The sequence below is a fragment of the Microcystis sp. 0824 genome (assembly GCF_003112475.1).
GTDB classification, from domain to species: Bacteria; Cyanobacteriota; Cyanobacteriia; order Cyanobacteriales; family Microcystaceae; genus Microcystis; species Microcystis aeruginosa_C.
The window spans coordinates 1-56,734 of the sequence record NZ_BDSM01000075.1 but is presented as its reverse complement, the minus strand read 5'-3'; the positions used below and the strand labels follow the sequence as shown (position 1 = coordinate 56,734).

The following is a 56,734-nucleotide window of genomic DNA, read 5'->3' as shown; positions in this document are numbered from 1 at the left end:
GCCATTCCCGACACCCCTAACATCCACCAAGGCAAATTGCGATTACCTAAAAAGTAGGATTCTAGACCTTGAGAAGCTTTTTTCTCGGCTATAATCCCGATTATTAGGGTTGCTGCCAGATACAGCAGCACAATTACATAATCAATTAACTGCATAGTTTCAAATCAATTTAACTTTCGATCGTTATAGCATCAATTGACTACGATTTCTGGCTAACGGTTTCTTTTTCTAAGATTTGCACCCGTTGCTCTAGCTTTTTTAAATCTTCCTTTATTTCAATTACTAAAGTGGCTAAACGCTGGAACAGTGGGTCACTTTCCCCGACTACTTCCCCATTTACTATACCTGTTCCCGATCGCCGTTGGGGAATGGGAGCGGCATTTTCCCCGCGGATGGTTATTCCTCGGACCTGACTTTCAAGGCGCTCGACTCGATTGCGGAGACTAATTAACTCCGATCTTACCGCCGTATCCGATTGTGCTTTGCTGGCATTAACAAAACTCAGTATTAGCAAAAGGGAGATAATCAGAGTTAAAAAGCCATAAAAAGAGATTTTAGCTAATTTCATCGATTTTACCTCCTATCTATCTTACCCAACTTAATAGACCTCCTGCAAAAGTAAGTTATCGAGCCGCCATCGGGTCAAAATACCCCAAAAAATAGATAAATTTGACATAATCTTAGGTTTTATGAATGGCATAGTTGTCTATTGTCTTTTTTCTCCTCCTGGCGACCGTCTCCTATCTCAGAGTCTCCTCACCTAACGGAAGATTTTTGATTTTTGCAGGAGATCTAATGTTAAGAAACGTGGCTAAATCTAAAGCTTGATTGCAATTCCGCCTCCTGGTGATTAGTTGCTCAAAAGAGGATGATAAGGTAAAAAACACGATTTTGTCGAAATTTGGCCTTATCTCTATGTATAAAAACTCAGATAAAGATTTTCTCGGAGCGGCAATCACAGCCGGTTTAGGTGCGGGAATCGTCACTTCCTTTGCTGTCAATCAAGGACAAGACATCGGTACAGCTTTAGGAATTACCGCTTTAGCGGCTGTTTGCGGTGTTATCTGCCGTCATTTTGACCTAATGTGATGCAATCTTCCTCACACCTCCAATTCTGCCGAAAAATCCTGTTTTTTCTCGTATTGATAGGGACCGAGCAGAGCACCCCAAATTCCCTTACCAGTGCCGGGATCTAGGCCTTTATCGTAGGTTTTTAGGCTATGACTCGTCACCTCGAAACCTAAAGCCACCTGATAGGTTGTACCCTCATAGGTAAATTGACAGCGCTGTTCTGGTTGCGGTTGGGCGATAAACTGGTATTGATGATCAGCGAGGGTATGGACTTTGACCGCTAAAGTGCAAGTAGGCAGGAAAGTTAGGTCTTCTAAGCTAATTTTTCGCAAAATATCGGGATTTTTGCCCGCACCTTGCACGGATTTCAGGTCATTAAACATATAGTGCCTCACCTCTAACCCTCCCGATTCCGAGCGCGTTAATCGCCACAGTCGCGGTCGGTAGGGTTGGTCTAAATTGATGATACTGGCCTGTTCGGCAAAAAGCGCGATGCTGTCTTCCCGAAATAAAGGCAACGGACGCAACCATAAACGCAGGTGAACGTACCACACCGGTTCTGCTTGCGCTTGCCGTTGATTTTCAAATTCACCTGCGAGATACCGACCAAAAGTGATTAATTCAGGGGTCATAGCTCAAAAAACTCTCCGTATTGCCTCAAAATTAATCCTAACACCCATAGAACTCACTTTTTTGACAAAAATGACCTCCAGTCCACCGGAACCCGCTTAAACTGGGTTATTGCCCCTTGATTGTACCAATATTCCCAGCCAGCGCTTGAGGTCAAATTTACCGTTAAAAATCACTTTACTAAATTGCGCGTTAAAAGTTGATAGAGTAGCCTGGTTTCGTAAAATAGCAAGCGACACAGGCCATCCTTACCCAGTGCCTTAAAACTTGGTATCTCTTGGGTGACTTCAATTTTTTGCCCGGTTTTTTCGTTGCGAGTAAAATAGGTGTGATTTCTGGAATTTAACCAAGAGTTCTTAAGTTTAGCGATAATCTCGGTTTTAGCGGGTTTATTTGGGCAAATAGTCACCATTGCATGAGCATATAGGTGAGATCGTACTAAGTCGGAACCCTTCCAAGACTTCTTAACCTTGTCTTGCTTTGCTGAGGTATCCCCTGAAACTTGATAAGAGTACCCTAGCCCTAGATAAGCCTGAAACTTTCTAAGGCTAATATCGTGATCACCTCTAAAGTAGGGCTTGCCGTTGACTAAAAATCTTTCGATAGGGTAACAGTGCAAAAGCAACAAGCTCTTAGTCACCGTCCCAAAAAGAAATTTATCAAATACTTGGCAATAACCCTTAAACTGCTCTAATTCCAAAATTTCTCGGAGGTTTTTTTCTTTAACCGCAATTCTATCCTGATAAATGACAATATCCTTAGCTAATAACTGGCTATATTCACTAATTCCAGTCCCGGCCGTGGTTTTGATGCGGGAATTATTTTTGGTTCTTCCGAACTTACACTGTAGAAAAGTCCCCAAGCTCCCTCTCTGTCCAGCAATGTTCTAAAGTTGATAAATATCAATCTAACAAAAACTCAAAGCCTTATTGTACAAGCTTTACAAGCATAAGTTGTTGATAGTTTTGCATGACAGGTTCGGTAGAGCCTTATTTTTTAGTCCGGCGATATGTCCTAATGTAGGATTACAGCCCTTAACCCCGATATATTCAAAGTCTCTTTGTGCAATCTCCGGAAATTCACAGCATAACCGCTGTCTAAGTTGGTTAATCAAAGAATTTTTGTTTTTATCAAGCTGTTCTCGCTCGTGAAAAGTCAAGCGAAGCAGATCGATCGAGTCATAGTCATCGAAAATTTGGGTCTGAAACCCCGCCGTTTTAGGTTGGCTTTGCTGTTAAATATGAGCATCGTTTACGAAATATATGCTAAAATGTGAGGTATGGAAAAAGCCTATTCGTTTCGATTTTACCCCACACCAAAACAAGAGTCGCTATTGCGGCGCACTTTGGGCTGTGTAAGATTAGTTTACAACAAAGCTCTCCACGAACGAACACAAGCATGGTACGAAAAGCAAGAAAGAGTAGGCTACGCTCAAACTTCTTCAATGTTGACCGATTGGAAAAAACAAGAAGAATTAGACTTTTTAAACGAAGTTAGCTGTGTACCTTTACAACAAGGGTTAAGACATTTACAAACAGCTTTTACTAATTTCTTTGCTGGTCGTACTAAGTATCCTAACTTTAAGAAAAAACATCAGGGAGGAAGTGCCGAATTTACCAAATCTGCTTTTAAATTTAAAGACAGACAAATCTATTTAGCTAAATGCACAGAACCTTTACCTATTCGATGGTCAAGACAAATCCCAGAAAGCTGTGAACCAAGCACAGTAACAGTCAGATTACATCCCTCTGGACGCTGGCATATTTCAATTAGATTTGATGACCCAACGATTAAGCCATTACCAGTAACAGATAAAGCCATTGGAATTGACTTAGGAATTAGTAGCCTAGTAATTACCAGCAATGGCGATAAAGTGTCTAATCCCAAGCATTTTAAAAAGCATTATCGGAGACTGCGAAAGGCCCAAAAAAGCCTTCCTAGAAAACAGAAAGGGTCAAAAAATCGGGAAAAAGCAAGAATCAAAGTAGCCAAGATTCACGCTCAAATCACCGATAGTAGAAAAGACCATTTACATAAGCTAACCACTCAATTAGTTCGTGAAAATCAAACGATTGTGGTTGAGAACTTAGCCGTCAAGAATATGGTCAAAAACCCCAAGTTATCTCAGGCAATATCTGATGTAAGCTGGGGAGAAATCACTCGACAATTAGCCTATAAATGCCGTAATTAGCCTATAAATGCCGTTGGTACGGCAGAAATTACATCGAAATAGATAGATGGTTTCCTAGCTCTAAAAGGTGTAGTAATTGCGGGCATATTGTCGAAAAGATGCCGTTAAATGTTCGAGAATGGGATTGTCCAGACTGTGGGACACACCATGACCGAGATATTAACGCTAGTAAAAATATTTTGGCCGCAGGGCTTGCGGTGTCAGTCTGTAGAGCGACCATAAGACCAGAACAGAGTAAATCTGTTAAGGCAGGTGCGAAAAATCCTTCGGGAAAGAAGCAGAAACCTAAATCGTGAGGTTTGGGAATCACCGTCCGTTTACGGCGGTGAGGATGTCAATACCCGTTGAATTGTCCCGCCTCTAAAAGATCCGCTAGGCGCGAAAGCGGCAGCCTTATTTTTTGCGATAATAATCCTTGCATATTTTCGCTTTAACGATGTCCCGGAACCAGTGGTATAGGCGACTACCTTGCGCTGTGCATACCCAGATTTAAGCAAAGCTTCCACTGTGCAAAGCGGGGCGGTTTCGTCGGTCGTATCTGCAGACCCCGTAGTAGCAACCTTCTCCACTCCTGTCTCAGCTTCCGTTAAGCCCTGATAGGTATCTTTAGGAGCCGTGAACCAAAAACTTAAACTTGTAGGGGTTCCCGATAGTCCCCCGACCGTGAGCTTATATCGTTCAAATCCTGCCATTTTTTTTCTCCTATCTAAATTTTAAATTAAGTTAAGCGTCGACGGCGAGGAACACCGGCACCAGTGACGTTTTTTCCCTTGTAATTTTTGGTTTTTAGCGCGGCTATTGCTGTATTAACCTTGGAAGCGGGGCAAATAATGCGAGAGCTTTTCGTTACAGTTCTCCCGCCTACAGTGTCCCGGTAGGAGATGCGAAGTCTAATTAGTTTGGCCGTCCGCAACCCTTCCGATACGGATAATCCTACGTCTTCCTCGTCTGGCTCAAAATTGTCGGGTGCTTTAGTAATTCCTAGCGCGGAGGCAATTGTGCTTCCGTCTGATTCGTAAACGTCGGGTAAGGAAAGAATGTATCTCGTTGATCCTTCGTTGTAGTAATGCGGAACTAAAGGCGGCTTTGCAACCATGAAATTACCTGTAATCTTTATCTAGTCGCATTTTGTGGTATTTTCCGATGTCCGACAAGTGTCGTCAATACATATATGTGTTGATTTTCGGAGGACGTTCGCAGGTTGATTTTTGGAGGACGTTCGCAGGTTGATTTTCGGAGGACGTCAGAAGTGTCTAGTTTAAGGGTCTGCCAGTACATCTAAATAACGCCCTGTGCGATCGACCAACACCACCGACTTGGAAAGTCCGTGGATAAGGGCTACGGCGTAAGTGAAGCGGACGTTACCGGTAGGTCGCCATCGCTTTTCTTTAACGGTTGTGCCTAGAATCGTTCGATTGCCTGGCACGTTAACACTATTCCGCTCTGGTGTAACTGTACTGCATTTATTCTCGTCGTATGGCTTGCCAAGAATGTCATAAATTTTTTGAATTATCCCAGTTCCTTCTGTTTCGTTAATGCAAAGAATAGTTAAATTTAGCCCGTTTTCCGAGTCTTTGCAAACTCGTTTTATTTTGCCTTTAGACCAAATAAAGCCGGAACCTGTAGCAAATTCCGTCTTGATTTTATTGGCAATCGCGGTTAAATTTGTTTTAGTAATACTTTGACTGGTTTCGTTCATTAGTCTGAAGCCAATTTGAGCGCGAAGCGGTTGATAACCGTCCGGCACGGCTTCGTCGTCTTGCCTAAAAAACAGTTGAATGATTGGACGGAAAGTAACTTCTTCTTGGAAAGAATCGGCGGGATTTCCGTATATTTCAGGTTTTAAGTGCGCTTTGTGAAAAGTAAAATAAAAGTTTATTTGCTTCATTAGTGACAGATTTTGAGAGTCAGCAGGCATAATTAAGCAAGACCGTTTAGCCGATTGCCGACCATTAACGTTTTCCGGTATGAGATCAGGATCAATATCGCGGAAATACTCGTTTACCTCTCGATTGTAAGTTTTTCTTAGAAAACTTTTTAAAAATTGCCACTCGGCACTAACTGGCATCGTCGGGTGCTCCTTCTTTTAAATCTGATTTATCAATATCGCTTGATTGTGACTCTTCTGTTTTCCCGTTTTCTGTCGTTTTTTTCTCGTCACTTTTAACGGTTATTTCGTTCTTAAAGGCCTCATAATTAGCATTTATTTGAGTGCTTAACTCCTGAGCTTCAATAACGGCAGAAGCTAACTGGTTGACGCTTTCGGTTGCTTCGGTTAGATTTTCTATCGTTTGCTGAGCGCGAAAAAATGGATTTTTGAAGTCTGGTTGTTCTGGCATCCAGTCGATAATATTATCGCTGACGACCCCATCGCTGCTTAGTCCGTTACCGATTTTGGCTACCCATCCCCCGACTATTTCTTGAGCTTCGATAATAGTATTTTGCATGGAACGAACCGAGTCGATCAAGTTTGCTCCGGCGGTTAGAATTCTATTGGCTTTTATCCAAGTTTGCTTAAGGTTTGTATAGTTTTCGGCTCCTACTACTGACTTGACAAAATTTTCCACGGTTTGCCCAATTATAGTATTAAAATCAAAAGCCTGTCCATCGGCATCTTTAATGCCAACGGCAGCCAAAACATTGCCTGTGGTTTCTATCAAAGTCGTGCCTAAGTCTCTCGATAACATCAGCGCATTATGAAGCGAAGCACCCACGGACATCAAGTTAAGGGTGCGATCAATTAATCTAGAATTCCATAATTTAGTAAATCTGTCTTGAAGATAGCCTGCCAGGCCTCCATTAACTTGAGGACCGAGCTTGTTGTCAATTGTATACAGTATGGATAAATCGACAAGTTGTAAACCTGGAGTAATAAGGTCAAGTTTGCTGTTTATGTCGTTTAATTTATTGTCAATTGGTGTAGGAACGCAACAATTATTCGATGGTGGTGTCTGGTTAATCGGGGCCGGAGGTTGATTAGATGGTGGTATCTGTGGGTTTTGAGGATTAAGAATTGGAAACGGCGGGAAAAGAGGGAGCGGGTTCGGATCGTCGTCAGAAGGAGTCCCTGGGGTAGTCCCTGGATTAGTCCCTGGGGTAGTCCCTGGGGTAGTCCCCGGGGTAGTCCCTGGGGTAGTCCCTGGATTAGTCCCTGGGGTAGTCCCTGGATTAGTCCCTGGATTAGTCCCTGGATTTGTCCCTGGACTGATCACGGGGGTAGTGCTATAAGACGGAGAAGAAAAAGGACTTCTTAACGACATATTAGCTGCTTGTTCTCTTGCTCTTTGGTGAGCAGTAAGAACCGGATCGCTGGTTACATATGGGCGGACAATCGGCTTAAACAAGTCAGAAAAATCCGGCGGCGAATAGTTAGGATTCGGGACAAACCAAAACGGTATATCGTCGTCTGTTTCGTCAGGATTTGTGATTGGAAGATTAGGCGAAGTGGCCGGAGGAGGCAAAGTTCCCGGAGGAGAGTCAGGCTGTGTTATCCCCGGATTTCCTAACGGCGCAGGATTGCCAGGAGTTGCGGGTCTAGGAGGAGGAGGAGCAACGGGTGCGACACTGTCACTAGAAGGTCCACGAGAATAAGGAGGGGTCGGGTATGGAGTCGGGGCGGGAATTGGATCGACCGGCTGATTACTTCCCGATTCTTTAATCACCATTGAAGTGCCTAGCGGGTAATATGTGTCTCCGAATGATGATCGATCGCCTAAGTTTTGTCCCGCGTTAAACCTTACTTTTTGGCCACCAACGTAAGTGACATAAAAAACGTGTCCCCACCAAAAATCGCCATAGGGGCTAGCCGCTTTTTCAAAAGTAGGAAAAGAAATTGAAACAACGCCAGACATTGTGTACTCTCCCGTAACAGCTGGTATAACCTCATATACCCCGCCATAGCCTTCTCCCTTGAAATATGTAGCCCCTGCAATAAAGTCGGTCGTTCTCTTTCCCCAGCTGATTTGTACCTCGCGAATATCTCCAGTTGTGTTGACTGAATAAGTTTTTGAAGGGTCAAGGGCATAATCGCCAGGAGTTGTCCCCGGCGGAAGCGGTTGTAAGTTAGGCGATGGTGGGGCTGTCTGATCAAGCCACCATTCCAGGAGCGCTAAACCAGCCACTAAAGCTATCCCGATCAGTCCCCCGCGAAGCCCGCCGGCCAATTTTCCCAGTCCCAGGCCGCCTTTAGGAACCGGGGGAAGCTTAGGAGGCATTCTAGAGACCGGACTGCTTTTAGGAGGAACAAATTGAGGACTAAGAGGATTTTGCTTAGGATTAACCCAGGTGTACCCGCTATGAGCATTTAGACTCATATCTATCGGAGGCTTGCTACCAAAAAAAGTAGAATTAGGCGTAGAAATATTCTTCGCCGGCGCCCTATTGCCTCTTGGGGGAAGTCGATTACTCATTAAGTTAGTCGATAGCCCGCCGGGTAAGCATTGTTACTTATTTCGTTGGCGTACATCCAGGGCCTCTGGTTTAAGCCGTCGTTCTCGATCTGAGGGTTTAAGGGAATGTAAACAAAAGCCTGAAAATACATTACTCCATCTCCGGTTGCAGTCCCTTTGTTGATCGTGATATAGGGAGTGCGTCCCCCTTCGTTGGTTCCATCAAGGTTAAAAGTGGTACTGCCGATTGTGGCTTTTAGTGCGCTGAGAGTGTGAACGATTAAGCGTTCAAGTGTATTAATATTTTGTGGGATATCGTCGTTGCGAACTATTGTAGTCATTTTGATTTCTAGCTTCTTTTCTCTAAAGTAATACAAGAAAAAAACTCAAACAAGTCCATAAAATGAATATTTTCTTTATCTTTTGATATGTCCAAAACTCAAGCCTAGACTCTATTCTAGGCAGTAGGGATTAAGTGTTAAAAATTAACATACAGAATAACACTTGCTTTTAATTAAATTCTGTATCTATTAATTAGGAGGTGTATCATGCGAACGATCGGACAGGCCTCGATATTGTCAGAAGCTGACTGGAAAAAATTAGAGTCCGTCGCTAACCAAAAACACCGGATGCTGTGGGCGATACTCAGATTCACCGCAGCGCGAATTAATGAAGCGTTAGAACTGAGGATTAAGGATGTTTATAAGGATGCAGTCAGAAAAATACCTTTAGATGAGGTAGTTTTTAGACAAGAGAACAGAAAAGGCAAGGATAAACATCACACTGTTCCCATTTGCTCAGAGTTACGAGTAAGGCTTAAAGATTACACCCCATCCACTAACCCAGAAGATTACCTTTTTCCTGGCATCGATGGGCGGTTAAGTTATGAAGGCGCTCTCGTTTACCTAAAAAAATCCGCGCGCAAAGTCGGACTAGATGACAAAAAAATTGTCACTCACTGCGGCCGCCGCTCTTGTATTACTGAATTGTCCCGTCGGGGAACCGACCTTAGAACAATTCAGGCAGTCAGTGGACACGCTTCGATCGCGAACTTGCAGCGCTATATCGAGTTAGATCCCGATCGCACAAAAAACGCGCTCGAAAAGATTTTTAATTAGTTTGGGGTATCGTCCTATAATAATTCAAGGCTAGAAACTGACAATTATTAATGTTGAAGTTGAGAATCGGCGGGCGATATGTTAAACAGACGTTCTTTTTTGCAAGGATTAGGTACAATCGCCTTAGCGGGGGGTTTAAATGGCTGCGCTTCCGGAAGCGGCGAGCCGAGCATTGTTCTCCTGTCCGGTTCGATTCCGCCGCGATTACTAACAGATTTTCGGAAAACTATTGCCGAAAAAAAAGTCAATTTTCAGTCGGAAAGGCAGCTGAAAGAGCTATTAAAATTGTTGGAAAAATGGTTAAAAAATCAGGGGCAACCGGCCTCACAATTTCCGATTCCTATCCCTTTTAGGGAACAGAACCCAGCTATCGGTAATTTAGTCACCCTAGGGGATGCTTGGCTAGGAAAAGCGATTACTAACGGTTTAATTCAACCTCTAGATACTTCTCAACTCTCTAATTGGTCAAAACTGCCCCCCCGTTGGCAAGAAAACATGACTCGCAATGGCCAAGGACAACTGCAAACAGAGGGAAAAGTCTGGGGTGCGCCCTACCGTTGGGGAATGACAGTAATTGCCTATAATGAGGAAAAATTCGCTCAATTTGACTGGCGACCACAGGATTGGTCTGATCTATGGCGACCGGAATTAACCGGTAAAATTGCCCTAATTGATAATCGTCGCGAAGTCATCGGTTTAACCCTAAAAAAATTGGGTTATTCTTATAATACTAGTGATTTAAAACAAGTAATGGGACTAAAAGACCAGCTATTCGCTTTACAAAAACAGGTAAGATTTTATAGTTCTCAATATTATTTACAACCCCTAATACTCGGTGATGTCTGGCTGTCTGTGGGTTGGTCTAATGATATTTTACCAGTGAGCGATCGCTACAAGAAAATTAAAGTTGTTGTCCCCAAATCTGGTACTTCTCTCTGGTCAGATGTCTGGGTAAAACCATTTTTAACTACTCCTAATTCTCTTGTGCAGCAATGGATTGATTTTTGTTGGCAACCAGAATCCGCCACTAAAATTTCTTTATTTACCTCCGGATTATCACCCCTAATTCTCACTGAAAATCCCGACCAAATTACCCCAGATATTAGAAATAATCCTTTACTTTTTAATCCAGAAGCGATCAAAAAAAGCGATTTTCTAAACCCTTTATCGTCAGCAACCGAGCAAGAATACGAACGATTGTGGCAAGCAATGCGACAGTTAGTATAGTCAGGAGATACTAGACAAAATTCTGCGAGAATATTGAGGTGAAAATTACATTTACCTAACTGATAACTGCTCACTGATAACTGATAACTGATAACTGATTAAGCGGCTTGACTTTGGGTTTCTTGGGCGAGAAAAGTAAGGATAGAAGCTTTCTCAATTAATCCCAAAACCGTGCCGTTTTCTTCTACCACTGTCACTTGAGATAAATTTTCTCCTTCCAAAATTTTCACCACATCTAGGAGGGAAGTATTAGACAAAACCAGTTTGAGACTTTCGCTAGTTTGTAATAACCGGCCGATATTTACCTCGGTCCATTGGGAAGTGGGAATCGTTTTCAGATCCTCTACATTAATCACTCCTAATAGTTTACCTTCGCTATCGGTAACTAGGAATTTAGACCATTGTTGTTTACCGATAACATAATTATTAGCAAACTCGCGCAGGGTTAAATTAATCGGCACTACGGGACTATTAGGAGAAATAACATCTTTAGCACTGTAGCGACTTAGGAAATCTTGAACCTTAGCTGATTGAGCGGAAAAGCCGGCATTTTGTAGGAGGAAAATGCCAATTAATAGCGTCCAAAAACTGCCAAATTGAGTGATTCCGAGAATTGATAGCGCACCGATGACAATCGCTAACCAACCAAAAAATTGACCGAAACGACTAGCGAATAAAACCCCTTTATTGGGATTGCCCGTTACTTGCCAAACGACGGCTTTAAGGATATTACCACCATCTAGAGGCAAACCGGGGATCAGGTTAAATAACCCTAGGGCGAGGTTGATATAGGCCAGGAGAGAAAGAATCGCCGCCAGGGGCGCGCTTAAACTAATATTAAGACCAATAATTAGGAAGATACCGAAGAGCAGTAAACTAACTAAAGGGCCGGCAATTGCTACTAGAAAAGCTTCTAGAGGAGTCTTCGATTCTCTGCCGAGAGTTGCCAAACCACCGAATAAAAAGAGGGTAATTGATTTGACTTCAATACCTTGGGCGATGGCAACAAAACTATGACCTAATTCGTGGGCAACCACGGAGGCAAATAGGAGAATAGCGGCAAAAAATCCTAAGAGCCAGGGCATGATTCCCGTTAACTGGGGAAACTGACTTAATTCTCCCCCATAGGTTAAGGTAATTAACCCCAGAACAAAGAACCAAGAAGGATTAATATAAAAGGGAATTCCCAAGAGATTCCCGACTCTAATGTTGCCATTCATTTTGTATCTTCTCCAATTATTGGGGACTAACGCCAAGAAGATTAGGTTATCAATTACGCCATTCACTTCTGTTAACAATTGTAACAAAAATGAAAATCTCCCCGGCATTCCTTCAGGGAGTAAAAACCGTCATCCCTGTGGTTCGGTTATTTTCGTAGGAGAATTAAATCAATGATTAATTATTTACGGGGACAAGCGATCGAGGTGCTCAAAACCCCTAATAACCGACTGATCTTGATTTTAGACGTAAACCAGATCGGTTACGAAATCCAAATTCCCTCGCGATTAGCCCTAGACATCGGCAACGATAACAATGATAGTTGTCAGATTTTTACTCACCTACTCCTTCGCGAGGAGCAGCCTTTATTGTACGGTTTCGGCGCCGCCCCAGAGCGAGATCTGTTTCGTCAACTGCTTTCCGTCAATGGAGTTGGGGCGCAATTAGCCCTAGCTTTAATCGATACCCTGGGGATTGAGGAACTCATGGTGGCGATAGTGACAGGAAACACCAAAATTTTGAGCAAAACCCCCGGAGTAGGCTTAAAAACAGCAGAAAGAATCGCTTTAGAGTTAAAAACTAAATTGGCAGCATGGCGACAGCTAAAAGAAGCGACGACGACAACCACGACAATACTACCGGCAGCGGAAATCCTCGAAGATGTGCAGATGACCCTTTTAGCTTTAGGATACAGCCAAGAGGAGATCGATCGAGCCATAGCAGTCCTTAGTCAAGATACTTTATTTAGTAAAAATACTCAGCCAGAAGACTGGATTAAAGGGGCAATTAATTGGCTAGGGTAAATCAGGAGAGAGGAGTCAGGAGATAAGTAGTCGTGCAAAATAAATTTCCTAGTGAAGAAAGGCAAAAGGCAGGAGGCAAGAGGCAAGGGGGGGGTAGATATGTGTAATTAATTTTGCTTAGGTACTTAGGAGAGAGGAGACAGGAGACTGTTTTATTTATTCTCCCTGCTCCCCGATCCCTTCTCCCCAATTCATAATTCATAATTCATAATTCATAATTCATAATTCCCACCCCCCCCCGCAACGCGCACGAAGTGGTCTCCCCACTTCCCCACTCTGGTGCTCCTTTCTTAGGGCAAATGTTAAAAAGTATTAAGAAAATAGTGAGAAGGTGAACCAGATGCCGCAAAATAATTGCGTTAGGTCGCTAGGCTAGGGGAGTCTTGAGACGCTGAGGCGGAAACGAGATAACTTGAGCGTAGTGACCACAACTGCTATAAAATGTCAGATTAAGTTTATTAATCTCACTTAGTTGGGAGGAATCCATCAATGAGTATCGTCACGAAATCGATCGTGAATGCTGATGCTGAAGCTCGTTACCTCAGCCCCGGCGAACTAGACAGAATTAAAGCCTTCGTTGGCAGTGGTGCCGCTCGTTTACGCATCGCTGAAACCCTGACCGGCGCTCGCGAAACCATCGTCAAACAAGCTGGCGATCGCTTATTCCAAAAACGTCCTGACATCGTTTCCCCCGGTGGCAACGCTTACGGCGAAGAAATGACCGCTACCTGTCTGCGTGACATGGACTACTACCTACGTTTAATCACCTACGGAGTAGTTGCTGGTGATGTCACCCCGATTGAAGAAATCGGTTTAGTCGGTGTGCGTGAAATGTACAAATCTTTAGGAACCGACATCGGTGCCGTAGCTCAAAGCGTTCGCGAAATGAAAGAAGTTGCTACTGGTCTTATGTCTTCTGACGATGCTTCTGAAGCTTCTTCCTACTTCGATTACGTGATCGGCTCTATGTCGTAGAATAATTCCTTTGTGAATTGTTCTAGACACACCCCCCGTAAACCTCTTAAGATTAAGCAAAACCCAAGGAAGAACCACCATGCAAGACGCAATTACTTCTGTTATCAACTCTGCTGACGTTCAAGGCAAATACCTTGACGCTTCTGCTCTCGGCAAACTGAAAGGCTACTTCGCCACCGGTGAACTGCGCGTGCGCGCCGCTAGTGTCATTAGCGCCAACGCTGCCGGTATCGTTAAAGAGGCTGTAGCTAAGTCCCTGTTATACTCTGACGTAACCCGTCCCGGTGGTAATATGTACACCACCCGTCGTTACGCCGCTTGTATCCGTGACCTCGACTACTATCTCCGTTATGCTACCTACGCCATGTTAGCTGGAGATCCTTCTATTCTCGACGAGCGCGTTCTCAACGGCCTGAAAGAAACCTACAACTCTTTAGGTGTACCCATCTCCTCCACCGTTCAAGCTATCCAAGCGATGAAAGAAGTCACCGCTAGTTTAGTTGGTGCTGATGCGGGTAAAGAAATGGGGATTTACTTCGACTACATTAGCTCTGGCTTAAGCTAGAAGTAACGAACTCGGACAAAATAGGGTTCGGGAAGCCGAGGATGAGTGCTAGGTCTTTAAAGGCTGAATCTGTCCAAGATAGGTTTTGACGAGCTAGTATTGATCCTTGACTCCCGACCTTTGTTATCGAAAATTTGGGTTGAAAACCCCGCCCCTTTTAGGGCGCCTTTGTGTTAAAATCTTACTGGTCTAAAAAACCCGCCCTATCATAGATACGACCGAATAAATATACTAGGTTGAAATTCCTGCAACGGGTCAACCCTTAGGCTTCGCTCAGGGTCAACGATGAGTAAGGGGAAGCTGACGGCCGCTGGGAACTCCATGCTAGAGGCAAAACATACCCTGTGTCGGTATGTATAAACCAAAATTAAATCAGTCGCCGAAGGGCATTCGGAGACTTTAAATGGACGTGGAGAAAGTGTCAGACTTAAGCAATTAAGCGTTTTTCGGTGAAGCGTCAACCCCATTCAGCGACCACCCTAAAAAGGTGGCGTGGTGAGGAATCACCGTCCGTTTACGGCGGTGCGGTGAGGATGTCAATTTAGGAAAAAGCCTTCGTTAGTTTGAGCGACAAGTTTTTCAGCGATTAGGAGAAGTCAATCCATGCGGATGTTCAAAATCACCGCTTGTGTTCCTAGCCAAAGCCGCATTCGGACACAACGGGAATTACAAAATACCTATTTTACCAAACTCGTTCCCTACGATAATTGGTTTCGTGAGCAACAACGCATCATGAAAATGGGCGGCAAAATTGTCAAAGTGCAGTTAGCTACTGGCAAACCAGGAACTAATACAGGTTTACTGTAATTGGTCGCCACTAGAACTTAAAGAAAAGAGGTCTTTCCAGACCTCTTTTTGCTTTAGGGATTTTTTTCAAACTGCAAAGCGGCAGAGTTGAGACAATAGCGTTTTCCCGTCGGGGGTGGACCATCATTAAAAACGTGACCGAGATGAGCATCACAGGTGGCACAAAGAATCTCTGTCCGCACCATGAAAAAACTAACATCTCGTTCGTACTTAATATTAGTCTCGTTAGCAGCAGTCCAGAAACTCGGCCAACCAGTACCCGAATCATACTTGCTGTCAGAAGTAAATAACTCCGTACCACAGCAGACACATTTGTAAATACCTTTTTCTTTATTATCGTGATATTTACCCGTAAAAGCCCGCTCTGTTCCCTTTTTGCGGGTAACTTGGAACTGTTCGGGAGTTAGCTGGGCCCGCCATTCCGCCTCGGTTTTACGAACTTTTTCTACCATAGTCATGACAACCGCCATTATGATTAAATTTCTCTTTTTAGTCTAACCTGAGTTCGAGATCTAGGTTTTTTCATAAACATGAAGTATGACCTGATTTGGCATCGGCTTCTGTTGACGGACTCCCAAAAAGGAAAACTTGGTCAGGAAACCCTATAAACTTAGCATAAGCTGAACTTATATTTTCAACAAGAAATACTTTTGTCAAACCCCTTTACAAACCGATACAAACTCTCTAAGATAGAGACATCATCAATCAATCGTACCTCGATAACTTAATAGGAATCATAAACCAATGACCACCACTCTACAACAGCGCGAAAGCGCTTCCCTGTGGGAGCAGTTCTGCCAGTGGATCACCAGCACCAACAACCGTCTTTATGTCGGCTGGTTCGGTGTGATCATGATCCCCACCCTGCTCACCGCCACCACCTGCTTCATCATCGCCTTTATCGCCGCTCCTCCTGTAGATATCGACGGTATCCGCGAGCCTGTAGCTGGTTCTCTACTCTACGGAAACAACATCATCTCCGGTGCAGTTGTTCCTTCTTCCAACGCGATTGGACTCCACTTTTACCCCATCTGGGAAGCAGCTTCCTTAGATGAGTGGTTATACAACGGTGGTCCCTACCAGTTAGTCATTTTCCACTTCTTACTAGGTGTCTTCTGCTACCTCGGTCGTCAGTGGGAACTGTCTTTCCGTTTAGGAATGCGTCCTTGGATCTGTGTGGCTTACTCGGCACCTGTATCCGCCGCTACTGCTGTATTCTTAATCTATCCCATCGGACAAGGTTCTTTCTCTGATGGTATGCCTTTAGGAATCTCTGGAACCTTCAACTTTATGTTCGTGTTCCAAGCAGAACATAACATCCTGATGCACCCCTTCCATATGTTAGGTGTTGCCGGTGTGTTCGGCGGTTCCTTGTTCTCCGCGATGCACGGTTCTCTAGTAACTTCTTCCTTAGTGCGTGAAACCACTGAAATCGAATCTCAGAACTACGGTTACAAATTCGGTCAAGAGGAAGAAACCTACAATATCGTTGCCGCTCACGGTTACTTCGGACGTTTAATCTTCCAATACGCTTCTTTCAACAATAGCCGCTCTCTGCACTTCTTCTTAGGTGCTTGGCCGGTAATCGGTATCTGGTTTACGGCAATGGGTGTTAGCACCATGGCGTTTAACCTCAACGGTTTCAACTTCAACCAGTCGATTCTCGATTCTCAAGGTCGTGTAATCGGTACTTGGGCCGATGTGTTAAACCGCGCTGGTATCGGTATGGAAGTAATGCACGAGCGCAACGCTCACAACTTCCCCTTAGACTTAGCTAGTGGTGAACAGGCTCCTGTAGCTCTGACCGCTCCTGCTATCAATGGTTAATTCCTAGTCTGAACGAAAAGGCACTCCCGCGAGGGGGTGCTTTTTTGTTGTTTGACTATACTTATATTTTCCTTTTTTAACGAAAATATGGGTTTATTTGACTCGATAAAATTGCTGTGTAGTTCAGATGAATCTTTAACCCAAAGGACAAGAGCGACTACAGAAGGTTAATAGATGAAGTTTTTGTTATGATTAAAACCGACAGATTTTCATTAAGAGTTATAGTAAATCCCGTTATAATAGGGTGAGTAAAGACGAGGAAATAAAATGCCCAAAAAAGCGTACTTAGCTAAACATCTAAGTTCAGAGGAACTGAAAGATAGATACAGAGCAAGTCAAGATTCGGTGGAAACAAGAAGATGGCACTTGTTGTGGAAAATATCTTTAGGATGGACAATAAAAAATGCGGCAGTAGCCGTCGGATTAGATTATCAATATAGTTTTAAAATTCTCAAAAGATATAATGAGTTAGGAGAAGAAGGAGTTAAAAATCTCAAGAAAAAGAGTCACGAACATCGGAGAGGAAAAGAACCGCTATTGAAGGAAGAACAATGGCAAAAATTAAAAGAAGAACTGAAAAAACTTCCTGCCGATGGTGGGATATGGACTGGTCCTAAAGTGGCTAGATGGATAGAAAAGGAAACTGGACGAGAAAAAGTTTGGAATCAAAGGGGATGGGATTACTTAAAAAAGTTCAGATATTCTTGTCAAGAACCCTGGGTAAAACATAAAAATAATAACTAATTGAATTAAAAAAATTAAGCAGAATTTACCAGTAAAAGCCTAATAATTAAGAGATAAATTTCCTAATTATCAGGTATAGTTCTGATTATTTGCAGAACATCGAATCGGCTTAAAACCGATTATTATAAAAGTCTGGGTGCTTATATCCGACATTCCGCACATCTTCATATACTTTTATAAATTTTTACATTCCCCAAGATGTTTTGACGAAAAACCTTCATTGTAGAAACTACTATTGAGAACATTTTCAATATAGCGGTTTTCACAGAAGTTAGTCCCGATTGAAACGCTGAAACGCCTATCTATCTCATTGTTCCCTCACCCTTTATCCTGTATGCTTTTTAGCGAATAAGGTAAGCAGAAAAGTGCCGAGAATGCGATCGCCAATTGACTCGCTCAAACCCTGATCAATTCGTTAACTTCCAAATGGTCTTTTTGTACTAATAAGTATTCGAGTAGAACGCTCAATGCGTTTGCTAGACTGCATTTGAGACAATTTATCAAATTTTCAGTTCGAGAAATGAGCGAACGGTGAGATCTATCACAGGGTGAGAGCATCTCAAACGCTATTGACAATTGGCCAATTGTGTGATCCGCATGGGCATTTCAGGTGATACCAGTCAATCAGAATAGTTGTGAAATCTTAACATTTAGTCGATTTTTGCTTAACAATTGAGATGGCAAATTCCACTCAAATATTCTTGAATCGTGGGTAAGCAACTCACATAAAGTTCATTTTGTCAAGGATTGTTAAGATGCGCTTACCCTGCCATCTATCAAGGTATTTACTACACCTTATTAGACTGAAAACCGCTATAATTGATTTTTTCTGAGAAAAAATTTTACAATTCTTCACCTTGATAAAAATCCATCATTGTAGCTATAATCCTTACTGGTAAAGGGTTGTCAGCAATATATTACTAAAAATTATCAAGTGAATGTTAAGAAGTGCGGAAAGTGGGTTATATGATAAAAGCCTTAAGTAGTCGTGCAAAATTAATTTCCTAGTCGAGACTCCGAGACTCCGAGACTCCGAGACAGCTATCAGGGATCGGATTTGAGTTTTTAGTTCTCTGTTTGCTCACATCAAACAGCTGACGGCTGACTGCTTAGATGTGTAATTAATTTTGCTTAGGTACTGATTTTGTATCAGTGCGTATAAATTTTGCCGATTTACCTTCCCGGAAGCTAGAAATCTGTGCTAAGTTATTGCGAGGATTATCTTCTGAGGCAGCCCTCAAAAGATAGGCCATCAATCGAGTCAACTTTATCCTTTTTAACCTTAGAGTTTGAAAAATGACCAAAAACCAGCAAATTTTGGCGAAAATGGGCGGGGGTAGCCTTGCTATCCTTCTTTCCTTGGGCTTAGGACAACAAGCTTCTGCCACCACCCTCGTTAGCAACCTACCTAACACAACTACAACAAATAGCGGATACCGCGTAAAAAATGATAACTGGCTTGGTTCTAGTTTTAAAACTGGCAATGGCAGTTATGGTTATACTCTTAACTCGGTCACTCTTTGGTTCGCACTAGAGCCAGGTACTTCGGTTGATCCCGGTTTGTTGTCGCTTAAACTTTATGACAACGCAAGTGGACAACCAGGCACTGAGATATCTGGTGTCAGTTTTAATGTTCCTACTATTAATCCAGGTTCTTCTGCTCAGTACACTTTTACGCTTACTAATTCGCAACAATTAGCCTCTAATACTAATTACTGGTTAGTTGCTCGATCAAGCGTTACTACTGACACATATCTTTGGGGTAATACTAACTCTCCTGCAGAAACAGGGGCGGCTGGTTGGTCAATTGGCGATACGTCTATGTTTAGTGCCAATCAAGGGACTAGTTGGAATTCTTCTTGGATAAATCCTACTGGGCCTTTTCAATTCAGTGTTAACGGGACAGAAAACACTCCTCCTACTCCCCCCACTAATATTCCTGAACCGGGTTCCGCTGTTGCCTTGTTAGGATTAGGAGGATTGGGGTTAGCCTCTAGGATGAAAAAACTCTCTAATCGTGCTTAGAAATTAGCTGAATGGAAACATCTTTCCGTCATCGGTCTTCGATGTCTCAGCAAACGAGGGTATATCCTAACGATTCCCTGATTTTCATTGATGAATTTTCTTGACATTATCGTGATATGGAGATTTATCAATAATCGCGATTAACTTCTGTAAATGAAAACAAAGTACCGCTAATTTTTCGATTAAGAAAAAGTCTTTCTCAAGCAAGTTTTCCCGTCTCGAAGTGTTAGCGGTGTGTTTTTTCTTATTGAACCAACGAGAAAATTTTGGCTCTTCTCGACTTTCTGTGACAAGTGTGCCATAAGCTTCGGGAAATCCAGCCGCCGCGAGTGCCACCTAATCTCCTTATCGGTAGAATTCTGGGAAAAGAACGGTGGGGGGAATTACGGTTAAAAACTTTTTCTATATACATGATACTAAATCTGGTTATTAAATACTGATTATTTATTCCCCTTTTTGCATGAGTGCATGAGTAGAAAACGGGTTTCTCCAAGAAACCCGTTTTCTGTGCGTTACTCAACGGATTTAGTATGACTACCATTTTAGCAAATAGGCTTCATCCCTTTCTATTGAGAAATATTACAATAAACATGAGTACATTAAGAGAAGTTAATGGGTCTATACATTGACGGATAAGGGTTTTTAGCTATTGCAGCAGATATGTATGTATGTGATAAGTTCAGGAATAAAAAAACTTGAGGAAATTTTTCTTCTGGCTGGATGTTACCAGACTAACCGCTCAAGGGAAAAATAGGAATTCTTTTCGGACATTTTTGGCTTTTACAGTAAACTCAGAGGGGGAATATATCCCCTGTCTGGTTTTAATCCGAACTGAGGTTAACCACAGCTAATTCTAATGTTTGCCCTTCCTTTTCTAGCTCCTTTTTGCTAAAACTCAACACCTCATCCAGACAATCAATTACCACCGTATCCCCTTCCATAAAAGCTTGTTCGAGAATTTTTGTGGCTAAAGGATTCTCTAACTCCCGTTGGATAGCGCGTTTTAAAGGTCGCGCCCCGTAGGTGGGATCGTAACCAACAGTAACGATATGGTCTTCTGCTGCCGCAGTTAATTCTAGATTGATTTTTTGTTCTGCTAATAATCTTTCCAGACGCTGTAATTGCAGACGAACAATATAACGCAATTCTTCTTTTTTCAGGGTATGGAAAATAATTAAATCGTCGATACGATTCAAAAATTCGGGACGAAAATGACTCCGCAAAGCTGTTAAAACCCGTTTCCGCATCTCCTCATAATCGGCATCTTCGGAAACATTTAAAATATGGTCACTGCCAATATTACTGGTCATGACGATAATCGTATTCCGAAAATCCACCACCCGCCCCTGAGAGTCGGTAATGCGCCCATCGTCAAGCACTTGTAATAAAATGTTAAAAACATCCCGATGGGCCTTTTCCACTTCATCCAATAAAACCACAGAATAGGGACGACGACGCACCGCTTCCGATAGTTGTCCCCCTTCCTCGTAACCCACATAACCCGGAGGAGCGCCGATTAACCGCGAAACCGCGTGTTTTTCCATGTATTCCGACATATCGATGCGAACCATGGCTTCCTCGGAGTCGAACAGTAACCCCGCCAAGGCCCGCGCTAACTCGGTTTTACCCACTCCTGTGGGTCCCATAAATAGAAATGAACCAATCGGACGGGAGGGATCTTTCATTCCTGCGCGTGCGCGTCGAATCGCCGCTGCTACTGCCGTGACCGCTTCATTTTGTCCGACAACTTTTTTCTGTAAATGAGACTCTAATTCTAATAATTTTTGTCGTTCCGATTCCATTAAACGATTGACGGGAATTCCCGTCCAACGGGCGACTATTTCGGCGATATCGGCATCAGTTACCTGTTGTCTTAACAGGGTAGAACCTGCCGCTTGAATAGTTTCTAGTTCTTTTTCTTTTACTTCTAATTCCCCTTGTAAAATTTCTAGTTTGCCATACTTTAATTGGGCCGCTTTATTGAGATCATAAGCCCGTTCCGCCTGTTCCACCTGTAGGCGCAATTGTTCTTCTTCCTCTCGCAATAATTTAATTTCCTCGGCGATATGTTTTTCCGTTTGCCATTGGTCAGCGAGGGGCTTTTGTTTACTTTCTAATTCCTCAATTTCTTCGACAATTTTTTCTAAACGATCTTGAAAAGCTCGATCTTTTTTCTCCTCTTTTTCTAAGGAGAATTTTTCCATCTGTAACTGCATTAAGCGACGATCTATCATTTCCAAATCGGCGGGTTTAGTGGTACTTTCTACCTCTAATTTTGCCGCCGCTTCATCGACTAAATCGATCGCTTTATCCGGTAAAAAGCGATCGCTAATATAACGATGGGATAAGGTAGCTGCTGCCACTAGGGCCGAATCAGTAATTGTCACCCCATGATGCACCTCATAACGTTCTTTTAAACCCCGGAGAATCGAGATAGTATCCTCCACGGAAGGTTCCTTAATATAAACCTGTTGAAAACGTCTTTCTAAAGCGGGGTCTTTTTCAATATGATTGCGATATTCATCTAAAGTTGTCGCCCCAATACAGCGCAATTCTCCCCGAGCTAACATAGGTTTTAATAGGTTGCCCGCATCCATCGAGCCCCCTTCCCTAGAACCCGCACCGACAACGGTATGTAGTTCATCGATAAAGAGAATAATTCGCCCTTCTGATTGGGTAACTTCTTTCATGACTGACCGCAATCTTTCCTCAAATTCGCCTCGATATTTTGCCCCGGCGATTAAACTTCCCATATCGAGGGAAATTAACTGACGATTTTTCAAAGATTCGGGAACATCTCCGTTAACAATCCTTTGGGCCAATCCTTCCGCAATAGCGGTTTTTCCTACCCCCGGTTCACCGATTAAAACCGGGTTATTTTTTGACCGTCGCGAGAGGACTTGTACCACCCGTCGAATTTCTTCATCACGACCGATAACCGGGTCTAATTTACCTTCTTTGGCCGCTGCTGTTAAATCCCGGCCATATTTATCTAAAGCTTCGTATTTTTCCTCTTGATTGGGTTCAGTAACCTTTTGAGTACCGCGAATCGCTTTGATGGCTAATTCTAAATCTTGGGGGTCAAGATTGAAAGTGCGTAAACATTTCCGGCCAACCCTTTCATCTTCGGCAAAACCGACGAGAAGATGTTCAACGGAGATAAATTTATCTTGCCAACTTTCCCGGGATGCTTCCGCTCGATCGAGCAGCAGATCAAGACCACGACCTAAGTATAATTGATCGACGATGGCCACTTTCGGCTGTCGGTTGGTGAAGACTTCTAGCTGTTGTTGCAGTCGGGGAATTTCTATATTAGCTTTTTGTAAAATCCGGGTGGCTAGACCGTTATTCTGCTCTAGGAGGGCAATAATAACGTGTTCCACCTCTAAGGTCTGATTTTTAAAGCGTCGCGCAATTTCTTGCGATTTAACAATCGAATCCCAAGCTTGTTCGGTAAATTTATTCGAGTCTGTGGGTTGCATTCTGCACCAATGAGGAAAGCCAGTGTCAGAGGTATAGTATAGCAAGGAGTCTCGATCGATCACAAAGTTCTAGGATCGAGAAAGAGGCTGAATTATTGATCGATATTACCCAATTGGGTTAAAGCGGTCCCGGTGAGGCGACAAATTTGCCACTCGTTTAAGACCCTAGCTCCCATTTTTTCATAAAAATCGATCGCCGGTTGATTCCAATCTAAGACACTCCATTCTAAACGTCCTGCATCCCTAGCGACGGCAATTTTAGCCACAGCCATTAGTAAAGCTTTTCCGATACCTTGACTGCGATAATCGGGTAAAACGAAGATATCTTCCAGATAAATCCCCGGTTTAGTGAGAAAGGTGGAATAGTTAGCAAAAAATAGAGCAAAACCGACTATTCTACCCCCTACTTCCGCCACCAATGCTTCGATGTAGGGTTTTTCTCCGAATAAATGCTCCCCTAAAGCTTGGCTATTTCCCGTTACTAAATGGCTAAGTTTTTCATAGGCTGCTAAGGCAGCAATTAGGTCAAAAATAGCCTTGACATCGGTAGCAACGGCAGCACGGATGGAATAATTCATGATTGCTAGTCAAATCTTGATTTTAATGCTGATGATGTTTATGGGGAGATTCAGCCGGGGGAGAATTAAGATTGGAAAAATGGCCGTTATTTAATCCCATCCCAACGCTACCAATACTGAAAAGTCCCATGGACACAAAACCGGCCGCAATTGTCCCCATGGCCACGGTTCCAATGGAAACTATTCCCATAGGAACAATACCGATGGAAATAACGCCCATGGGAACAATGCCAATAGAAATTATACCAGTGGGAGCAATACCGATCGACAACCATTTTCGCCCGGAATTACCACAACTATTCTCTTTTTCTTGACCTAGATTGGAATCCATGCTTTTAATCCCGAAGATGCTTTGAGCCTTCCCATCCTAGGTTAGGGGTAGAATTGTTGTCAAAAGACCGCTAGTCAAAATGAAAGTTAATTTTTTATAAAAACTATTGACTTTTCATCTTAGTTATGTATTGGCGGGATGCCAGCCATATCGAGAATTTTCGGGACTAAATCCTCTCGTTTAATCGCCATGATGTGGACACCTTGACATAACTGCTGGGCTAATTTTATTTGTTCGGCGGCGATTTTGATGCCTTCTTCGAGGGGATGGGGTGCGTCGGCGAGTCTTTGAATGATCTGGTCGGGAATTTGTACCCCTGGCACATTTTTATTTAAAAACACGGCATTTTTAGCTGATTTTAACAGAAAAATTCCAGCTAGAATCGGTTTATCGGCCAGCGAGGCCACCTCTTGCATAAACTTATCAAGGCACTCGAAATCAGTAACCAATTGACTTTGAAAAAACTGCGCTCCCGCTTCGATTTTACGCTCAAAACGGCTTTGAAGACCGGACCTACTTTTTGACTGCACATCGACGGCAGCCCCAGCAAAAAGTTCTAGGGGTCCATCCGGTAAAGATTTATCGTTAAAGTCAAAACCTTTATTTAATTTATCGATTAATTTTAACAAACGTACCGATTCTAGGTCAAAAACTGCCCTAGCTTGGGGATGATCTCCTGCTTTGACGGGATCTCCAGTTAAAGCTAGTATATTTCTCAATCCCAAAGCATGAGCGCCCATGAGATCTGCTTGTAATCCGATCACATTGCGATCGCGACAGGCCATTTGACAGATGGGTTCGATGTCGTGTTGATAGAGAATAGCGGAGGCAGCCAGAGAGGACATTCGCACTACGGCGCGACTGCCATCGGTGATATTAGCCGCATGAACACGATTTTTTAGCCAGAGGGCCATTTCTAGCATATGACTGGCATTACCACCTTTCGGGGGAGTAATCTCGGCTGTAATCAAAAATTCTCGGTCTTGAACCGCGCGTTGTAAACGAGTAGTCATCGAGTTATCTAGGTTTTAACCATAAATTCTATAGTAGATTTAGCCCGGAAATGACTCGGAGGCAAGGAATGATCATCGGGCTGCTTTATACTGGTCAGTGCCAGCACCTGGCTGATATCAGATAAGTTAACTGGCAGGAAAAAATTTCTAATGTAGTATAATACACGGACAGTTTAACCAAATTCGTTTACAAGTGTAAAGGATAACCGATTCGATCGAGCGATCATGCAAACTCTTCCTCCTCCTACTAAAGACAAAGACGCAATCATGACCCATCCCCTCAAAATCGTCGCTTTAGGAGATAGCCTTGTTTACGGCTATGGCGACCCCGTGGGTGGCGGTTGGGCCGAGCGCCTACGTCGTTTGTGGATGGAAAGTGCCGGTCATGCCCTGTATAATTTGGGGATTCGCGGCGATCGAGTAGTACAAGTGTCCGAACGTTTAGAACAAGAATTTCGTCTCAGGGGGGAAATTCGCAATCGTCTTCCTGACCTGATTCTTCTCTCCGTCGGTGTTAATGATACAGCCCGTTTAGGCCGGCCCGATGGTCGTACTTATACCGATCACGATCTTTTTCAAACTCAAATCGAACATTTACTCGGCCGGGCCCGTTCTCTTTGCCCGGTTTTGTTTATAGGTATGATTCCCGTGGATGAGCGGAAAATGCCCTTTTTAGATTGTTTTTACTTCAACCATCGCGATCAGTATAGTTTTAAGGAAACCACTAAACAAGCTTGTCTAGAGCAAAATATTCCCTATCTCGATTTATTTGATCTCTGGATGGACCGGGGTGATCTGTGGTGTCAAGAAAGATTAATGGAAGATGGACTTCATCCCAATGTCCAGGGCTATCAATCAATTTTAGAGGATATTTTAAACTGGTCGCCCCTCACCTCCTTTGTCGGTGTGGATGGTTTTATTCAACCGTTTACAGGAATTGCAGAAAAGTGATGTCCTCTGTTCTCAGTGGTTCTAGCGGCGCTACAGAAACGAGAAGATCCGGTAATATAAGCGAACTTACCCCCTACATATCTACTACAATGCTGAACAGGCAATTGCGCTACTCGTTCAAAATGTAGTAAATTAAGGGGCAAAATTTGCCAATCATTGCTCTGAATTTGTGACTCAATCAATTCTCGAAAAGCTGAATCAAAAGTTAATTTTCCCAGACTATATTTGATCGTCATTTCCCAAAAACTACCTTAACTAAGATAAACTAGATTTTCTCTTTCATTAATCATAATTTTATGATTGTATCTCAATTGTTTATTATAGCGGTTCTCGCATCTGTGTGGCACACTTAAACCTTTGCTGATTAAGCTGTTCAGGATCGGGAATGTACCTCTTGTGAATCAGAAACGCTATATTAGTTACATACTAAAGAAATAGATGAGTATCTATTGAGGATTTATTTGCTAATCGACAGCGAGATGATTTGGTGCTTTTATATTTTTCTGGGCATGGACTTAAAGCTCAAAATGCTAGATTTTTTCTAAGTACAAGAGAAACTGGGCGTGATCAGAATGGAAATTTTTCTCTTGCAAAAGCTTTCGCGGCAACTAAACTTCAAGAGTACATCACAGATAGTCATTCCAAAAGGCAGATAATTATTCTCGACTGCTGTTTTAGCGGAGCATTGGTTCAGGGAATGCCAATCAAAGGGGAACTTAACATTCAAGAGGAATTAGGAGGTAAAGGAAGGGCGATTTTAACCTCTTCTAGTCCGATTGAATATTCTTTTGAGTCGGAAGATAACGGTTTGTCCATCTATACAAAATATCTAGTTGAAGGAATTGAAACTGGTGCAGCAGATCAGGATGGTGATCAATTAATTTCTGTTAATGAATTGCATGAGTATGCCAGCGAACGAGTAAAGGAAGCTGCCCCTGCCCCAGCAATGACTCCCAAATTTTATCTTTCTCTTGAAGGAGATGATACTATTTATTTGGCCAGATATCCTCTTGCTGCTAATGATCCTAAATTTAAGTATCGTAAAATAGTTGAGGATATTATTAAAAAGTGGAATGATGAGGATATTAAAGATTATTGTTTTAAGGAGGAAGACTTTTCTGCTGCAGATAGGGCAGTTTTGGATGCAACAATAGATCAATTAAATCTCTCACCAGATGAAGCCAGAACGATTGAAACAGAAGTTCTTAACCCACTGCTACGGCGACGAGACAATATTAAGAAATATAGGAATGCGTTTCGGAAAATAATAGCTGCTGCTAATCATACTCCATTGAGCAGCAGAGATAGAGAGAGTTTAAAGAAACTGCAAATTATCTATGGACTCAGGGATGAGGATATTCAGTTCATTGAGAAAAAAGTGAAAGCTTCTTTAATGGAAAAAATTTTGCATTTTATAAAAACTTTAAAGCCCCAAAATTTCAAATTAAATCTGCCAGTTAGCATAGGAATAGCATCAATAGCAGTTGTAAGTTTATTTGCCATTTATCGCCCTGATAATTGTCCAAAACAAACGGGAGACTTTATTAGTGAAGGAGAAGAAGTTCTTAATTACTCTCAATCGTTTAACAAGAAGAAAGGTACAGAATATTTTGCACAGTGTGATTATCAAAAAGCCCTGTTAAGATTTAAGGACGCATGGCGAGAGGATAGGCTAGATGCAGAAACATTAATTTACTTAAACAATGCTTTACTAGAAGCCAATAAAATGCCATATTACACGATTGCTGTTGCTGTTAGTATTCCCAAAAATCAAAGTGACTTTAATGATGATGATGGTGATAGTCGAGCAAAAGAAATGTTACGAGGAGTAGCACAATTACAAACAAAAATTAATCTAGGAATTTTAAATGACAATGATCCATTCCTCAAGTATTTTCCAGATCAAGATTTTATCAACAAAAAAGCGATTAATGGTAAGGGATTAAAAGTTGTCATTACTAATGATGAAAATGACGAATTAATAGCCCAAAAGACAGCATCATCTCTTTCCCAGCGTCCTGAAATTTTAGGGGTTGTTGGTCACTATCCCAGTGAAATGACTGTGGCAACGGTGGATATTTATAAGGACAATGATTTAGTTTTGATTTCTCCCGGATCAACGACTAGCGAGCTTACTAAATACCCCAGAAAAAATTTCCTGCGAACTGTTTTTTCCAGCGATCAACAATCTCCTGCCATTGCAAAATTTTTGCAAGAAAAGTCTATTAAAAAAGTGGTGGGCTTTTATAGTGAAGGAAGTCCATTTAGTGAATCTTTTTTTAATAGTTTTAAAACTATTTTTACACGCCCTCCATTCTCTGGAACTGTAGTAAAATTAGATGAATTTGATCTCGGAAATAATTTTAAGGCAGAAGAAGCCATCCAAGAGTTACGACGACAGAAAGAAGAAAAAATAACAGAAACAATAGGGCTTGTACTATTCCCAAAAGCAATTGGCGATGCTCAAGGCGATGCAATTAGACTTATAAAACTTAATAATAGTCAAAATTGGGTTATCGGATCATGGGGACTTCGTAGTTCTCGTACCTTAGAACAAATTAACAACCTACAACCTTTTCAAAAGTTTGTTATTGCGGTTCCTTGGGATTCTTTAACCAGTCCTAACAAGAATTTTCTTAAGGATGCCAAAATTTTATGGACTACAACTTCTGTTAATGCAATAACGGCCCTATCCTATGATGCAACTCTTGCTCTAACAAAAGCTCTAGAAAAGGCAAATACTCCCACACGAATTAATATCCGTGAACATTTAAAGTCTCCTGATTTTCTTGTCACTAAAGGTGCAACTGGGACAATTCAATTCGATCAAAATGGCGATCGCAAGAAGTTGGATGAAAATGGCGATCCCCAAGATCCCTCCGTAGAATTTGTTCACATTGTGGAGTGTCGGACACTAAGTTCAGATTTTGCTTTTGTCCCAATCAAGTATCCTACTGCTAAAGATGCCGGTTTATCCTGTTTAAACTCACCCAAAAAACCTAGTCCCTAGCTAATCAGGGTTGGCTGAAAAAGTCTGAAATGCCGCTAGGAAAAAGGTTTCGACTCAATAAAGCGATCGCCGACATCGTACCTACGTTCATCTTATATTTAATTCCACCCACCCACTTACAATAATCTATACTAAGCCAATAAAGCCCGTTTTATTGGTTTTCTTGCCTCCTATTAACAGTAGGCTAAAACTAATAATTAATATCATCGTCGCAATTACTCGTGGACTGGAGACAACAACTGATTATTTTTACCCGTTATCCGGAATTGGGGAAAGTAAAAACCCGTATGATTCCAGCTTTGGCAGCCGAGGGAGCCGAAGAATTGCACCGCAAACTGGCCGAATATACTCTCAGTAAATTAGCGGGTTTGAGGAGTTTTCTCTCCCTGATCATTTACTATCATGGCGGCAGCGAGGAAAAAATGCGTACTTGGTTAGGTGTGCATTATTCCTATCATTCTCAACGGGGAAAAGACTTAGGAGAAAAGATGCAAAATGCCTTTGCCGATGGTTTTGCTCAAGGGATGACAGCGATCGCTATTATTGGCACAGATTGCCCAGAAATCGGGGAAAAAGAGATTTTAGCAGCCTTTGAAGCCCTAAAAACCCACGATATGGTTTTAGGGCCAGCGTTAGATGGGGGATACTACCTAATTGCTTTAAAACAGGTCTTTCCAGAGCTTTTTGACGGTATTCCCTGGGGGACGGGGGAAGTCTTGGCAAAAACTCAGACAATCGCCGCTAAACTGGCTTTAAAAACCGCTTATCTGCCTAAATTAGCCGATATTGATCGCCCGGAAGACCTGCCCATCTTAAAAAAATACCTGCCGGAATTAAGGTTGAACGATGACAGGGGTTCCCATGCGGACTAAATCAAACAACACTTTTACATCCCGATTCCGCATCCGCACACAACCATGGGAAGCGGCGCTACCGAGGGAATTTTCTGCGGGGGTGCCATGAAAACCGATGGAATTTTTGCCGTCACTCCAAAAACCGATCCATCTTTCCCCTAGGGGACTATTGGGACCGGGAGCGCTGACTTTGCCTGTCCAGGGACTTTTCCAGACGGGATTGCGAACTAATTCCCGCACCTCAAATTTACCGGTGGGGGTTTCCCAGCCTTTTTTGCCGACGGCGACGGTAAATTGGGCTAAAACTTTACTATCTTGATAAACGTAAACTTTTCTCTCTTTCAGTTTTAAGACCAGATGGGTAGCGAGAGTTTGATTGGCTGCCGTATTCGGGGTGACGGTGCTGATTTGGTTAGCTTGGGCCGGATATACGGGTAAACAAGTTAATCCTAATCCGATGATTAAGAGGGTCAAATTTCGTTTGAACGCCATTATTCCCACACTCCTCAATTGCGATAGCGATAATTTTTAAGGATAGCAAATAGGGAACTGTTTGGAAGCTCAAGCCGCTTACACTGTGCCAGTTTTAGCTTCGTACTGCCGACAACCTTCACAGGGACCTGTGGGATTAACCGCACAACGCAAATGGGGGGAATAGGCATTAAAACGACAACTAAGATCACCGATCAAGGCCGGTTTATTTTCTGTCTCTAGAGGGATTGACAAAAAATCACTGGCCATCACCGGGCTGTATTCGTGACGATAGCGAATACCTCTCAAACGGTTGCTTAATCTCTGTTGGGATCGGTTAATCAACCAGAGACTAACGAGAGAGGGAAAGAGGGCGAGGATAAAAACTAAGGTTATCCTGATCACGATTTCAGTTTAGGCGATTGCCAGTGCTGCTAACTTATTATTGAGGCCGGCGCTAGAAATTAGGCCATAACCAGGGAAGACTTAAGGGGTTCTTCCTTTTTGCTTTCATAAACTGCCGCAGGACCGGGGAATCCTCTGGTTAGTTCCCGCACTTTAATCTCACCTGCTTGCAGGGATTTGGTCAAAATTTCCATGGCAACCACGGGTTTACCGGCACCACAGAAGAATAAATCGGCGGCGAAATAGCCGTGTTCAGGCCAGGTGTGGATCGCGATATGAGATTCAGCTAAAGTCGCCGTCGCGGTAACTCCGTGGGGACTGAACTGGTGGACACACAAATCGATCAGCGTTGCTTCTCCTGCCGTAATTCCATCGAGGATAGCGCGACGAATGCGCTCGGGATCGTTGAGGAGGTCAGCAGGTACTTGCCAAGCATCGACAATCAAATGGGTTCCCAGTTTGGTCATTTTTTTTTCAATACTCCCTATCGAAAAACCTTCACAGAATTACCAGCATAACACAATTTTTCTAACTTGTGCAAAAAAGATCTGGTTTTTCTCGGTTACTTTTTCTAAAAAACTGAGACAGTGTGGGGTGTGGGGTGTGGGCTGTGGGGTGTGGTGCTTACTTCTGCTTGACAATAGTATCGTTAGGCGTTAGGATTTGATCATCAGTTAATCAGTGATCAGTTATGATCGTCAAATTCAAGTCCGAAGAGACTAAGCTCATTTTCGAGGGGTTTCAGTCTCGTCACTATCCCCCTGATATTCAATCGGTCGCTCTACGAAAACTGCTAATCCTTGCAGCGGCGTTATCGATCAATGATCTGCGTGTCCCACCGGGTAATCGGTTGGAGAAGTTGCAGGGCGATCGTCAGGGCCAGTACAGCATCCGTATTAATGACCAATGGAGAATTTGCTTCATTTGGACTGATGAAGGCAATGCTGATCAGGTAGAGATAGTGGACTACCACTAAAATTAGCTAAATGCAATGAACAGCAACACTTCGACACATTTCGACAGGCTCAATGTAAAAGCTCAGTTCCACCGTTTGCCAAATATCCATCCTGGTGAAATCCTCAAGTTAGATTTTCTGGAACCGCTCAATATTACCCCCTACAGACTGAGCAAAGATTTAAGCGTAGCTCAAACTCGTATCGGTGAGATTTTAGCGGGTAAGCGTAGTATCACTGCGGATACAGCTTTGCGTCTGTCACGATATTTCGGTAACAGTCCTCAGTTTTGGCTGAATCTTCAAACAGACTACGATCTCCGTCAAGCTCAGGCAAAGAATGCCGAAGTTTATAAGCACATTCCCATCACTCCATTTATAGATGTAGCTTAGGGGACTAATTTTATCTAGGAGGGGGGACGGGATTAGTGGGGACGGTAGGACTGGGAGAAGCGGCGGGAATGGGGGGATTTTCGGGTTTACGGACTTGGGGGACGGGTAACAGATAGAAAAGTAGGGCGCAAGCGACAAGACTGCCTAATCCCGCCAAAAAAGGTACTGTCCGACTGGCCGCCGATTCATTCACCTTATGGTAGCGACGGGAAACTGGCTGTAATTTCAGGGTTAGGTCAGGTAAAGTGCGAGTATCGGCAAAAAATTGGTCAATCGCTTCTATTAAATCGAATAACTGCACGGTACTGATTTCTATCTTGACCGGACTTTCTGGGATATTCAAGTCCGTTGATGGATACCAGACCAGACGATGGAGATTCTGTCCAATCTTTTCTAGGTACACATGATCTGGTTCCTGGACGGGGTCTTGGGGATGACGAACACCACTCAAAAATTCTTGGGCATACTGACTGACCGCTTGGACCAAATTTTCCAAGAAAACCCGACCACCTTGCAGGACTTTATTGGCCCCGACTAACCGACATTCCACGTTAGTCAAAATTGAGAGTAAAGGTCGGCTATCCCCGGGGTTAGCCGGGGCGAAATCATCGCCGAAACCATCGAGAATCAGGGTACAATTGGGCAAGCTATACTGTCTTCTCATTTTTACACGATCTCCCCATCAAATAAACTAATCCAAAACCGCTGCATTCCCGTGGTACCAGTACAAAATAATAACCGATCGAGGAGGGATAAAGCCAGTTCATTTAAAGCATTTTCATCGGCAAGATAAACCGATACTTTGGCCCGCCGGGGGTTCATGCGACTGCGAAAATTGGAGCGAAATCTTTCTAGGTATTCTGATAAAAGAAAATTATTATCCACGGGTAAACCCTTTGATTCCATCTGTTGCCGCGCTAACAGTAATTGTCGGATGGATATAGCTAGAGGTTTGGCCCGATAACTAGCAATGATAACTAAAGCTTTGGCTTGGTCAAGGGTGAGACGGTCGAGGGTGTAGGAAATTCGCCAGGGATTAGTACAGCGTAAGCGCCAGAAAATAATCCGGTTTTTGACAATTTTATCGAGTCCTAGTTCTTTAGAGAGGGCTAACAGGGCTTCCCCGGCACCGACTTCTAAGGATTCCAACGCTAACAGCATTAAATCGATATGCTGTTGGAGATGTAGGGCGCATTGCTGACTGGCAATCGGAAAATCGGGTAAAACGCTTAAAATAAACGGTTTTTCTGGGGCTGATGTTGTAGATTCGGGCGTTAGGCTAGTAGGGGTCATGATATAGGAGAACTAAAACACAAGGGCGATCGAGTCAGGGTATTGTAAATTGTATTGTATAGATAGCTGTCCCCCATTTTACGAGACACGGAAACCGAATGGATCTGAAATCATTGATTCGCGATATTCCCGACTTTCCCAAACCGGGTATTGTCTTCCGCGATATTACTACCCTACTCAATCATCCCCAAGGATTACGTTACACGATCGATACCCTAACGGCAAAGTGTCGCGATTACGGTTTATCCCCCGATTACATTGTCGGTATGGAATCCAGGGGTTTTCTCTTTGGTGTTCCTTTAGCATACCAATTAGAAGCGGGATTTATTCCTGTCCGGAAACCGGGCAAATTACCCGCCGCCGTCCATAGTATCGAGTATGATTTGGAATACGGAAGCGATAGCCTGGAAATTCACCAAGATGCGGTGGCTGCCCATCACAAAGTCTTAATTGTCGATGATTTAATCGCGACGGGAGGGACGGCGAAAGCGACGGCCGATTTATTAGAAAAAATTGGTTGTGAGGTGTTAGGATTTGCTTTTATCATCGAGTTAATCGACCTCGGTGGTCGGGAAAAATTACCCGATTTACCGATTATTACCCTCATCGATTATTAGGTTTTTTTCTATGACGGCGACTGATGATAATTATAAGGCTGCGACCGCTCGATCGAGTGCTAATGGGTTACAATCTCTCCTAACTAGCGAAACTTTTTTATATATTGTCAAGCGTGTTCTCCAGGGTTTATTAACTCTGTTGTTGGCCTCGGCTTTGAGTTTCGCTATTATCCAATTAACCCCAGGCGGTTTTCTGGCTTTGCTTGACCTTAATCCCAAGATTAGTCAGGAAACTAAAGAACAATATATTGCCCTTTTTGGTTTAAAAGACGCGGCGATTGTCCAGTATTTTAAATGGTTGTGGCAAGTGGTAACTCAGTTTAATTTTGGTCTGAGTTTTACCTATTTTCGTCCCGTGTCTTCCCTATTATTAGAGAGAATTCCAGCGACGTTATTAATGTCTTTGACTTCCATCATTTTAACCTGGGCGATTGCGATTCCCTTGGGCATTCTCAGCGCCGTCAAACAAAACCAATTTATCGATAAATTTTTTCGAGTTATCAGTTATCTTGGTCAAGGTTTCCCCAGTTTTATCACTGCCCTTTTACTGCTAATTCTCGCCCAAAATGTCTCGCCGCTTTTACCGGTGGGTGATATGACCAGTATTAACTATTCGGAATATTCCCCTATCGGTAAAGTTTTAGATATCGCTTGGCACATGATTTTACCAACTATTGCCCTGACAGTTACCAGTTTTGCTGGATTACAAAGATTGATGCGGGGACAATTATTAGATGTTCTGCGACAGGATTATATTCAAACCGCCAGGGCGAAAGGTTTACCGGAAAATAAAGTTATCTATGTCCACGCTTTACGCAATGCTATTAATCCCCTGATAACTCTTTTGGGCTTTGAATTTTCTAGTTTGCTAAGTGGGGCATTTATCGCCGAATTTTTCTTTAACTGGCCCGGATTAGGTCGTTTAATTCTGCAAGCTGTGACGGCTAAAGATTTATATTTAGTTATGGGCAGTTTAATGATGGGGGCTACTATGTTGATTATCGGTAATCTTCTGGCTGATTTACTTCTCAAAGCTGTAGATCCTAGGATTAAATTGGAGGATTTAAAGTAGGGTGATAGGGAAATTTCAGCTAAATTTCCCACTACCCAACCCCTCTTTTCCTTTTCACTTTTCACTTAATAAACTATGTTAGCAACTACACATTATTTACTCAGGTCAAAACAAGACGGACAATACCTAGTGGCGCGTCTGAGAAAAGGTGAAAGCGAAACTCCGGCCAGTTATCTGCTTCTGTTTAAAGAATCCTACGATGCTTTAAGTTATATCAATACCCATGCTCAGGATTTAGCCAATAATTTTTCTGTGGAAACTCTCTCAGGAACACAATTAAAGGGACTGATGCAGCGATGGGGATTTGCAGGAATTGGTTTAGTTAATGAACCCTTGGAACCACAAGTGCAGTTTTTAGCCTACGAAAAAGGATTTAATCTCTAAACTATGAAAACGCTGTTAATCACTGGAGTTAGTGGTTTTTTAGGTTGGCATATTTACCAAAAAACTCGCTCATCTTGGGCAAGTTTCGGTACATACCTTAATCACAATGTCAATAGTAATGACCCAAATTTAATTAAAATTAATTTAACAGACTTAGCCGCAGTTAAAGAACTTTTTCAACAGATTAAACCGGACGCGGTAATTCATGGGGCTGCCCAATCAAAACCGAATCTCTGTCAAGAATTTCCCCAAGCATCCGAGGCAATTAATCTGACAGCTTCTCTAGAAATTGCCCGTTTGTGTAGTCAATATCAAATACCGCTAGTTTTTACCTCTACCGATTTAGTTTTTGATGGTAAAAATGCCCCCTATTCCGAAAATGATCCTGTTTCTCCCGTGAGTGTCTATGGTGAGCAAAAAGTAGCGGCAGAAAAGGGCATTTTAGCAATATATCCTCGGGCAGCTATTTGTCGAATGCCTTTGATGTTTGGTTCCCCTTCTCCCAGCGCTAATAGTTTTCTGCAACCCTTTTTAAAAACCCTCCAAGAGGGAAAAGAATTATCTCTATTTACTGATGAATATCGGACGGCTGTTGGGGTTAATAGTGCGGTGAATGGTTTACTTTTGGCATTAGAAAAAGTACAAGGGATTATTCATCTGGGGGGTAAAGAAAGAGTTTCTCGTTATCAATTTGGGTTACTAATGGCGGCAGTTTTTAACATTCCCAGAGAACAAATAAAACCCTGTTTACAGTCAGATGTTCCCATGAGTGCGCCCCGTCCCCAGGATGTTTCTCTTGATAGTTCTCTTGCTTTTTCTTTAGGTTATCAACCATTAAGTATTAAAAGCGAATTAGAGGCAATTAGAGATGAAATTATCTGAACAAAAGCGGACTATATTAATTATCTTGCTCCTTTTTTTTACCGCTATTCTCATGGCCAATTATTTTGAGGTAGGGATGACAGGAGTGTTAGCTTTTTTCGTTGCCTATCTTTCTAAAGGATTACGAAAAGTTAAGTAGGGTATGCTGAAAAAGCCTGAAATGCCGATAGGAAAAAGGTAAAATATCCTAAAAGTCCTGCACTTTTTTTATTCAGTACAGATGTATAGAATCTCGGCTGCAACTCCATCAGAACCAGAATCATTTGAATTACCCTTTGCAATTTAATTGGCGTATTTACCTGCTTATTTTCGCAAATTCTCTCCTATTTTAGTCTTTTATTAAGTCATTTTTTAAGCATTTGGTTATAAACTTGTCGTGAAATAATTGGGAAAAACTCTTTATCTTGATAAAATTTTTTTTCATCTCCAAAGACAACTAAAATATAATGAGCTTTGTTATCAGGACTGACGATAATAGCCGCATCATTTCGATTATTAAATGTCCAGCCCATCTTAGCATAAAATTGAGTTTTAACGGGGAGAGATTGACCTAAAAAGTCTTGGATAGGATTAAAAGGTTTTTCTTTCCACGCTTGAGGATGTAAATCTCGTTTAATTAATTGTGTAATCGCTTGGCTATAAGCTGGCGAAATGGCTTGTTTTTGCTCAATTTCGATTGGAAATTTTCCAATTTCCACTCTCTTTTTTAAACCAATAGGTAACATTTTTTTGATAAGTCTGGGTTGGGGTTCCACATCCGGCACTTCTGGGACCATGGAGTGTAAGTTGTTCCGTTACATTGACTGTTATTGAAGGTGAAGAACCTGAAGGATCAAAAGAGACTATCTGATTAATATTGGAAAAATCATAAGTATAATAACAGCCTTTAGAGCGCAGCCAACCCACTGTCCCCCCACAAATTCCATCATTACATTTTTCTAAGGCATTAGAATAAAGTTCTCCGGTGGCGTATTGCTTGACTAAGCTGTCGTCAAAAGAAGAACCGAAAGCCTGTCTTTTAACTTCATACCAACGTTTAACCAGAAATGTTGAATCTCGTAACAAAACTTTACATTTAAGAACATGACAACCCCAGAACGCCATTTTTCAGATTGAATAGACAATTTTCCTAAACCAGTGTACATAGCTGATATGTTGACACATAAAACTCTGTAAATAGCGCAATTTATCTAATAAGCTTTTGCCAAATACTTCTTCAATATCTATTAGCTGCAAAATTAAATAAGCGATGATACAGCTATAAATTTGTATCCGAATTCCTCTCTCGTTTTTTGTGATTAAACGGTCAAGCTTGAGGTGCATTTTTAAGAACTTCCAAAGAAGTTCTATTTGCCATCTTTGTCGATACATTTCGGCAATTTCCTCATTACTTACCCCCCCCTTCTCCTTCTCAGGGTAAGTCCGTCGCTATCCGAAATTCACTTTGACTTTCTAGATCACAAAACTCAACGATTCTTACCTCTACTTCTCTTTTTTCTGCTCCTAGCTTGCTCTGACCATTTTCCAGCATTTCTAGCTTCATATCATTTTTTACCCTTAAAACAAAGTGCTTGTCTTTTTTCTCTAATAATTTTCTGATTCTTTCATTAGAAGAAAAGCCTCTGTCCATTACCCCAACTCCATTTACAGGAATTTCTTCTATAGTTTTTTTCCCTTCTTTAGAGTCATGTCCTTGACCAAAATTGATCACAATCCCCCCCACTTCTGTGGTGATACTATTTATTCCACAAAATAATTTTACTTGATGCCATCCTTTTGTCCACAACAGTTTACTTGTCAGTGAGATTATTGTCGAGTCAATTGGAAATAAAGCTTGAGCTGCTTCTTTTCCTTTTTTGTTTACTAAACTTTTATTTAATTTATTGATGATTTTCTCAAATGGTTCTGTCTCTCGGATTTTACTCGCCTTAGAAAACGTTGACGTATTGACATTAATTCCTTGCATTTTCAGGCGTGCGCTTAAGTCTCTCATGCTGACGATACTTTTATCTAGCACAAAACCTATCCAACAGGACACAAAAGTAAATGTACTTAATGCGGGATAGTCATTTTTGGGGAGTGGCTTGAGAAGCTATTTCATTAGTTTTGGGAAAATTGTTAGCATGGCTTATTCACATTTATTGGTGTCTATTTACTTTGTTTTCTTGTCTATAATATCAAATTTTGTACGACTTTTTTCCACGTTCAACACTTCTGGGGTTTAATATCTCGATGCGGCCAATTCTGTTGATGAATTTTATAGAGAATTAAAGTAATTTCTCTCAGCCATTTTAAGGCTCGTTTTTGATTTAATTTATCATACTGGTTTAGCCACTGTTCTAAATTAATCCCCTCCACTTTTTCCATAACTAAACATTGTAATATTTTCCCTTCCCTTGTGGAATATTGAAAATAGGCATCTGTTCGAGGAACACCAGTAACATTTTGACGACTTAACTCTAATAAAACGTCATATTCCCGTTTAAATAATTCCACTGCCTTCGGGTCATTATTCCATTTTTCTTGTAAGACCTTGAGTATTTTGGCTGTAAAACCTTCAAAAGCCTCATAAACAATGCCAAAACCGGTCGTATCACTCAATAACCGACTTACCCTATATTGACCATTTAACAACAATTGAGAGCCGCAACTTTGACAGTAACGAGTATTCGAGTTATTATTGCTCGGATGGTCTGGTTGAGAACAATCGGGATTAATGCAGTAACAGGGTTTCATCTCGGCTATCAGTTATTTTATCGGGTGAATAATTGCAAGTTTTCCCTCCCTGACCTTGACAGCATTTTATCATAAGTAGCTGGTTATAATTAAATTAAAAATGGATTTTAGGTTCGATCCCCCCTTAATAAGGGGGGCATCTGATAATTTTTAACGCCTACCTACTTAAGTAAGCTAAAACGGATTTTAACCGCCTATCTTTAGATTAGCTGTCTCGGAGTCTCGACTAGAAAATTAATTTTGCACGACTACTTAACTAACACTCCATTCAGAAAAATTTCGGCAATACCTTCGGCCATTTCTTGTAAAGCTAAGGGGGAAGCATTGCTATCTAAAATAGTTTCACTGGAAAAACCGGCAATTGCGAACATTCCTAGAAAAACTTGGGCCACAATTTTCGGATTCATGGGACGATAGATACCACGATCGATCGCTGTTTGAAAAAAAGCCTCGGCCACATCGGTCATTTTAGCAATTACCTCCGATTGAATTCGCTCTTTTAATTCGGGGTGAAATTGGGCTTCTATGAAACAAACTCGCAATAAATCGCTATTTTCTCGCATTCTCAACACCCTACGTCGCATCACCTGCGCTACCGCTTTATAACTGCCCATTTCGCTCAATTCCGTCAGCAAGTCGGTGAGAATATCCACCCATCCCCTAGTGGCCACTTCGATTAAAATCGCCTTTTTGTTGGGAAAATAACGAAATAAAGTTCCTTCTGCCACATTTGCACTCCCTGCTAGGTCTTTGGTCGTGGTTCCTTCATAACCCTTAGCAGCAAATAAACGTAAAGCGGCCTGTAGAATACGACTACGGATATCTTCTTCCCCAGAATTGGTCTCAGCTAGGGAACGTTGAAAAAGACTTTGCATGATCATTGACAGCTAGAACGGGATAGAGCCATTGTCATCGATCAAGTTAGGTGTTTACTCAAATGCTTCATAAAATTTTGAGTAATTGGGATGAGGGGTGAGGGGTGAGGGAAATGGGGAAATTCAACTAAACCCCACTTCCCCAACCCGAATGTCTTTTTTTCTTTTCTCTTGGGATAAGATTGTGATCGATCGAGTTTAGGGAATTTTTATGACCACAGAAAGTTTAGCGACTTCAGAAGCAATAGAGTCAATGACCGATGAATTTCTGGCTAGTACGAGCAGTCACCAAGAAATGATTGAAACGGTTATTTCTACTCTGCAGCAGCATGATACTGCTATGGTACAACATACAGAAAAAGGTGATCTGTGGAAGTTTCAGTATGGTAGCGTTGAGGTGTTTGTGCAGTTAACTGGGGAAAGCGATGATGATTTTCTCACGGTGTGGTCTTCTGTGCTGACATTACCCGTTCAGGATGAATTGGGATTAACTCGCAAGTTATTAGCGATGAATTGTGCCGAAACCTTTGAATCTCATTTTGCCATTATGAATGATCAGGTGGTGGTGATTTCTCAGCGTACTGTGGCCGATTTGTCTCCTGGGGAGATTTCGCGAGCAATTACTCTCGTGGCGACGGTAGCAGATAATAATGATGAAATGTTACGAGAATCCTTTGGTGGCAGCTAAAATTTGGCGTTATATCCCTCCAATTATCTCATCGGCAGAGCGACAAATGGCGATCGATTCTTGGTTACTAGAACAACACCGTTGTGGTCATCATCCCCCGACTCTGCGTTTTTATCAATGGTCGCCCCCGGCTATTTCCTTGGGCTATCATCAACGGCAATATCCCGATTTTTGGCGTAATTTGACTTGGCAAGGTCAAAAAATCTCCCTAGTTCGTCGTCCTACTGGTGGCCGGGCTGTACTACATCAGGGGGATTTGACCTATATGGTGGTAAATTCGGGTATGAAGGGGAATATTAGGGAAGTTTACCAGCAAATCTGTCAATTTTTAATCACAGGCTGGCAAAATCTCGGTCTAGAATTGTCCTACGGTGCTGCCGGCCGGGGATATATCCATTCTGCTAACTGTTTCGGTACGGCTACCGGTGCGGATCTAGTCGATAATTGGGGGAATAAATTTATTGGGAGCGCCCAACTGCAACGGGGTTCCTCGGTTCTCCAACATGGTTCGATGGTGCTAGAGCAAGATAATTCGCTGTTTGAGCAAGTTTTCGCCAGTGCTGCCCCTCAAAAGCTGAATTTAGCCCCAGATTTGACCCTAGAGACAATTATCGCTACCCTGAAAACCGCCGCCGAGCATTGCTTTGATTGTCAATTGCTAGAGCAACCCCTCGAGGATTGCGAGGGGCAATCAATTAAAAAAATGAATATAAATACTCATTGACAAAAAAGCTTTTGTGTGAATAAAAAATCAATTATGAGTCAAGTTGTATAGATTTGTAATTTTTTGCTAATAATGGTTAAAGGTAGATAGAGGCCGCAAGGAACCAAAGTCTTACCGAACTCGAAATTATTGTCTAGCTTGTGCTAGTTTAAGAAACGTTAATCTTTTACAGTTTGTGAGGATTAACGAGCGATCGCAGCTAGTTTAGTTAAGCTAATCCAGTCAATCGATCGCGCCATCTTATAAGACAATGGGAGTAATCCCAGACTCAAAAAAGTTAAGAAATCTTGCCCGTGATTTCAGTTAAGCAAGAGGAAAAATACCCATGACCATTGCTGTCGGACGCGCCCCAGAAAGAGGGCTGTTTGATGCTCTCGATGACTGGCTCAAAAGAGACCGTTTCGTCTTCATCGGTTGGTCTGGTTTACTACTCTTCCCCTGCGCCTTCATGGCCCTAGGTGGATGGTTAACCGGCACCACCTTCGTCACCTCCTGGTACACCCACGGGTTAGCCAGTTCCTACCTGGAAGGCGGCAACTTCCTGACTGTAGCCGTCTCCACCCCCGCCGATGCCTTCGGCCACTCCATCCTCTTTCTCTGGGGCCCGGAAGCCCAAGGTAACTTCACCCGTTGGTGTCAAATCGGCGGTTTATGGCCCTTTGTCGCCCTGCACGGTGCTTTCGGCCTGATTGGCTTCATGCTACGTCAGTTTGAAATCGCCCGTTTAGTCGGCATTCGTCCCTACAACGCCCTCGCCTTCTCTGGCCCGATTGCGGTGTTCGTCAGTGTCTTCCTGATGTACCCCCTCGGTCAGTCTAGCTGGTTCTTTGCCCCTAGCTTCGGCGTGGCTGGTATCTTCCGTTTCATTCTTTTCTTCCAAGGCTTCCACAACTGGACCCTGAACCCCTTCCACATGATGGGTGTAGCCGGGATCCTCGGTGGTGCGCTTCTCTGTGCTATTCACGGAGCGACCGTAGAAAATACCCTGTTTGAAGACGGTGAAGGTTCCAACACTTTCCGAGCTTTTGAACCCACCCAAGCGGAAGAAACCTACTCCATGGTCACTGCGAACCGTTTCTGGTCGCAAATCTTCGGCATCGCTTTCTCCAACAAACGTTGGTTACACTTCTTCATGCTCTTTGTCCCCGTGACTGGTTTATGGATGAGTGCTGTGGGTGTAGTGGGATTAGCCCTTAACCTACGGGCCTATGACTTCGTTTCTCAGGAATTGAGAGCGGCGGAAGACCCGGAATTTGAAACCTTCTACACTAAAAATATTCTGCTTAACGAAGGTCTGAGAGCTTGGATGGCTCCCCAAGACCAACCCCACGAAAACTTTATCTTCCCTGAGGAGGTTCTCCCGCGTGGTAACGCTCTCTAATATCCCTACCGCTACCGGTCGTGACCAAAGTTCCACCGGCTTCGCTTGGTGGTCCGGTAACGCTCGTCTCATCAACCTCTCCGGTAAACTGCTCGGCGCTCACGTCGCCCACGCTGGTTTAATCGTTTTCTGGGCCGGGGCAATGACCCTGTTTGAAACCGCCCACTTTATCCCTGAAAAACCGATGTACGAACAGGGTTTAATCCTGCTTCCCCACTTAGCTACCCTCGGTTTTGGGGTCGGTCCGGGTGGTGAAGTAGTCGATACCTTCCCCTACTTCGTCGCCGGTGTTCTGCACTTAATTTCTTCGGCTGTACTCGGTTTTGGTGGTATCTACCACGCTATCCGCGGACCGGAAACCCTAGAGGAATACTCTAATTTTTTCGGTTACGACTGGAAAGACAAAAACCAAATGACCAACATCATCGGTTATCACCTAATTCTCTTGGGTTGTGGTGCGCTGTTGTTGGTATTTAAAGCCATGTTCTTTGGCGGTGTCTATGATACCTGGGCCCCCGGTGGCGGTGATGTCCGCGTCATCACTAATCCTACCCTCAACCCCGCAGTTATCTTTGGTTATCTGACCAAAGCTCCTTTCGGTGGCGAAGGCTGGATTATCAGCGTCAACAACATGGAAGATATCATCGGCGGTCACATCTGGATTGGCTTAATCTGTATCGGTGGCGGTATCTGGCACATTCTCACCAAACCTTTTGCTTGGGCGCGTCGCGCTTTCATCTGGTCTGGAGAAGCCTATCTGTCCTACAGCTTGGGCGCTCTTTCCATGATGGGCTTTATCGCCGCCGTTTACGTTTGGTTTAACAACACCGCCTATCCCAGTGAATTCTACGGTCCGACTGGTATGGAAGCTTCCCAATCTCAAGCTTTCACCTTCTTGGTGCGTGACCAACGTTTAGGTGCTAACGTCGCTTCTGCCCAAGGCCCCACTGGTCTAGGTAAGTACCTGATGCGCTCTCCCACTGGCGAAATCATCTTCGGTGGTGAAACCATGCGTTTCTGGGATTTCCGCGGTCCCTGGTTAGAACCCCTCCGCGGTCCTAACGGTTTAGACCTCGACAAAATCAGAAATGACGTGCAACCCTGGCAAGTACGCCGCGCGGCTGAATATATGACCCACGCTCCTTTAGGTTCCTTGAACTCTGTAGGTGGCGTTATCACTGACGTTAACTCGTTTAACTATGTGTCTCCTCGCGCTTGGTTGGCTACCTCTCACTTCACCCTCGCCTTCTTCTTCCTGATTGGACACCTCTGGCACGCTGGACGCGCTCGCGCCGCCGCCGCCGGTTTCGAGAAAGGAATTGACCGCGAGACTGAACCCGCATTGGCAATGCCTGACCTCGACTAATTTCTGTTAGTTCGATGGCAGCGGCTCCCGTCTAGTTGGCGGGAGCCTTTTTGTTGTTAATATCAGACGCGGCTAAAATACTCTCTAAAGCCGATAATAATCGTTGATTTTCTGCCGGTAAACGGACAGCGACCCGAAAATAATTGCTCCCCAATTCGGGGAAACTGAGACAATCGCGGATGAAAATTCGATGATATTTTAATAAAGCTTCCTGTAGGGGTAAACAGGAAGATTGAGATTGTACTAAAAGGAAGTTAGCGGCACTGGTTTGGGGTTGTAATTGCGGAAAATTAGCTAATCCCCGCCATAAATCCTGGCGGGCTGCTGTTAACCAATCCCAGGTTTGTTGTTGAAAATCCCTATCTTCAATTCCTGCAATAGCGGCAACCACAGCTAAATTATTCACCGACCAAGGATCGCGCCATCTTTGCCATTGTAACAGGCGATCGGGATGGGCGAGGACGTATCCTAGACGTAAACCGGGGAGACTGTAAAATTTAGTTAGGGAACGCACAATCACGAGATTGGGATATTCCGGCAACAGAGATATTAAACTCTCCTGTTGTTGGGGGGGCAAAAAGTCCATAAAAGCTTCATCCACTACCACCAAACCAAATTGCGATAGATAGGGACGAATGGCCGCCACCGTCCAGAGTTTCCCCGTGGGATTGTGGGGATTATTGAGTAATAAGCCTTGTTTTTTGGGATTAAACGGCTTTAAAGTGGTTAAATCTAGGGAATGTTGGCAGATTTTCCCACCAAAACTTTTTAAGGCCCGTTCGTAATCGTTAAAAGCGGGTGTTAGTACATAAACACTGTCAAATGAGGCCAATTCCCGGCCAGCCCAGGTTAATAACTCAGCCGCACCATTGCCCGGGAGAATCCAATCTGGCCCTATATTGTGCCATTGGCCGAGGGCAGAACGCAACTGCCAATACTCGGGGTCAGGATAACGAGTCAGACTGGTTAAATGGCTTTTAATAGCGGTTAGGGCGCTTTCCGGCGGACCGAGGGGGTTGATACTGGCAGAAAAATCGAGAATAGAGGAAACCGGACAGCCGGCAATGGCGGCCGCCCAGTCAAGATTACCACCATGTTTAGGTCTAGGCAAAAGACTTACAGCGATCAAAACTCAACAGTAATTATTCCTTATCCGGGGCCACTCTGTCTTTAAACAGTTTACCCGCCGAGAAAGCCGGGACGCGAGTGGCCGGAATCTCCATCTTATCCCCGGTTTTCGGGTTGCGTCCTTCCCTGGCCTGACGTTCCCGGGCCTCGAAGGAACCGAATCCTACTAGGGTTACTTTGTCCCCCTCAGAAACCGCTTCGATAATAGTTTCGATGGCGGCAGTGAGAACAGCATCTGCTTGTTTTTTGGTGACAGAGGCTTTGAGAGCGATTTGATCGATTAATTCACCTTTATTCATGCGCTAACTCCTTTTTTTGCGGTTTTTCTGAGTTTAGGGTGGTTGTCAGTAGTTTATGGTTCTCCTGTTGAGGACTCGCCAGGATCGAGAACAATAAATAATGCCTCAAATCCCCATTGGCTATATATTCCACTGCATTATTCTAAGCGGGAATTGTCTCGATCGGAATCGCTGAAACCTTTAATTTATCTAGATTTCCTCCCGATTCCCCGCCAAGGCGAGTGACAAAAGGGAATAAGCGAGAGATTAACAGCGATATAAGCTAATAAAAAGAGATTAGTTGGCTAAATTGCCGATAAATATTCTCTAAAAGCGATAGGTATCCTAACTTCCCAAAAATCGTTCATCGGTTCTCTCAAAGATTTTTGACTAATTTTGCCACTAGAAACGTTAAAAAAGTTTACCAAAGCAATTTCTGCCCAAAAATTAAGGTTCGGGACCAGGAGATATTCGCTAGAATTGGAACTTATGATCGTTAAAAATATTCAAAAAAGCAGGATTTAACTGGAAAGTTTGCTATCATTATCTATTCAGCGACAAACTCGCATGGTGATTTACTGCTATCCCCTAGCCGATCTAGGTCAAAGCTTAAGACGTTCTTTTATTGTGACTTTTTTGGCAGTAATCGCCATTCTTGGCGGTCTGATTCCCGAATTTTCTTGGACGACGGAGGTGGTTAGCTTCCAGTCTTCCGCTTATACTCAAGATTTTACGGCTGACCAAATTAAACGTTATGCGACCGCAGTTTTGTTGATCGAAACCCAAAGAAAACAAGCTTATCAGGCAATTTCGCGAATTTTAGGGAAAAGTCCCCCAGCAATCACCTGTAACCAACGGGAAAGCTTTAATAATCTTCCAGCTAATGCCCAAAGAATTGCCGTAGATTATTGTAATAACTCAAAAAAGATTGTCAAAGATAGTGGCCTGACTGCCGCTCAGTTTAACGCTATTACTAACCGGATTAGTAGCGATGATAACTTGAGACGACGGGTGCAAAATGAGATGATTCGTCTGCAACGGGAGAATAAATAGAAAAAGTTCCTCAGTTTTTCGGGTCAAGCTGGAGTCAGGGCTACAATTAATAATGTTTTTTCCCATTGACCACTACCATGTTAACTTTTACCGAGCGCTTACCCCCCCGTCATACCGCTAGTCCACCTCCCCCAGAAACGGTACTTTTTAGCCTTCTACTTACGGCCGAAGAACGCACCCGCAGCCGTTATCGTCTCGACAGTCCCGAAGGTTTTTCCCTCTGTTTTCGTTTACCTCGCGGCACCATTCTACAGGATCGCGATTTCCTGCGGGGTGAAAACGGCGAAATTATTCAAATTATCGCTAAACCAGAACCAGTTATCACTATTACTGCCCCTTCAACCGATTTACTCCTCAAAGCTGCCTATCACCTCGGTAATCGTCATGTAGCCCTAGAAATTAATCCCGATTATCTGCGTCTGGCCCCCGATTCTGTCCTACAAGCAATGTTAGAAGGTTTGGGATTAGCTGTAAATGAAGAAATCGCCCCTTTTAACCCCGAAATCGGCGCTTATCAGCATTATCATGACCTGGAAGAGGCAAAAAAGGGATAGTTTAAAAAAGACCTCTTGCAGAAATCAAAAATCGTTGTTAGGGTTAGGACTCAGTAGCCAGTAGTCAGTAGTCAGGAGAATTAAAAATGAGCATTAATCAATTAAATGGTCTATTTACAAATTCTATGCCATTTAATCCTTATTTTTGCCGTTTTTGAACCATGAAAAATTAATTATGCAAGAGGTTTAAAGAACGGAATTCGGTGTGGGTCAAAGTTCCTAGAAAAGCCCTAGGGGTAGCTTAAGTATTTATACTTATGGTAATCTAGGTATGCTTTCCCTAACATAAAGTTGGTCGGTAATCTTGCCGAAGTAATTAGCGAAAACTTGGGTCTAAAACCCTTTGAGTGATGTTTTTATTGTATTCAGCAAGTTGAAAAAATGAAGACCAAATTGATCATAAGCTTACTATCTCTTAGCATTATAGGAATGTCAATCTATACAGATAAAGCTAATAGTAGTGATTATCGAGCTTTGACCCCAGAAGAAAAATCGCGGTTGACCGATGCTTTGCTAAAACAGGGCTGTAGGAATCCTAAAGCGATGAAATTTGATGTTGAGACTAATCAATTTGAAGCAGAAGATGCTGTGTGTGAGGGAGGAAGAAAGTATGATATTTACCTTGATAGAAACTTTAGGATTGTTTCAATGAAACCAGACTAAAAGAGCAAATCCCTGAGAAGCTTTTACCGGTCGCCGCGAAGATTACCGATTAGGTACAATAAAGCCATTCTGACAGCCACACCACTGGTAACTTGTTGGGAAATCAGACTAAAATCGGGATCGTCCATTAAATCGGAACTAATTTCCACTCCCCGATTCACAGGCCCTGGATGAAGTACTTTCACCCCCGGTTGACAGGATTGCAAACGAGGACGAGTAATGCCAAAACTTTGATGATATTCGCGTAAACTGGGCAAAAGATTGGCGGTCATGCGTTCTTTTTGCAGTCGCAGGGTCATCACAAAATCGGCCTTTTCTAAAGCTGGTTCTAAATCCCAGTGGAGAAATAGGCGATCGCACAATTCCCCAAAATATTTCGGCAGTAGGGTGGGGGGTGCGGATAAATGTACTTCTGCTCCTGCCGTGGTTAAACTCCAGATATTGGAACGAGCGACACGAGAATGGAGTATATCCCCGACAATAGCGATTTTTTTGCCCTCTAACAGTTCTAAACGGGGATTTTCCTCGTCTAACAGACAACAGATCGTAAACAGGTCTAAAAGTCCCTGAGAGGGGTGTTCGTGTTGACCGTCCCCAGCATTAAGAATACTCACCCCCGATTCTAGACGGTCCATTTCCCCCGCAATCAAATCGGGAACCCCCGACTGTTGATGTCGGATGACAAAAATATCCGTACCCATGGCCACATAGGTTAAAGCGGTATCGAGAATCGTTTCCCCCTTAGTCAAACTGGAACTACCCGGGGCAAAATTAAGAACATCGGCCGAAAGACGTTTCGCCGCTAGTTCAAAACTACTACGGGTGCGGGTGGAAGGTTCAAAAAAAAGATTTGTCACCACTTGTCCCTGTAGGGCCGGCACTTTCTTGGTGCGTCGGGAAAGAACTTCACGAAAACTAGAGGCCGTTTGTAGCAGGGTTTGGTATTCTTCCGGTTGCCAGTCTTGCAATCCCAAAATGTGGTGTCGGGTCCAAGTGAAAGCCATAGGAGTTAAGGAGGCGGTAAAAACGGCAAATTTCGTCTATGCTATTGTAGGATTTCTTTGCATCAGGTTAATAAATAGGGTTTATGAGAATTAATTTTTCCTTCTGTCAGATCACCCTTGCGCTCGCTTTATTTCTTAATCCCTTGCCAGCGATCGTTGCCCAGACTACCACCTCTGGGGAAATGGTATCACCGACCACGGGCATTAATTACACTCGCCTGCAAAATTTCCTCGCTCAACAAAATTGGCGACAAGCTAACGATGAAACCCGTAATTTAATGCTGAAAGCGACCGGACGGGAATTACAGGGCTGGTTTACCATGGAAGACCTGCAAAAATTGGCCTGTTGGGATCTGCAAAAGATGGACCAACTCTGGAAAGAAGCTTCCGGGGGTCGTTTTAGTTTCAGTACCCAATTTCGCATTTTTATCGAGACAGGTAATCGACCAGGGCGCTTAGTGGCGATCGAAAATTTTCAAACTTTTGGCGATCGTATTGGTTGGCGTAAAGATGGTGATTGGATTATTTTTAAAGAAAATCTTAACTATACCCTCAATGCTCCCGTCGGTCATCTGCCGGCGCCCCGGGACGAATATCAGATCGCCGGTGGTCGTCTAGAATACACCACCCTCGCCCAAAGATTAGTCACCTGTAATATTGTTAGCTCAGGGCAAAGCAAACAATAGACCTCTTGTAAAAATCAAAAATTGTTGTTAGGGTTAGGAGTCAGTAGTCAGTAGTCAGGAGAATTAAGAATGAATAATAATCAATTAAATGGTCTATTTAAGGATTTTATGCAATTTAATCCTTATTTTTGCCGTTTTTGAACCCTCAAAAATTAATTATGCCAGAGGTTTAATAATCACGGCGATCAATTCTGTAGAGTAAAATTTAAGGAAAAGCTTCTCTCCTCATCTTCCCTTTTCTTTCGACTTACTAGCACTTTTTCTGCCAAAAAAACCTAAATTTAACAATGATTAAACGATCCGTTAACGTATCGAGAGCGATCGGTTCGTCGATCGCCGTTTCCCTAATTATCACCGGTTGCGCCCCCCAAACCCCCCAGGCCACTGGACCGGCGGCTGTTCCCGTCAAACTGCAAACCCTCGGCACCGACAAATTAGTGCAAAGTAGCGAATTTGTGGGTACTTTGATCGCCCAAGAGCGTGTTAGCGTCTCCCCTCAGATTACCGGTCGAATTCGGTCTATTTTCGTTAAATCTGGCGATCAGGTAACTCAGGGACAAAAAATCGCCGAATTGGATCCCGAACAACAACAGCAACAGGTAAACGCCAGTATCGGCCAGGTAAATTCGGCCAAAGCGAACCTCAACGGGTCTGAAGCAGATTTAAGGCAAAGACAAGCGCAAGCGAGGGCAAATAAAGCCCAAATTGCCCAGAATCGGGCTAATGTGGCTAATGCCGAAGCTAATGTGAAAAGTCAGATCGCCACCTTGAGCGCCGCCGAAGCTGATTTACAGAGAGCGAGAGCTAATTTAGATTTAGCGGAAAAAAACCTAAAAAGAGCCGAATTTCTGGTCAAACAAGGCGCACAGCCCCAACAGGACTTAGATGATCGCCGCCGCGACATTCAGGCCGCCAGGGCGGAAGTAGAGGCCCGGTCTAAAAATCGTGATGCGGCCCGTCAACAGGTGACGGCGGCTAGAGCTACCCTACAGGCAAACAAAGAAGCATTAAATATCGCCATTCAAAACGAATTAGCCTCACGGCAACAGGTGGCGGCGGCAGAGGCAACAGTGAACAGTCGTCAAGCGGCGGTAGCCAGCGCCGAGGGGCAATTAGGGGCGACGCGTCAGAATTTAGTTTTTAACACCATTACCGCCCCGATTGATGGTTTTGTCGGCGATTTTAATCAAAGAAAAGTCGGCGATATTATCTCCCTGGGTGAAGAATTAACCTCGTTGACTAATAATAAAACTTTGGAACTAAATGTGCAGATTCCCGTGGAATTACAACCGCGTCTGCGCGTCGGTTTGCCTGTGGAAATTATTAATCCCGATGGCAGCGCGGGGGTTCGCGGTCAAGTAACTTTTATTTCCCCCACCGTTTCCCAAGCTACCCAATCGGTTTTAGTGAAATTTTCCTTTACTAATGATGGCAGTCTTCGCAATAACCAATATGTGCGGGCGCGGGTAATTTGGGATCAAAAACCGGGGGTATTAGTTCCCACCACGGCAGTGACTAGCATCGGGGCGCAAAATTTTGTTTTTGTGGCCGAAAAAGAAAAGGCTAAAGAAGGTCAAGAAAATGCCGAGGAGCGTTTAGTGGTTAGACAAAAACCCATTCAAGTCGGCACAATTCAAGGGCAAGCTTATCAGGTTATTTCTGGAGTAAATGCCGGGGAAAGAATTGCTATTAATAATATTCTTTCTCTCCGAGATGGTACAGCTATAACTGTTAGTCAGCAGTAATTTTTATGAGTAATTCGATTACCGTTCTTCCCCTGTCAGCGCAACTAATTACAGCCGAGAGTTTCCGTCCCTACGGTCAATTAATAACCCCTAGCCATGACGGGAAACTGTTTGATGAAAGCGATGCACAACTGCATTTAAAAAACGGTGTGCCACGTTTTTATATTATGCGTTTACAGACTCGCGGACGTAAATTTAAGCGAATTACTCGTCATAGTCAATGTACCCAATGTCTTGGTTCTTTGGGGGGACAAGAGTGGTTTTTAGGAGTGGCCCCCCCTAGTCCTCATCCTCAACCGGATTTAGAAAAATTAAAGGTTTTTCGCATCCCCGGGGACTGTTTTATTAAATTAGAGGTGGGAACTTGGCACGCTGGCCCACTTTTTGATCAACCAGTGATCGATTTTTATAATCTTGAATTGAGCGATACTAATATTATCGATCATTTTACCTATAATTTTGCCCAAGAGCAGTCAATAGAATTCGAGATTGTTGATTGAAACAATTAATTTTTTTACCTAGGCTTTGCTGAATATCGGTGAAAGCTGACAGGGGGAAAATGTGAGTTCGATAAAGTTAAAAAAAGGCAGAAGGTAGAGCAGGTAAGCCTTTTGCCTCTAAATCCAGAGAAGGCTTAATAGGATGATAAGTGTAAGCAAAGATATCCCCTAAAAGGTTAACTAGAAAATTCCAGATACTACTTTGAATTGGCACTATTTGTCGATTAAGTCTGAAAACGATGACATATAGTCATTTCAGATAAGTATGAGACAGTCTAGACCGACAAAATCCTTAGGAACTCTGGGATTGATATTCTCAATCTTAATTGAAATGACTATAGTTACGAAAAACTGATTACTTTAAAAAGCTCAATTACGAGTATTTTAGAAACACAAATCCCTGTAGAGGTTGAACAGTTGACTCGCTAATTGACTGTTTATTCAGCCATACCCTTTTTTTTGTGTACTTTTGTGACAGCTTTGGCCTAAATCACAGGTCTTCTGGCGAATAGATAATATAGTCCCCCGAAATTAAAATGCAGAACTTATTAGGCCAGTTAAGGAGAAATCTCAGAAAACCCCTAATTTTTGGATTATGTGGTGCGGGAAGATGTCTGGTGGCGGCGATCGCGCTAGGAGAGGTTTTTCTCACGGTGACTGAACGTCCGCCGATTGTCGAACAGAATCCTCAATCTGTCGTACTGCTGATTGATACCTCCGGCAGCATGAACGATGACAATAAATTACAAGAGGCGAAAAATGCCGCAAAAGCCTTTATCGAGCGACAGGATCGGTCGGTTAATCGCTTCGCGGTGGTCGGTTTCGGCAGTCAAGTTCAAATTGGCACAGGACTAACCTCAGATTTAGCCACCCTCAATCAAGCCATTGACAATTTATCTGATGGTGGGAGGACAAGAATGGATTTAGGACTGGCAACGGCGATTGAGCAACTAGAGTCTAGCAGCTCTGATCGTCATATCTTGCTGTTTACAGATGGACAACCCGCCCCTGCTCCTTCTCCAGAACAAATTGATATTATGATTGTTCTCGACGTTACTAGCAGTATGAATGAGGAGATCGCCGGAGTACAACAAGGCATCCAAAACTTTGCCCAAGAACTCAAAAAACGGAAACTTGATGCTCAAATAGGCCTAATCGCTTTTGGCGATCGCTTATTTGGCGAAGAGCCGCAAATTCTCAATTTTGATGGTTCTGTATTTACCCCTGATAGCGATCGCTTTAGTGAGCAAATCGGCACCATTCAACAGGTTCACGGCAATGATCCGCCAGAAAGTAGCTTAGATGCTTTGGCATTAGCTGCCCGTCAGCCTTTCCGTTCCCATGCAACCAAAGTCATACTGCTGATTACTGATGCTCTTCCTTTAATACCCGATCGAGAAATCCCTTCTTTAGAAGCAACCACTAATGTTTTAAAGGAAAATCAAATTGCTCAACTGCACTTAGTCATTCAACCTGATGATCGCGCTACTTTTGAACAACTGCAACTCTCGGCACCTGGAGAAACCTTCTTACTCGGTGAAACCGCCGCAGGACGACAAGGATTTGAAAGTGTACTCCCCACCATCGGTAAAGCCATCGCTGAAACAACCCTGAAAGAAGAAGATCGCCAACCGATTGTAGAGGCGACCCTAAACATCGGTCAAACTGCTCTGAGCCAAAAAATCAATATTATTGCCGTCGGAACAGGAGATGCCGATCAAAACTTTCTGACTCAACTGACGGGAGAGGATAAAAAAGTCTTCTATGCTAATTCCGGAGAATTTGACCGAGCCTTTCAATCTGCGGCAAAACTCATCTATGATTCGCAGCTGATCGGAGAACAAAAGCAAAATCAAGGAATTTTATACACTTTACTCAGCCAATCTCTTCCTAAAAACCAACTGCAAACCCCTCAATTTAGATTGATCTATGATGCCTTGCGGACAGGTGGCTGGACGGCTATCCTGTCTGTGGGTGCTTCTTTAGCGTTAATTGTCGGGCAGAACCTCTATCAACGTCGTCGTCGCCTTCTTTCCCTAGGTGAGACAAGCATCGGTACGGTGGGGGGAATCGTTGCTGGATTGGTTGCTGGTAGCTCAGGACTCCTTGTCTCTCGTTTTCTCATTCAAAGCATTCCCACCCTGGCCCCAGGGGGGCCACTTCTGGGGTGGACGATTTTAGGGACAATGCTTGGCGGCGGCATGGCTCGTTTTGTCCCCAATCTGAAAATCGGCAGGGCGGTATTGGGCGGGTTTCTCGGTGGTGCGATGGGAGGAATGGGTTTTGTTTTGCTGACTGGAGCGAGTAATGAGATCGCCGGACGTTTAGCAGGTTCAGCGATTTTGGGTTTTTGTATTGGCATGATGATCGCTCTTTTGGAACTGCTGACTCGACAAGCTAAACTGATCGTGCATTGGAGTCCTACGGAACAACGAGAATTTTTACTAGGCTCTCGCCCGATCATTTTGGGCAGTTCCTCGGAAGCTAATATTTACTTACCTAAAAAACAGGGTTATGCCCCAATCACGGCTCAGGTTTTTCAAAAAGGGGAAAACATTATCATGCAGTATAACTCGTCCTATGGACAAGCCAAGGGGATGAAAAAACTAGAGCATCAATTAAAGGATGGTGATCGCCGGAAATTTGGACAGATTACGATAGAGGTAAAAATATCTCCCGAACCGTCCAATCGAATACTATCAACTCATTAATCTTAAATCTTATTTTGGTTGCCCAAATGGTAGTCTATAAATTCTTTCTTAACCTGAAAAATTCGCCAGAAAGATATGATTATCCTCTAGATCTAACCGCCGATCAGGAAAATAATCCTGAAACTATCTTCACCAAGGAAATTCGCCAAGCAATCCGAAAACATTTTCAAGCAAGAAGCTCATGCTCTATCAACGATCACCGTCTCAATCAAATTATTGCCGCTTGGGTCGAAGATATCCGAGAAGGCTATCGAGAAACTGTCCTGACCCTAGATTTACCCCTACTGAGCGAGTCGAACCTTGAAAACATCCAAGACCGAGGAAATCAAGAGTTACCCCCTCTTTTTACCCCCGATTTAGGGGCTATAGAACCCATGGAGGGAATGTTTCCCCCTTTAGAAGACATTTTCAACACTTAACCTATTCTCTGAAGGAAATTTTAATGCTTAACGTATCTATTACCCCCCATCGAGAATTTTTACCGGCCGATACTCCAGATCAGCGACTAGACCTCTTGCAAAAATTTTTTGGTTCTTCCGAACTTACCATGTAAAATCAACTAGCAAAATGCCAATTTAATAAACATCTAAGACTAAAGTTTTTAAAGTTTCTAAATCCATAGCCTCTCCTTTTAATCACCTTCAGTTTATTATTAATTCCTTCAACTGTTCCCTGGGTTGTTCGGTTATCAAAATAGGCAGTTATTTCGTCAATCCACCGCCGAATTGTCTGGCAGCTTTTAGGAAAGTAGACCATCACCTTTTTGAGCCAATCACTCAAGGCAAATAATCCCTCATTCCCCTCCGTATTTTTCTCAAATACTTCTCTAAATTCCTCTTTTAATTTGTGCATTTCCCCAAGTTTTGGAGACACTTTATATACTTCTTCCAATTTTTTCCTTTCTTTCTCTACTAAGTCTCCTTCATTCTTTAATAAGGCATATTTGCTCTTGGCTATTCCTGCTAAGATATTTTCTTTATTTTTCTTATTTTTTATCTTAGCTGCCTCTCTTTTTACCTCCTTTCTTGCTTCATCTAGCTCGTTATTTACTTGTTTCATTACATGGAATCTATCCCCTACTATTTGAGCTTGAGGCATTAGTTTTTCTGCCACATTTTTATACCCTATCCACAGGTCTATACTTACTTCCTCTATTTGGCTCAAAACCTCTTCTCCCCAGTGTTTCAGATATTCTGTTAATGCTTCTTCTGTTCTTTTTTCCACTAAGCCTATAATTTTTCCTGTGTCTATATTTACTAACACAGCATAGTAATTTCCTTTTCCCTTTATCATGGCTATTTCATCTATTCCTAGTTTTTTTAGCCCTTGAGGTTTTGCGGTTATTAACTCTTCTCCTAAGTCTTTGAGCATCGTCTCTATTTCTTGTTCGCTTACTCCATTTCTTTCTGCCGTATTTTTGAGATCACTATTCAGGACTTCGGCCACTATTTTTTTCTAAATCTGTCTGTGTAGGTTCTTTTCTTCGGCAAATAATTTAGTTCTTCTGTGAATTTTTTCCCACATTTCTCGCATCTCATCTGACGACGATTGATTCTCAGATATAATGCCTGTTCTCCAAAGGGTAAATCTCGGATTGTTAATTCATTGTTTTGATGAACTTTTTCCGTTTTACTTCCACAATGAATGCACTGGCTTTCTCTTGACATATTTTCTAAATGTAAAACAATTCCTATATCGGTAATAATTTGATAATTGGTAACGACAACTCCTTCTAGGTGAAGTAGCTCGGTCATTAACTTTAATTGTGGATTTGATGGCATAAGTATAGCTTGTGTCTAAAATTGCTGGTCTTGGCTGTCTATATTTTAAACAATAAATTGCTGTATTGCAAGCATAGTCAGTTTTTAAAGATAAATTATTGTTTTATTGGTCAGCAATAATTGTCTGTTTTTTCTTTAATTTTACATGACAAGTTCGGAAGAGCCAATTTTTTATGGTATAATGAAAGGTTTATCTATTTCGTCTTTGAACTTCTAAATTTATGATCTTTCCACCATTATTTTTCCACAGATACGGTTAATCAACTCTCAATACATTATTCGCACGACAAAGATATCTAGCTTGTTATTATCAGCTAAATTAAAAGAATATAGTTAGTTTTTTGCTTAAATTTTTGAACCTAAATCGTTATTGTAAATTCCAGCGATTAAATGACTTCTTAATCCAAATTTATATCGGCGATTTCGATAGGGGTAAGAGAGAATTTTGAAGATTTTTAAACAGCGATTAACATTTTCTACAGCTACTCTTATTCTCCCTAATTCCCGATTATATTTCCTCTGCTCCTCCGAGTAATTCTTTCCTCTTGGTTTCCTAACAGGAATCTCACTTAGTTCATGAATTT

60 protein-coding genes and 4 pseudogenes (1 of these 64 cut by a window edge) are annotated in these 56,734 nt (G+C 42.8%); 34 read left to right on the top strand and 30 right to left on the bottom strand.

The genetic code is table 11. The features are described from left to right. Window positions 1-155: the 5' end (the start) of a sodium:solute symporter family protein gene (locus N0824_RS20180; RefSeq protein WP_108938034.1), read on the bottom strand. Its footprint begins 1,657 nt before the window's first position; 155 of the gene's 1,812 nt are visible here — the first part of the coding sequence; its start codon is at window positions 153-155; the stop codon falls past the left edge of the window. 44 nt (window positions 156-199) lie between these two features. Beyond that, window positions 200-568, bottom strand: coding sequence for a hypothetical protein (locus tag N0824_RS20175; RefSeq protein ID WP_108938033.1), 369 nt, complete (start codon window positions 566-568; stop codon window positions 200-202). A 347-nt stretch (window positions 569-915) separates the two neighbouring features. Here N0824_RS20175 and N0824_RS21120 point away from each other — a divergent pair, with 347 nt between their 5' ends. Beyond that, window positions 916-1,089: a hypothetical protein gene (locus tag N0824_RS21120; RefSeq protein WP_002739017.1), complete on the top strand. Its 174-nt coding sequence runs from the start codon at window positions 916-918 to the stop codon at window positions 1,087-1,089. Between the two features lie 11 nt (window positions 1,090-1,100). Here N0824_RS21120 and N0824_RS20170 read toward each other — a convergent pair whose 3' ends face one another. Both N0824_RS20170 and N0824_RS21510 read right to left on the bottom strand, forming a co-directional pair. Beyond that, window positions 1,101-1,703: a chromophore lyase CpcT/CpeT gene (locus N0824_RS20170; RefSeq protein ID WP_108938032.1), complete on the bottom strand. Its 603-nt coding sequence runs from the start codon at window positions 1,701-1,703 to the stop codon at window positions 1,101-1,103. A gap of 170 nt (window positions 1,704-1,873) precedes the next feature. Then, complete coding sequence (locus N0824_RS21510; RefSeq protein WP_233256497.1) at window positions 1,874-2,401, bottom strand: hypothetical protein; 528 nt, start codon at window positions 2,399-2,401, stop codon at window positions 1,874-1,876. 579 nt (window positions 2,402-2,980) lie between these two features. Here N0824_RS21510 and N0824_RS20155 point away from each other — a divergent pair. Continuing rightward, a pseudogene (locus N0824_RS20155) lies at window positions 2,981-4,188 on the top strand (RNA-guided endonuclease InsQ/TnpB family protein). Between the two features lie 21 nt (window positions 4,189-4,209). On the opposite strand, the gene N0824_RS20150 reads toward N0824_RS20155, so the two are convergent. After that, window positions 4,210-4,584, bottom strand: coding sequence for a hypothetical protein (locus tag N0824_RS20150; protein WP_108938031.1), 375 nt, complete (start codon window positions 4,582-4,584; stop codon window positions 4,210-4,212). A gap of 189 nt (window positions 4,585-4,773) precedes the next feature. On the opposite strand from N0824_RS20150, the gene N0824_RS20830 reads away from it, so the two are divergent. Then, window positions 4,774-4,911 (top strand): hypothetical protein, encoded by a 138-nt coding sequence (locus N0824_RS20830; RefSeq protein WP_158269570.1) that lies wholly within the window; start codon window positions 4,774-4,776, stop codon window positions 4,909-4,911. A 239-nt stretch (window positions 4,912-5,150) separates the two neighbouring features. On the opposite strand, the gene N0824_RS20140 is transcribed toward N0824_RS20830, so the two are convergent. From N0824_RS20140 to N0824_RS20130, 3 genes are all read right to left on the bottom strand, one after another. Further along, on the bottom strand, window positions 5,151-5,960 hold the full coding sequence (locus N0824_RS20140; RefSeq protein ID WP_108938029.1) for a hypothetical protein: 810 nt from the start codon (window positions 5,958-5,960) through the stop codon (window positions 5,151-5,153). Continuing rightward, window positions 5,950-8,205, bottom strand: coding sequence for a hypothetical protein (locus N0824_RS20825; RefSeq protein ID WP_158269569.1), 2,256 nt, complete (start codon window positions 8,203-8,205; stop codon window positions 5,950-5,952). The genes N0824_RS20140 and N0824_RS20825 overlap by 11 nt, the downstream gene beginning before the upstream one ends. 95 nt (window positions 8,206-8,300) lie before the next feature. Then, on the bottom strand, window positions 8,301-8,621 hold the full coding sequence (locus N0824_RS20130) for a hypothetical protein (protein WP_108938028.1): 321 nt from the start codon (window positions 8,619-8,621) through the stop codon (window positions 8,301-8,303). Between the two features lie 207 nt (window positions 8,622-8,828). On the opposite strand from N0824_RS20130, the gene N0824_RS20125 reads away from it, so the two are divergent. Together N0824_RS20125 and N0824_RS20120 are read left to right on the top strand one after the other, a co-directional pair. Then, complete coding sequence (locus N0824_RS20125; protein ID WP_108938027.1) at window positions 8,829-9,398, top strand: site-specific integrase; 570 nt, start codon at window positions 8,829-8,831, stop codon at window positions 9,396-9,398. A 78-nt stretch (window positions 9,399-9,476) separates the two neighbouring features. After that, on the top strand, window positions 9,477-10,625 hold the full coding sequence (locus tag N0824_RS20120; RefSeq protein WP_108938026.1) for a substrate-binding domain-containing protein: 1,149 nt from the start codon (window positions 9,477-9,479) through the stop codon (window positions 10,623-10,625). A 98-nt stretch (window positions 10,626-10,723) separates the two neighbouring features. Here N0824_RS20120 and N0824_RS20115 read toward each other — a convergent pair whose 3' ends face one another. Beyond that, the gene (locus N0824_RS20115) at window positions 10,724-11,953 is read right to left on the bottom strand and encodes a site-2 protease family protein (protein WP_108938025.1); all 1,230 of its coding nucleotides are present in this window, start codon (window positions 11,951-11,953) and stop codon (window positions 10,724-10,726) included. 63 nt (window positions 11,954-12,016) lie between these two features. Here N0824_RS20115 and ruvA point away from each other — a divergent pair, with 63 nt between their 5' ends. From ruvA to N0824_RS20090, 4 genes are all read left to right on the top strand, one after another. Next, window positions 12,017-12,646, top strand: coding sequence for a Holliday junction branch migration protein RuvA (gene ruvA / locus N0824_RS20110; RefSeq protein ID WP_108938024.1), 630 nt, complete (start codon window positions 12,017-12,019; stop codon window positions 12,644-12,646). A 489-nt stretch (window positions 12,647-13,135) separates the two neighbouring features. Next, a complete protein-coding gene (locus N0824_RS20100) occupies window positions 13,136-13,621 on the top strand; it encodes an allophycocyanin subunit alpha (protein WP_002739012.1) in 486 nt (161 codons plus the stop codon). Window positions 13,622-13,700: 79 nt separating this feature from the next. Further along, window positions 13,701-14,186 carry an allophycocyanin subunit beta gene (gene apcB / locus N0824_RS20095; RefSeq protein ID WP_002738786.1) on the top strand — a complete coding sequence of 162 codons (486 nt, stop codon included), beginning with the start codon at window positions 13,701-13,703 and terminating at the stop codon, window positions 14,184-14,186. Between the two features lie 603 nt (window positions 14,187-14,789). Continuing rightward, complete coding sequence (locus tag N0824_RS20090) at window positions 14,790-14,993, top strand: phycobilisome linker polypeptide (protein WP_002739162.1); 204 nt, start codon at window positions 14,790-14,792, stop codon at window positions 14,991-14,993. A gap of 53 nt (window positions 14,994-15,046) precedes the next feature. On the opposite strand, the gene msrB is transcribed toward N0824_RS20090, so the two are convergent. Beyond that, entirely contained in the window at window positions 15,047-15,463 is a 417-nt protein-coding gene (gene msrB / locus N0824_RS20085; RefSeq protein WP_108938022.1) for a peptide-methionine (R)-S-oxide reductase MsrB, read from the bottom strand. Window positions 15,464-15,737: 274 nt separating this feature from the next. Here msrB and psbA point away from each other — a divergent pair, with 274 nt between their 5' ends. The 3 genes from psbA (at window position 15,738) to N0824_RS20070 (ending at window position 19,589) form a co-directional block, all read left to right on the top strand. Beyond that, window positions 15,738-16,820 carry a photosystem II q(b) protein gene (gene psbA, locus N0824_RS20080; protein WP_002731626.1) on the top strand — a complete coding sequence of 361 codons (1,083 nt, stop codon included), beginning with the start codon at window positions 15,738-15,740 and terminating at the stop codon, window positions 16,818-16,820. Window positions 16,821-17,087: 267 nt separating this feature from the next. Then, window positions 17,088-17,564, top strand: coding sequence for a helix-turn-helix domain-containing protein (locus tag N0824_RS20075; RefSeq protein WP_233256496.1), 477 nt, complete (start codon window positions 17,088-17,090; stop codon window positions 17,562-17,564). Between the two features lie 1,296 nt (window positions 17,565-18,860). After that, complete coding sequence (locus N0824_RS20070) at window positions 18,861-19,589, top strand: choice-of-anchor R domain-containing protein (RefSeq protein WP_108938021.1); 729 nt, start codon at window positions 18,861-18,863, stop codon at window positions 19,587-19,589. An 84-nt stretch (window positions 19,590-19,673) separates the two neighbouring features. Here the strand turns inward: N0824_RS20070 and N0824_RS20065 are convergent, their stop codons facing one another. From N0824_RS20065 to N0824_RS20045, 5 genes are all read right to left on the bottom strand, one after another. Next, window positions 19,674-19,925 carry a hypothetical protein gene (locus N0824_RS20065; protein ID WP_108938020.1) on the bottom strand — a complete coding sequence of 84 codons (252 nt, stop codon included), beginning with the start codon at window positions 19,923-19,925 and terminating at the stop codon, window positions 19,674-19,676. A gap of 485 nt (window positions 19,926-20,410) precedes the next feature. Next, window positions 20,411-23,071, bottom strand: coding sequence for an ATP-dependent chaperone ClpB (clpB, locus tag N0824_RS20060; RefSeq protein WP_108938019.1), 2,661 nt, complete (start codon window positions 23,069-23,071; stop codon window positions 20,411-20,413). Between the two features lie 92 nt (window positions 23,072-23,163). After that, the gene (locus N0824_RS20055; RefSeq protein WP_108938018.1) at window positions 23,164-23,649 is read right to left on the bottom strand and encodes a GNAT family N-acetyltransferase; all 486 of its coding nucleotides are present in this window, start codon (window positions 23,647-23,649) and stop codon (window positions 23,164-23,166) included. A gap of 22 nt (window positions 23,650-23,671) precedes the next feature. Continuing rightward, on the bottom strand, window positions 23,672-23,980 hold the full coding sequence (locus tag N0824_RS20050; RefSeq protein WP_002759516.1) for a hypothetical protein: 309 nt from the start codon (window positions 23,978-23,980) through the stop codon (window positions 23,672-23,674). 119 nt (window positions 23,981-24,099) lie between these two features. Continuing rightward, entirely contained in the window at window positions 24,100-24,993 is an 894-nt protein-coding gene (locus tag N0824_RS20045) for a methylenetetrahydrofolate reductase (RefSeq protein ID WP_108938017.1), read from the bottom strand. Window positions 24,994-25,218: 225 nt separating this feature from the next. On the opposite strand from N0824_RS20045, the gene N0824_RS20040 reads away from it, so the two are divergent. From N0824_RS20040 to N0824_RS20025, 3 genes are all read left to right on the top strand, one after another. After that, entirely contained in the window at window positions 25,219-25,944 is a 726-nt protein-coding gene (locus N0824_RS20040; RefSeq protein WP_108938016.1) for a GDSL-type esterase/lipase family protein, read from the top strand. 487 nt (window positions 25,945-26,431) lie between these two features. Next, a complete protein-coding gene (locus N0824_RS20030; protein ID WP_233256495.1) occupies window positions 26,432-28,954 on the top strand; it encodes an ABC transporter substrate-binding protein in 2,523 nt (840 codons plus the stop codon). Between the two features lie 221 nt (window positions 28,955-29,175). Further along, window positions 29,176-29,826, top strand: a complete 651-nt coding sequence (locus N0824_RS20025; protein WP_108938015.1) for a TIGR04282 family arsenosugar biosynthesis glycosyltransferase — start codon at window positions 29,176-29,178, stop codon at window positions 29,824-29,826. Here the strand turns inward: N0824_RS20025 and N0824_RS20020 are convergent. The 3 genes from N0824_RS20020 to speD all read right to left on the bottom strand — a co-directional run bounded on the left by N0824_RS20020 (window position 29,788) and on the right by speD (window position 31,151). Further along, a complete protein-coding gene (locus N0824_RS20020; RefSeq protein WP_108938014.1) occupies window positions 29,788-30,300 on the bottom strand; it encodes a L,D-transpeptidase in 513 nt (170 codons plus the stop codon). The genes N0824_RS20025 and N0824_RS20020 overlap by 39 nt on opposite strands. Before the next feature lie 78 nt (window positions 30,301-30,378). Continuing rightward, window positions 30,379-30,684, bottom strand: a complete 306-nt coding sequence (locus N0824_RS20015; protein WP_108938013.1) for a DUF6464 family protein — start codon at window positions 30,682-30,684, stop codon at window positions 30,379-30,381. Between the two features lie 59 nt (window positions 30,685-30,743). Continuing rightward, the gene (gene speD, locus N0824_RS20010; RefSeq protein ID WP_002781248.1) at window positions 30,744-31,151 is read right to left on the bottom strand and encodes an adenosylmethionine decarboxylase; all 408 of its coding nucleotides are present in this window, start codon (window positions 31,149-31,151) and stop codon (window positions 30,744-30,746) included. A gap of 224 nt (window positions 31,152-31,375) precedes the next feature. Between speD and N0824_RS20005 the strand changes: the two genes are divergently transcribed. Further along, window positions 31,376-31,660 carry a type II toxin-antitoxin system RelE/ParE family toxin gene (locus N0824_RS20005; protein ID WP_012266764.1) on the top strand — a complete coding sequence of 95 codons (285 nt, stop codon included), beginning with the start codon at window positions 31,376-31,378 and terminating at the stop codon, window positions 31,658-31,660. A 15-nt stretch (window positions 31,661-31,675) separates the two neighbouring features. Beyond that, window positions 31,676-32,029, top strand: coding sequence for a HigA family addiction module antitoxin (locus tag N0824_RS20000; RefSeq protein ID WP_051048454.1), 354 nt, complete (start codon window positions 31,676-31,678; stop codon window positions 32,027-32,029). 10 nt (window positions 32,030-32,039) lie between these two features. Here the strand turns inward: N0824_RS20000 and N0824_RS19995 are convergent, their stop codons facing one another. Continuing rightward, window positions 32,040-32,693 carry a DUF4335 domain-containing protein gene (locus N0824_RS19995; RefSeq protein WP_108938012.1) on the bottom strand — a complete coding sequence of 218 codons (654 nt, stop codon included), beginning with the start codon at window positions 32,691-32,693 and terminating at the stop codon, window positions 32,040-32,042. Between the two features lie 2 nt (window positions 32,694-32,695). Then, complete coding sequence (locus tag N0824_RS19990; RefSeq protein WP_108938011.1) at window positions 32,696-33,322, bottom strand: DUF3038 domain-containing protein; 627 nt, start codon at window positions 33,320-33,322, stop codon at window positions 32,696-32,698. 98 nt (window positions 33,323-33,420) lie between these two features. On the opposite strand from N0824_RS19990, the gene N0824_RS19985 reads away from it, so the two are divergent. The 5 genes from N0824_RS19985 (at window position 33,421) to N0824_RS21115 (ending at window position 36,416) form a co-directional block, all read left to right on the top strand. After that, on the top strand, window positions 33,421-33,939 hold the full coding sequence (locus N0824_RS19985) for an adenine phosphoribosyltransferase (RefSeq protein ID WP_008197822.1): 519 nt from the start codon (window positions 33,421-33,423) through the stop codon (window positions 33,937-33,939). Window positions 33,940-33,949: 10 nt separating this feature from the next. After that, window positions 33,950-35,011 (top strand): ABC transporter permease, encoded by a 1,062-nt coding sequence (locus N0824_RS19980; RefSeq protein WP_108938010.1) that lies wholly within the window; start codon window positions 33,950-33,952, stop codon window positions 35,009-35,011. 75 nt (window positions 35,012-35,086) lie between these two features. Then, window positions 35,087-35,395, top strand: a complete 309-nt coding sequence (locus tag N0824_RS19975) for a hypothetical protein (RefSeq protein ID WP_108938009.1) — start codon at window positions 35,087-35,089, stop codon at window positions 35,393-35,395. Window positions 35,396-35,398: 3 nt separating this feature from the next. Further along, a complete protein-coding gene (locus tag N0824_RS19970; RefSeq protein ID WP_108938008.1) occupies window positions 35,399-36,277 on the top strand; it encodes an NAD(P)-dependent oxidoreductase in 879 nt (292 codons plus the stop codon). Then, window positions 36,264-36,416: a hypothetical protein gene (locus N0824_RS21115; protein WP_002759543.1), complete on the top strand. Its 153-nt coding sequence runs from the start codon at window positions 36,264-36,266 to the stop codon at window positions 36,414-36,416. Before N0824_RS19970 ends, N0824_RS21115 begins: the two co-directional genes overlap by 14 nt. 205 nt (window positions 36,417-36,621) lie before the next feature. On the opposite strand, the gene N0824_RS19965 is transcribed toward N0824_RS21115, so the two are convergent. From N0824_RS19965 to N0824_RS19945, 5 genes and pseudogenes are all read right to left on the bottom strand, one after another. After that, window positions 36,622-37,053 (bottom strand): hypothetical protein, encoded by a 432-nt coding sequence (locus N0824_RS19965; protein WP_233256494.1) that lies wholly within the window; start codon window positions 37,051-37,053, stop codon window positions 36,622-36,624. Then, window positions 36,944-37,381 (bottom strand): ARC6/PARC6 family protein, encoded by a 438-nt coding sequence (locus tag N0824_RS19960; protein WP_233256493.1) that lies wholly within the window; start codon window positions 37,379-37,381, stop codon window positions 36,944-36,946. Before N0824_RS19960 ends, N0824_RS19965 begins: the two co-directional genes overlap by 110 nt. A gap of 3 nt (window positions 37,382-37,384) precedes the next feature. Beyond that, window positions 37,385-38,402, bottom strand: a pseudogene (locus N0824_RS19955) (IS4 family transposase). Between the two features lie 92 nt (window positions 38,403-38,494). Further along, window positions 38,495-39,013: pseudogene (locus tag N0824_RS19950) on the bottom strand (4-Cys prefix domain-containing protein); the annotation flags it as partial. A 248-nt stretch (window positions 39,014-39,261) separates the two neighbouring features. Then, the gene (locus N0824_RS19945) at window positions 39,262-39,888 is read right to left on the bottom strand and encodes a TetR/AcrR family transcriptional regulator (protein ID WP_108938006.1); all 627 of its coding nucleotides are present in this window, start codon (window positions 39,886-39,888) and stop codon (window positions 39,262-39,264) included. A 211-nt stretch (window positions 39,889-40,099) separates the two neighbouring features. On the opposite strand from N0824_RS19945, the gene N0824_RS19940 reads away from it, so the two are divergent. The 4 genes from N0824_RS19940 to psbC all read left to right on the top strand — a co-directional run bounded on the left by N0824_RS19940 (window position 40,100) and on the right by psbC (window position 44,047). Next, window positions 40,100-40,576 carry a YbjN domain-containing protein gene (locus tag N0824_RS19940; RefSeq protein ID WP_108938005.1) on the top strand — a complete coding sequence of 159 codons (477 nt, stop codon included), beginning with the start codon at window positions 40,100-40,102 and terminating at the stop codon, window positions 40,574-40,576. Continuing rightward, a complete protein-coding gene (locus N0824_RS19935; RefSeq protein WP_108938004.1) occupies window positions 40,539-41,300 on the top strand; it encodes a lipoate--protein ligase family protein in 762 nt (253 codons plus the stop codon). The genes N0824_RS19940 and N0824_RS19935 overlap by 38 nt, the downstream gene beginning before the upstream one ends. A gap of 325 nt (window positions 41,301-41,625) precedes the next feature. Further along, on the top strand, window positions 41,626-42,681 hold the full coding sequence (psbD, locus tag N0824_RS19930; RefSeq protein ID WP_002737445.1) for a photosystem II D2 protein (photosystem q(a) protein): 1,056 nt from the start codon (window positions 41,626-41,628) through the stop codon (window positions 42,679-42,681). Continuing rightward, the gene (gene psbC / locus N0824_RS19925) at window positions 42,665-44,047 is read left to right on the top strand and encodes a photosystem II reaction center protein CP43 (RefSeq protein ID WP_104398345.1); all 1,383 of its coding nucleotides are present in this window, start codon (window positions 42,665-42,667) and stop codon (window positions 44,045-44,047) included. Before psbD ends, psbC begins: the two co-directional genes overlap by 17 nt. A gap of 31 nt (window positions 44,048-44,078) precedes the next feature. On the opposite strand, the gene cobD is transcribed toward psbC, so the two are convergent. Next, the gene (gene cobD, locus N0824_RS19920; RefSeq protein ID WP_108938067.1) at window positions 44,079-45,158 is read right to left on the bottom strand and encodes a threonine-phosphate decarboxylase CobD; all 1,080 of its coding nucleotides are present in this window, start codon (window positions 45,156-45,158) and stop codon (window positions 44,079-44,081) included. A gap of 31 nt (window positions 45,159-45,189) precedes the next feature. After that, window positions 45,190-45,474 (bottom strand): HU family DNA-binding protein, encoded by a 285-nt coding sequence (locus N0824_RS19915; RefSeq protein ID WP_002759570.1) that lies wholly within the window; start codon window positions 45,472-45,474, stop codon window positions 45,190-45,192. Between the two features lie 546 nt (window positions 45,475-46,020). On the opposite strand from N0824_RS19915, the gene N0824_RS19910 reads away from it, so the two are divergent. The 3 genes from N0824_RS19910 to N0824_RS19900 all read left to right on the top strand — a co-directional run bounded on the left by N0824_RS19910 (window position 46,021) and on the right by N0824_RS19900 (window position 47,723). Then, entirely contained in the window at window positions 46,021-46,506 is a 486-nt protein-coding gene (locus N0824_RS19910; RefSeq protein ID WP_108938003.1) for a DUF4168 domain-containing protein, read from the top strand. A gap of 77 nt (window positions 46,507-46,583) precedes the next feature. Next, on the top strand, window positions 46,584-47,060 hold the full coding sequence (gene ureE, locus N0824_RS19905; protein WP_108938002.1) for an urease accessory protein UreE: 477 nt from the start codon (window positions 46,584-46,586) through the stop codon (window positions 47,058-47,060). 381 nt (window positions 47,061-47,441) lie between these two features. After that, a complete protein-coding gene (locus N0824_RS19900) occupies window positions 47,442-47,723 on the top strand; it encodes a hypothetical protein (protein ID WP_108938001.1) in 282 nt (93 codons plus the stop codon). Window positions 47,724-47,746: 23 nt separating this feature from the next. Here the strand turns inward: N0824_RS19900 and N0824_RS19895 are convergent, their stop codons facing one another. Next, window positions 47,747-48,727: an aspartate carbamoyltransferase catalytic subunit gene (locus tag N0824_RS19895; protein ID WP_108938000.1), complete on the bottom strand. Its 981-nt coding sequence runs from the start codon at window positions 48,725-48,727 to the stop codon at window positions 47,747-47,749. Between the two features lie 83 nt (window positions 48,728-48,810). Here N0824_RS19895 and N0824_RS19890 point away from each other — a divergent pair, with 83 nt between their 5' ends. From N0824_RS19890 to N0824_RS19865, 5 genes are all read left to right on the top strand, one after another. Next, window positions 48,811-49,413 carry a GUN4 domain-containing protein gene (locus N0824_RS19890; protein WP_108937999.1) on the top strand — a complete coding sequence of 201 codons (603 nt, stop codon included), beginning with the start codon at window positions 48,811-48,813 and terminating at the stop codon, window positions 49,411-49,413. 287 nt (window positions 49,414-49,700) lie between these two features. After that, window positions 49,701-51,158, top strand: a complete 1,458-nt coding sequence (locus N0824_RS19885) for an efflux RND transporter periplasmic adaptor subunit (RefSeq protein WP_108937998.1) — start codon at window positions 49,701-49,703, stop codon at window positions 51,156-51,158. Between the two features lie 5 nt (window positions 51,159-51,163). Next, a complete protein-coding gene (locus N0824_RS19880; RefSeq protein ID WP_108937997.1) occupies window positions 51,164-51,658 on the top strand; it encodes an ureidoglycolate lyase in 495 nt (164 codons plus the stop codon). A gap of 536 nt (window positions 51,659-52,194) precedes the next feature. Further along, window positions 52,195-54,369, top strand: coding sequence for a VWA domain-containing protein (locus N0824_RS19870; RefSeq protein WP_233256492.1), 2,175 nt, complete (start codon window positions 52,195-52,197; stop codon window positions 54,367-54,369). Window positions 54,370-54,395: 26 nt separating this feature from the next. Then, window positions 54,396-54,788, top strand: coding sequence for a hypothetical protein (locus N0824_RS19865; protein ID WP_108937996.1), 393 nt, complete (start codon window positions 54,396-54,398; stop codon window positions 54,786-54,788). A gap of 136 nt (window positions 54,789-54,924) precedes the next feature. Here the strand turns inward: N0824_RS19865 and N0824_RS19860 are convergent. Both N0824_RS19860 and N0824_RS19855 read right to left on the bottom strand, forming a co-directional pair. Beyond that, a pseudogene (locus N0824_RS19860) lies at window positions 54,925-56,150 on the bottom strand (ISL3 family transposase). Window positions 56,151-56,495: 345 nt separating this feature from the next. Continuing rightward, window positions 56,496-56,734, bottom strand: a 239-nt coding sequence (locus tag N0824_RS19855; protein WP_146184310.1) for a transposase family protein, incomplete at its 5' end; no start/stop codon positions are given.

Coding starts and splice junctions, on each gene's coding strand:
- N0824_RS19935 (WP_108938004.1), top strand. CDS start 40,539: ATGATGAAATGTTACGAGAATCCTTTGGTGGCAGCTAAAATTTGGCGT.
- speD (WP_002781248.1), bottom strand. CDS start 31,151: ATGACCAAACTGGGAACCCATTTGATTGTCGATGCTTGGCAAGTACCT.
- N0824_RS20040 (WP_108938016.1), top strand. CDS start 25,219: ATGCAAACTCTTCCTCCTCCTACTAAAGACAAAGACGCAATCATGACC.
- N0824_RS20115 (WP_108938025.1), bottom strand. CDS start 11,953: ATGCCGGGGAGATTTTCATTTTTGTTACAATTGTTAACAGAAGTGAAT.
- N0824_RS20090 (WP_002739162.1), top strand. CDS start 14,790: ATGCGGATGTTCAAAATCACCGCTTGTGTTCCTAGCCAAAGCCGCATT.
- ureE (WP_108938002.1), top strand. CDS start 46,584: ATGTTAACTTTTACCGAGCGCTTACCCCCCCGTCATACCGCTAGTCCA.
- N0824_RS19965 (WP_233256494.1), bottom strand. CDS start 37,053: ATGGTCCCAGAAGTGCCGGATGTGGAACCCCAACCCAGACTTATCAAA.
- N0824_RS20825 (WP_158269569.1), bottom strand. CDS start 8,205: ATGAGTCTAAATGCTCATAGCGGGTACACCTGGGTTAATCCTAAGCAA.
- N0824_RS20175 (WP_108938033.1), bottom strand. CDS start 568: ATGAAATTAGCTAAAATCTCTTTTTATGGCTTTTTAACTCTGATTATC.
- N0824_RS19945 (WP_108938006.1), bottom strand. CDS start 39,888: ATGCAAAGTCTTTTTCAACGTTCCCTAGCTGAGACCAATTCTGGGGAA.
- N0824_RS19870 (WP_233256492.1), top strand. CDS start 52,195: ATGCAGAACTTATTAGGCCAGTTAAGGAGAAATCTCAGAAAACCCCTA.
- apcB (WP_002738786.1), top strand. CDS start 13,701: ATGCAAGACGCAATTACTTCTGTTATCAACTCTGCTGACGTTCAAGGC.
- N0824_RS20120 (WP_108938026.1), top strand. CDS start 9,477: ATGTTAAACAGACGTTCTTTTTTGCAAGGATTAGGTACAATCGCCTTA.
- N0824_RS20140 (WP_108938029.1), bottom strand. CDS start 5,960: ATGCCAGTTAGTGCCGAGTGGCAATTTTTAAAAAGTTTTCTAAGAAAA.
- N0824_RS19900 (WP_108938001.1), top strand. CDS start 47,442: ATGAAGACCAAATTGATCATAAGCTTACTATCTCTTAGCATTATAGGA.
- N0824_RS19910 (WP_108938003.1), top strand. CDS start 46,021: ATGGTGATTTACTGCTATCCCCTAGCCGATCTAGGTCAAAGCTTAAGA.
- N0824_RS19980 (WP_108938010.1), top strand. CDS start 33,950: ATGACGGCGACTGATGATAATTATAAGGCTGCGACCGCTCGATCGAGT.
- N0824_RS21120 (WP_002739017.1), top strand. CDS start 916: ATGTATAAAAACTCAGATAAAGATTTTCTCGGAGCGGCAATCACAGCC.
- N0824_RS19880 (WP_108937997.1), top strand. CDS start 51,164: ATGAGTAATTCGATTACCGTTCTTCCCCTGTCAGCGCAACTAATTACA.
- N0824_RS19985 (WP_008197822.1), top strand. CDS start 33,421: ATGGATCTGAAATCATTGATTCGCGATATTCCCGACTTTCCCAAACCG.
- N0824_RS20000 (WP_051048454.1), top strand. CDS start 31,676: ATGAACAGCAACACTTCGACACATTTCGACAGGCTCAATGTAAAAGCT.
- psbA (WP_002731626.1), top strand. CDS start 15,738: ATGACCACCACTCTACAACAGCGCGAAAGCGCTTCCCTGTGGGAGCAG.
- N0824_RS20020 (WP_108938014.1), bottom strand. CDS start 30,300: ATGGCGTTCAAACGAAATTTGACCCTCTTAATCATCGGATTAGGATTA.
- N0824_RS20075 (WP_233256496.1), top strand. CDS start 17,088: ATGCCCAAAAAAGCGTACTTAGCTAAACATCTAAGTTCAGAGGAACTG.
- N0824_RS20100 (WP_002739012.1), top strand. CDS start 13,136: ATGAGTATCGTCACGAAATCGATCGTGAATGCTGATGCTGAAGCTCGT.
- N0824_RS19895 (WP_108938000.1), bottom strand. CDS start 48,727: ATGGCTTTCACTTGGACCCGACACCACATTTTGGGATTGCAAGACTGG.
- N0824_RS20005 (WP_012266764.1), top strand. CDS start 31,376: ATGATCGTCAAATTCAAGTCCGAAGAGACTAAGCTCATTTTCGAGGGG.
- psbD (WP_002737445.1), top strand. CDS start 41,626: ATGACCATTGCTGTCGGACGCGCCCCAGAAAGAGGGCTGTTTGATGCT.
- N0824_RS20055 (WP_108938018.1), bottom strand. CDS start 23,649: ATGAATTATTCCATCCGTGCTGCCGTTGCTACCGATGTCAAGGCTATT.
- N0824_RS19960 (WP_233256493.1), bottom strand. CDS start 37,381: ATGGCGTTCTGGGGTTGTCATGTTCTTAAATGTAAAGTTTTGTTACGA.
- N0824_RS19865 (WP_108937996.1), top strand. CDS start 54,396: ATGGTAGTCTATAAATTCTTTCTTAACCTGAAAAATTCGCCAGAAAGA.
- clpB (WP_108938019.1), bottom strand. CDS start 23,071: ATGCAACCCACAGACTCGAATAAATTTACCGAACAAGCTTGGGATTCG.
- N0824_RS20045 (WP_108938017.1), bottom strand. CDS start 24,993: ATGACTACTCGTTTACAACGCGCGGTTCAAGACCGAGAATTTTTGATT.
- N0824_RS20170 (WP_108938032.1), bottom strand. CDS start 1,703: ATGACCCCTGAATTAATCACTTTTGGTCGGTATCTCGCAGGTGAATTT.
- N0824_RS19970 (WP_108938008.1), top strand. CDS start 35,399: ATGAAAACGCTGTTAATCACTGGAGTTAGTGGTTTTTTAGGTTGGCAT.
- msrB (WP_108938022.1), bottom strand. CDS start 15,463: ATGGCGGTTGTCATGACTATGGTAGAAAAAGTTCGTAAAACCGAGGCG.
- N0824_RS20050 (WP_002759516.1), bottom strand. CDS start 23,980: ATGGATTCCAATCTAGGTCAAGAAAAAGAGAATAGTTGTGGTAATTCC.
- ruvA (WP_108938024.1), top strand. CDS start 12,017: ATGATTAATTATTTACGGGGACAAGCGATCGAGGTGCTCAAAACCCCT.
- N0824_RS20130 (WP_108938028.1), bottom strand. CDS start 8,621: ATGACTACAATAGTTCGCAACGACGATATCCCACAAAATATTAATACA.
- N0824_RS19990 (WP_108938011.1), bottom strand. CDS start 33,322: ATGACCCCTACTAGCCTAACGCCCGAATCTACAACATCAGCCCCAGAA.
- N0824_RS19995 (WP_108938012.1), bottom strand. CDS start 32,693: ATGAGAAGACAGTATAGCTTGCCCAATTGTACCCTGATTCTCGATGGT.
- N0824_RS20150 (WP_108938031.1), bottom strand. CDS start 4,584: ATGGCAGGATTTGAACGATATAAGCTCACGGTCGGGGGACTATCGGGA.
- N0824_RS19975 (WP_108938009.1), top strand. CDS start 35,087: ATGTTAGCAACTACACATTATTTACTCAGGTCAAAACAAGACGGACAA.
- N0824_RS20070 (WP_108938021.1), top strand. CDS start 18,861: ATGACCAAAAACCAGCAAATTTTGGCGAAAATGGGCGGGGGTAGCCTT.
- N0824_RS21115 (WP_002759543.1), top strand. CDS start 36,264: ATGAAATTATCTGAACAAAAGCGGACTATATTAATTATCTTGCTCCTT.
- N0824_RS19915 (WP_002759570.1), bottom strand. CDS start 45,474: ATGAATAAAGGTGAATTAATCGATCAAATCGCTCTCAAAGCCTCTGTC.
- N0824_RS19885 (WP_108937998.1), top strand. CDS start 49,701: ATGATTAAACGATCCGTTAACGTATCGAGAGCGATCGGTTCGTCGATC.
- N0824_RS20830 (WP_158269570.1), top strand. CDS start 4,774: ATGCGAAGTCTAATTAGTTTGGCCGTCCGCAACCCTTCCGATACGGAT.
- N0824_RS19890 (WP_108937999.1), top strand. CDS start 48,811: ATGAGAATTAATTTTTCCTTCTGTCAGATCACCCTTGCGCTCGCTTTA.
- N0824_RS19940 (WP_108938005.1), top strand. CDS start 40,100: ATGACCACAGAAAGTTTAGCGACTTCAGAAGCAATAGAGTCAATGACC.
- N0824_RS20125 (WP_108938027.1), top strand. CDS start 8,829: ATGCGAACGATCGGACAGGCCTCGATATTGTCAGAAGCTGACTGGAAA.